The following is a 57,671-nucleotide window of genomic DNA, read 5'->3' on the forward strand; positions in this document are numbered from 1 at the left end:
GCTAAAGGGGAAAGTTTGCAGGTTAACGTGCAGCGTTTACAAAGTATGTCGCTCAATGAGCAGCCTTCTAAGCTACGCAGATTAAAAGTAGAAGTAAGCGATGCTGATAAATGGTTGGCGATAGCGCAAGACGAAACACGGCTTCATAATATTGCTCGTTATGTTGAATTAAAGCAGCAGCTAAAGAAAATTAAAGGTATCAATATGCCGGTTATGTATGAGCAAGACTCTTGGGATAAACGTGGCTCCTCGCTATTTTCTCGTGGAAATTTTTTAGCCAAAGAAGACCAATTGTTAGCCCCGGATGTACCGAGCATTTTACCGGATTTACCGGCAGACAAGCCTCGTAATAGATTAACAATGGCCCAGTGGTTTTTTGATCCAGCGCAACCGTTAACCGCATGGGGTCGCAGTGAATCGCTTTTGGCACGCTTTGTTTGGTCGCGGCATAGTCGAAACCTTAGAAGATTTTGGCAGTATTGGTGCTAAACCGACTCACCCTGAGCTACTTGATTGGTTGGCGTTAACTTTTCAAAACGATTTGCAATGGGATATGAAAGCACTAATTCGCTTAATGGTGACAAGTGCGACCTATCAACAACAAGCGGTTATTACACAACAGTTAGCAGAAAAAGACCCCGATAACATATGGTTATCTAGAGGACCTAAGCAGCGTCTAACTGCAGAAATGATCCGCGACCAAGCGCTATTAGCGAGCGGATTGCTTAGTCGAAAAATGGGGGGATGGGAGTCATGCCACCACAGCCAGAAAAAATTTGGGGACGATTAGGGACCACTATTAAAGACTGGAAAAACGCTGAAGGGGAAGACAGGTACCGAAGGGCTGTTTACACCTTCATTAAACGGCAATATACCTATCCAAGCTTTGTTACCTTTGATATGGAATCCCGTGAAATCAGCCATGCTAGGCGTATTCCTACCAACACGCCATTGCAAGCCTTGGTGACATTGAATGATCCAGTGTTCTATGAAGCCGCTCAAGCTCTGGCTAAGCTGATGTTAGATGAAAAATCTAAGATAGCTGAAGCCTACTCTGACCAAAGGCTAGACAATGCCATTCATCTAGGTTTTCAACGAGTGATGAGTCGACACGCTAAGCCAATTGAACTAAAAACGGTGAAAGATACTTTAACACTGGCCCTTGAAGAGGTCGGCACAGACAACGAATTGGCTGCATGGACAGCGGTTGCGTCGATTATATTCAATCTTGATAGTGCGTTGACGAGGTAGTTATGAAACGTTTTTTTAATATCAACACTAATATAAGTTCAAATCAATACGCCAGCGATGCCGAATTACAAGCCTTAGAATTCGCTAAAATAAAAGCGCAGACTCGTCGTGAATTTATCAAAAACAGCGGCGCAGTGTTAGGCGGGGCATTTATTGCGTCTATGGCTGCGCCGGCTCATGCTAGTGGTGGCAATCAGTTTGATTATTCGCGCCCTCTAAGCACTCCCTTAGCGCCGTTACCACCGCAGTATCCGGCTAAAGCTAAACGAGTTATCTACATGCATATGGCTGGTGCGCCTAGTCAGCTGGAATTGTTTGACTACAAGCCAGAACTGGAAAAATACGACGGTAAATTGTCTCCAGAATCATTCTTGAAAGGTAAACGGTTTGCATTTATTTCTGGGGTGCCTAAGTTGCTTGGGCCACAATTTCCTTTTCATCAAGCAGGTGAAAGCGGAACTTGGATTTCGGATCGCTTGCCTCACCTTGAAAAACATGTGGATGACATGTGTTTCATCAAGTCTATGCATACCGACCAGTTCAATCACGCCCCAGCTCAGTTGCTATCCCTGACCGGTAATGCTCGTTCAGGCGCCCCATCATTAGGGTCTTGGGCGACTTATGGTTTAGGGAGTGTGAATCAAAATTTACTCAGGCTTTTATATCGCTGATTTCTGGGGGCGCGCACCAGACGGTGGTAAACAGCTTTGGGGGGCTGGTTACTTGCCTAGTGCTTATCAAGGCGTGCAATGTCGTTCACAAGGAGACCCTGTTTTATATTTGAGTAATCCCAAAGGGGTGAGTCGTCCCTTACGTCGACATGTGCTTGATGCAATCTCTAAACTTAATCAACAACATTTTGATGAAATGGGCGACCCCGAAACCTTAACGCGTATTGCTCAGTATGAAATGGCGTACCGCATGCAAGCCGAAGCGTCGGATGCATTTGATATCAAATTAGAAGATCCAAACACCTTGGCTAAATACGGAGCGCAAGCGGGTGGTTCAAGTTACGCCAATAATTGCCTTGTAGCTAGAAGACTGGCAGAAAGAGGTGTGCGTTTTATTCAATTATTTGATTATGGGTGGGACAGCCACGGGAGCAACCAAGGTGAATCGCTAACTCATGGTTTTAAAAATAAGTGTAAAGATATTGACCAAGCTACCGCGGCCTTGTTGTCGGACTTAAAAGAACGAGGCATGTTAGAAGACACCTTAGTTGTGTGGGGCGGAGAATTTGGACGTACACCCATGCAAGAAAATCGTGGCGGCCAAGATAATGCCTTCGCAGGACGAGATCATCATCCAAATGCATATACTATGTGGATGGCTGGTGGCGGTGTGAAAGCGGGCTATTCACATGGGGAGACCGACGAAATGGGATACGAAGTAGTAAAAGATCCAGTGAGTATTCATGACTTTCACGCCACAATTTTATATTTGTTAGGTTTTAACCATAAGTCTTTTACCTACCGCTACCAAGGGCTTAATCAAGGTCTTACGGGTGTAAACGAAGCGCATATTATTTCGCAGATATTGGCTTAGGTGAACGAGTGAGCAATCTAATGCACCCCACTGTTAAGCAATATTTCAGCGCGGTTTTGTTATGTACTTTAACTGTCATTGTGTTTTTGGTTCAACAAAATGCAGAGCTAAAACAGCTAGTGAAAGAAACACTAGGTTTGTCAGTTAGGCTGCAAGCCGCCGATGACTCTTTTTATAATGACCGAGTGCAACTTGTGTTCGAAAAGTACTGTATTGGGTGTCATGATGACAATAAAGCAAAAGGGCATTTGCGTTTAGATAGTTTCAGGCAAACCAGTTTTGGCGGTAAAAGTGGAGACATACTAGCGGGTGGTGAAAACAGTCTTCTATTACAACGAATGTTGCTACCAGCAGAAAATCGCTTGGCTATGCCCCCTTATGGCCGAGATAGGCAAACCGCTGACGAATTAGAAGTGCTTAAGCAATGGCTAGTGCAAGGAGCGTCGGGGCAGTTAACCGCTGATAGCTTCCCACATGCACCAGCCAAAGTACGAGATATTAGATTTACCCAAATAGACTGGCATGCAATTGAGCTAGCCAGAGCGCCATTAGCGCCAGCAGTAAAAGTATTGCAACAAAAGTATCCCACCTGTCTGCATTATGCAGCGCGCACATCTGATGAGTTAATTGTGTCTGGTTTAATTTTGCGAGAAAAATTTAATGATCAAGTTATCGCTGATTTTGCAGCTGTCGCTGATGGCATTACTACCTTAGATTTGCGCCATACAGCCATCAGCGATTCAGCTATGGAGGTGATTGCGAAAATGGAAAACCTTGCCAATGTTAACTTAGTTGGGACAGCCATAACTCCGGCTAGCCTAGACAAACTAGCGAGGTTACCTTTATTGGAGAATCTAGTGATAGATAAACATTTGATCACACTTGAACAGGTAGAATTATTGACGGCTGGTGGGGTTAAAGTGGTCGTTGTGGAGAAATCATCATGAGTTCAGTTAAAGTTTGGGACAGTGCTATTCGTCTGTTTCATTGGGCGATTGTTATTTGCGTGTTTGGTGCTTGGCTGACTATGGAAAACCGCTGGATTTTAGCTCACGAAATATTTGGCTATAGCTTGTTGAGCTTAATTATATTCAGGCTGATGTGGGGGCTAGTGGGTTCAACCACGGCTAAATTTAGTCATTTTATTACCTCCCCTAATAAAGCGATTCGATATTTACAGGCCTCTTTGAAATTAAGCGCTGAACATCACAGTGGCCATAATCCGGCTGGAGCGTGGATGGTTGTGGTGTTGCTAGGATTGTTATTGCTGCAGACTCTTTCAGGTTTATACAGCAACAATGACTTGGGTTTTACCGGACCATTAGCCGACGGGATATCAAAACAGCTCTCTGATTGGTTTACGCAATTACATGCTTGGAATTTTAATCTTATTTTGGCGGCCATCTGGCTACATCTCGTTGCTGTTTTCTTTTATGTGTTAGTGAAAAAGGAAAACCTAGTTAAAGCTATGTTCACGGGAGAAAAACCTAAAGAACAAGCCGGGAAATACCAAAATCTGAAATTTGTGAGTTCGATTAAAGCACTGTTACTCTTGTTTGTTGCCGCATTAGCCGTCATGATTTTAGTGATATGAAACTGCTTGCTGGGGGCCATCATTGGGGTATAGCGTGTAAGCTATATAGTGCTATTTTTTATCTTCAAAAAAACTTGTCGTGATGAAAAAAATAATTTGTTTTTATTTTCTGTAATTTTTGTTTAAAACAAGCCTGTTTTAAACATCAACGAAACAGCAGATTTTCAGGAGCAGATTAATGAATTCTATTAATATTCGACTCGGCAGTAAAATTTACAGCGATCCTGTTAATTTTAACTACGGTTTCAAAAAATCCGGTGATTTTAGTATCACTGAATCTGACATCTTAAGTGCTTATGGTCAAAGTTTACTAGGACTTGAAATGGGTGAGTTGTCACCTGAAACTGACGAAGAAAAACGTTTTGTGCAGGTGATGATGGGTAAAGCGCAAGCTGAAACTAGAGTAGAAAAAACTTGGGTTAAGTATGTGCGTTTATCGCGTACCAAACGCAATTTCTTTACGTTATATAGCTCTGCATCAAAATCAACTTTGGATTATCCTGACAATGAAGACTACGACGAGAATGATTTAGAAGTGGAAGTGTAATACTGATCCGTGTTGATACGCTCTTACTCTGCGAAATGTGAATGAACTAAATCAAGGCGCTAGCTCTGCTTACTGGATGACTAGCAGCCGATTTTGAATTTGAACGCCACAGATTAAGCTCATTTAGTACTCATCTGACGAAAACTCTCCAGCGGCTTTTGCCTTGGGTTGTTGAAATTGACGACAACAATCATTGCTGCTTCGCCAAATATTGTACAAAAGCAGCTGGATGTATTCTGAGATTACTTATCAATATGGATTGATATCGCCGCACTTTTTAATGTCTCTATGCCAAGATTCCGCTAAAAAATCAATAAAAGCTCGCACCACAGTTTGCTGATAACTGCGAGATAAATACACAGCCCATAAATTATGCCCAGGCGAAGAGTATTCGGGCAAAACCTCAATAAGCTCACCACTTTGCAGGTGTTGATTGGCTAAGTCACAAGGTATATTTGCTATTCCCATCCCCCTAACAGCCGCTTTAACTAACACACTCATTTCGTTCGCTTGCAAATTACCTTTAGGCACAATTTGTTCATTAATGCCATTTGAGGTGATGCGCCATTTGGTGGCACTGGTGTGAACTAGACAATTGTGATTGCCTAAATCTTCAGGTTTATCCAATAATGGCGAACTGGCTAAATAGGCTTTAGAGGCGCATAACACACTATCAATATGCATTAATTTGCGAGCAATATGATGTTCGTCAGGTTGTTGCATATAGCGCAGGGCTACATCGACTCTTTCATCTACTAGTTGGGACAAATTATCAGACAAGACTAGTTGAATATTAGTCTGTGGGTGCATGCTGGTGAACTGTTCAACCATATCAAACAATAAATATTGCCCAAGACCAATAGGAGAGGCAATTCTAATGGTGCCCACTAGTTCATGATTGTGGCTATGAGCTCGACTTTGTAAATCAGATACAGTACTGAGTATTTGTTGGCAGTAACTTAATGCCTCTTCGCCTTGTAGAGTCAAGCTGACTTTACGAGTTGTGCGATGAAACAACCTAAGCGACAACCATTGTTCAATTTCTTGGACGTGACGTGTTACCTGTAATCGACTGAGAGATAAATGCTCAGCAGTTTTGGTAAAACTGCCACAACGAGCTACTTCTACAAAACTCTTTATCGCCGTAATTTTATCCATTAGTAACCTAAAGTGAATTAATTTGTATCAAACTAGTGTATTTATTAGCAAAATTGATGCAAGTAAACTGTTTCTATTCACTCAACAAATAGGAATAAAGATAATGAAAATAGCAGTTTTAGGCGCAACAGGTTGGATTGGCAGCACCATTGTAGAGCAGGCTAGCAAACGAGGCCATGACGTCATTAGTATTGTGCGTGATGCAGCAAAAGTGCCTGAGGATACTAAAAACGTGCGTGTCTTTGACTTACAAAGCCAAGAAGATATTACACCAGTACTGGAAAATATTGATCTGGTTATAGCCTCCATTGGTGGGCGAGCAGCCGGTAATCACGAATTGGTCGCAGATACAGCAGAGAGGTTGTTAACTGCACTTGACGGCAGTAAAAACCGTATACTCTGGGTTGGTGGAGCTGGCAGTTTAGAAGTTGCACCAGGTGTGCAACTAGTTACGACTCCAGATTTTCCTGCGGAATACAAAGCAGAAGCTTTAGCTCAAGGTGAAGCTCTGGATAAGTTTAAACATACCTCTAGCTCAGTGAACTGGACCTTCGTCAGTCCAGCTGCGAGCATTTACCCAGGAGAAAGTGAGGGGGCCTACCGAATCGGCGGAGATGAGTTTTTTACTAATGATGCAGGCGAAAGTAAGATTTCGGTAACGGATTACGCCTTAGCTATGCTAGACGAGGCCGAAAATGCAGCACACCTAAATCAGCGTATTAGTGTAGCTTATTAAAAGACCTGTATTAGGCGACCGAACATCCATTCTATATGGCGCCCACTCATGTGGTGCGTCATCACACGTTAAGTAAAAATCTAAACATAAATCTCTCTACCCATATGCCTAACTGCTCATCCCCCCAATCAAGACATATATGGACGCTCCGCTATGGTCAAGGCAATATTTGCCTCCATCTTCAATTTGAAGATGTTTACTTCTTTATTTTTATTAGCACATCAACTCTGACGATAAATAATTAAGGGTCGTACTGACATATATCCGGCCTATTATGAGAGTGAGGTTATTGGTGTACTCTCTGGCCCTAATGAGATCCGCACTTAACTGTCTCAAACACCCACTCGGTTTTAAAAACCTAGTCTCGTACAGACTGTTGCTAAGTGCGGGAAACCCGCTTTTACATCATTTTTCGTCGACTTTGATTGTGTATTTTATCTATATCGTTTTATCATATTAGGCTTGATATTTAGCTAGCTACCGGCTGATAGTTTTCATTTCGCTGTAATAATATCCAAGCTAATCGGGCTAGACGATTGGCCAGTGCTACCGCCGCTTTGTTCTTGCCACGTCGTTCAACTAGTTGTTTTACCCATACGGACAATTTGTCATCTCGGTTTTTTGTGCGATACATCACACTGCGCGCACCATGTATGAGTTGTTTGCGTAAATATTGATTACCGCGTTTGGTAATACCGCCATAAAAAGACTTTTCCCCACTGGCATATTGCTTAGGAGTGACACCTAACCATACCGACAATGCTCGAGGGGTTGCAAACTGACTCCCATTGCCAATTGCTGCATATAATGCGGTGGCATTAAGCACGCCTACACCTGGTAGCGTCATTAATCGTTGGCATAGGGGGTTTTGTTGAACATATTGCTTTAACTCGTTTTCAATAGACTGGCAGCGCTTGCTGAGTTGGTCGTATTCTTCCTTGGTGTCTCTTAGCTGGTGTTTCATTCGTAGGCTAATACGTTCATCTTTTGGGTCAATAAGGGCGGTAATATGCAGTGTAAAGCTTTTTAAGCCTTGAGGGATAATCACGCCATACTCGCTAAGTAGCCCTCGTGTTTGATTAATAATACTGGTTCGTCTGGCAATCAACTTATCGCGAATACGATGCAGTGCTTGAATGTCTTGTTGCTCCACAGATTTAAGCGGCACAAATTTAATGTTAGGGCGCCAAGAGGCTTCCGCAATCGCGATGCTATCATTACGGTCATTCTTATTCCCTCGCACAAAAGGTTTAACGTGTTGGGCAGGAATTAAACGCACGATATGCCCCATCCCATCAAACAGCCGCGCCCAATGGTGGCTTGAATAGCAGGCTTCCATAACCACAATGGCTTTTTCTTGCTTAGCCATAAAAGGTGCCAGTTTCTGACGAGAGAGCTGTTGATTACTTTGCATTTTATGCTGGGGTGAAAACACACCTACTTGAAAGACATTTTTTGCCAAATCGATGGAAATAGTATTAAGATTATTCACAGGACACTCCTTAGTAATTAACTGTTGTTTACACATTCAGTTTGGCGCCATTTTGACGCCGTTGCTACTTTGGAGCGTCCATCTCATCACCCATGATTAAATTCGACGAATCCGCAATTTGAACTAGACTAATGGGTAGTGATTCAACCAAGGATGGCCATGATGCCTCAGTCTCGTAAAAGCCAAATCAGTTTAGTCGACACCCCTTATTATCATTGTGTTTCGCGCTGTGTTCGCCGTTCATTTTTGTGTGGTGAAGATACGTTGACAGGCCAGAGCTATGAACATAGGCGGACTTGGGTTGAAACACGCTTGCTTCATTTAAGCCGCATCTTTGCTATTGATATTTGCGCCTATGCGGTGATGAGCAATCATACTCATGTGGTGCTGTGCGTGAACAAACCCTTGGCTGAGGGCTGGACGGTGAAACAAGTGCTCGTTCGCTGGCATCAACTGCATAAAGGCACCTTGTTGTCGCAGCGGTTTATGCGAGATGACACGTTGAGCAAGAGTGAGCGGCACACCCTTCTAGAAACCGTTGAAATTTACCGGATGCGTTTGTATGACATCAGTTGGTTGATGCGTAATCTTAATGAGTACATAGCCCGAGAAGCCAACAAAGAAGATGCCTGCACAGGCAGATTCTGGGAAGGACGGTTTAAGTCTCAAGCACTACTCGATAAATCAGCCCTACTGGCCTGCATGGCTTACGTGGACTTAAACCCCATTCGCGCCAATATGGCCAACACACCTGAGGACTCTGACCACACCAGTATTCAAACTCGGATACAAGCTTTGAGACACCACCAGCAACCCAAAGGTTTAATGCCATTTGTTGGCAACCCCAAGCAAAACATGCCGAGGGGCATCGCTTTTTCACTAAAAGATTACTGCGACCTCATCGACACCACAGGTCGTGTTATCAGAGATGATAAGTCAGGATTAATCGATACACAGCAACAGCCCATTCTACAAAGGCTAGGCCTAAACAACGAACAATGGTTGACCTTAACCACCGAATTCGAAAAACACTTTTGTTACGCTGTAGGCAGTGAACATTTAATGCGAAACTTCAGCCTACATACCCAACATCAAAAAATACGAGGCATAGGTAAAGCCAAAGCCCTACTCAAACACGCTTAGCCTTTTTTCCAAAGTAACAAACCTCATCAACATCGCTGTTGAGAATTAGCACGCCTAGCATTCACCACACCCCACAAAATCACGTCATCATACCCGTTAACATCGTCAATTGAGTTGTCTGGCGCATAATTTAAACCGAATGGACTAGAAAAGCGGGAGCTGAGATGGTTTAAGAGCCATTGCTATTTATGGGTGTCTCAATTGGGAGAGTTACTACTATGGGTGTCTCAATTGGGAGAGTTATTTTATCAACACTTGTCACTTCAATTTAGGGTAAGTTACTATCTTGAGTTAGAAAATAAAATACATAAGAACAACACGGAGAAACGGACATGAAGAATATAAATAAGTTTCTAGTTTTTATTGGCATCACCTGTTTATTGGTCGCTTGTGCTCAAAAACCGCTAGATAAAACAGCGACGACTATTAGTGTAAAAGCCACCGATATTGCCCTAGATATGCAGCGTGTAGCTGATTGGCAAATTGAACACTTTCGCGATGTATTTAACCCCAAAAGAAATAAACCTCACCACATTCTAGATTGGACCAATGGCGCTTTGTATGTAGGCATGCTGAAGTGGGCCAGTATATCCGGCGACCCTAGATACCAAGCGTGGTTAAGAAGTATTGCAGAGCAGGGCGAATGGAAATTGCACCGTAGAATGTATCATGCCGATGATCACATAGTCGGCCAACTGTATCTAGATTTATATCGCCGTTACAACGACGTGGCAATGTTAATGCCTACCCAACAAAGCCTTGACTACATTATGGCTCACCCAAGCCAGCAGCCCATCACCTTAGATAATTATAAGCACTTAGAACGTTGGACTTGGTGTGATGCTTTATTCATGTCACCCCCAGTGTGGGCAAAAATGTCAAATATTACTGGTGACCAAAAGTACTTAGACTGGATGGTTGAAGAGTTTAAAGCCACCACCGATCACCTCTACGATCCGGCTGAAGGTTTGTATTATCGAGACAACAGTTATATTGGTAAATTGGTTAATAACCAAAAAGTATTCTGGGGACGAGGGAATGGTTGGGTTTATGCAGGTTTAACATTGGTAATGGACGAACTGGAGCCCGATTCAAAACACTATGCCTATTTTAAAAATATCTATCTGCGCATGACTGCTGCCTTACGAGATATTCAAATGGAGCGGGGGCATTGGTCTATGAGTTTATTAGACGGACAAAACTACCCCACAGTAGAAACGAGTGGCACGTCGTTTTTACTTATGGCTTGGCTTGGGGCGTCAACAACGGTTTATTGCCTAAAGAACAGTATTTGCCTAGTATTTTGAAAGCGTGGAAGGCTTTAAGTAGCCATATTACCGACGAGGGCATGTTGGGGTATGTGCAGCCTATAGGTGCAGCACCCGGTCAAGCTTGGTCCGACAAAACCGAAGTTTACGGAAGCGGAGCATTCTTAGCAGCGGGTAGCGAGTTATATAAACTATTAGGTGGTATACAGCCCGTACCTATTAAACCTTCTGAAAAGCTAGCCAAAGCTATTGAGGTCAGTGCTCAAGCGTTAGAACAAGAATTGTTTAAAACGCCATTACGGCAATAGGCAGGACAAGCAAAAAGCTGAAGCAATAGGCGCAAAGTGGATGGCAGCACCGGATATTAGTAATAATTTGAGAATAGTCGGGGTGACTGCCATCGTGTTTATACTACTAAGGGCCTATTTCAGTGTATTACTGTTTTTACCTTTACAGTTCGATGACAACCCCTTTGTATGCTTTACGGCGCAATACTATTCTTAGTTTATTCCATTTTATACTGCGATAACTTTGCTTTAACTGACTATTGCTAGAAAATCCAACGCAGCTAGACGCAAAAAGATCGTTGTGAGAGGCTCGGCTTTTCTCAATATCAGGTTAAGTAGTAAGTTTCTGTGAACTTGAGGCGACTTGCTTTGAAAAGTGGCCCTATCTGCGATACGTTAGTGCATTGCCATTCTTATCCAGTGATTACCTTAGTCGTCATTGCTCTTCTACTACACATTCTTGAGGTGAACCATGTTATTTAACGGTAACTTAACTACTGATTGTCCTATTCGCCAGCAAATCAGAGACTTTTATCGAATCGAAGAAAATCTAGCGGTTGACCATATTTTACCGGATGCCGAAGTCAATATGCGTGCTCGCAGTCGTGCATGGGAACGAGCCCGTACCATGGTATTGCGGATTCGTCGGGAGCAACAAGGACACGGCGGAATCGATGCGTTATTAAATGAATATTCATTGTCGTCAGAAGAAGGTGTTGTGCTGATGTGTTTGGCCGAAGCCCTGCTGCGAGTACCCGACAAAGCGACTCAAGATGAATTGATCCGCGATAAACTGTCCAAAGGGAAATGGACTCCGCATTTAGGCAACAGCGATTCATTTTTTGTTAACGCGTCATCTTGGGGCTTGCTAATGACCGGCAGCATGGTGAATTATGCCGATAAACGCCAAAAAGAACATTTTAGTCTTCTCAAACAACTTATTGGGCGTGTTGGTGAACCCGTCATTCGCAAGGCAATGAACATTGCCATGAAGATTATGGGACGCCAGTTTGTGATGGGCGAAAACATTGACGATGCCGTTATCAGAGCGCAAGAAAAAGAGCGCAATGGTTACGTGTATTCGTACGACATGTTAGGAGAAGGAGCCCGAACTACTGAGGATGCACAAGGGTATTTTGACGCTTACGCTAACGCCATCGAAGTCATCGGCAAAGCTGCGGCTGGCAAAGGCCCTCGCAAAAGCCCTGAGTATTTCAGTTAAGTTATCGGCTATTCATCCCCGCTATGAATTTACTCATAGTGAGCGGGTATTAGCCGAAATTCCAGCCAAGTTAAAACAGTTATGTTTATTGGCCAAAAAGTACGACATTGGGTTAACGGTTGACGCTGAAGAATCTGAGCGTTTGGATATTTCCTTAGATATTATCGAATTAGTCTTCAGTGACGAAGATTTGAATGGCTGGAATGGTTTTGGTATAGCGGTACAGGCTTATCAAAAACGTGCCTTATATGTGATTGATTGGTTGCGTCAACTAACCAAAAAAGTAGGCCGCATGATGATGGTGCGCTTGGTTAAAGGGGCCTACTGGGACACAGAAATTAAAAACGCGCAAAAAGATGGCCTAGATCATTTTCCCGTCTTTACCCGCAAGTATTCTACCGACGTGTCTTACCACGCTTGCGCCAATCGCTTACTAGATTATCGCGACAGTATTTATCCACAATTTGCTACCCACAATGCTTACACCGCGTCAGTCATTTTAGAGCTAGCCGGTGATGATAAAGAAGGATTTGAATTTCAGTGCTTGCATGGCATGGGTGATACCTTGTACGACCAAATAGTGACCATAGACAATATTCAATGCCGAGTGTATGCCCCGGTAGGAGATCACGAAGACTTACTGGCTTATTTGGTGCGTCGCTTGTTAGAAAATGGCGCTAATTCGTCCTTTGTTAATGCCATTGTTGACGAAGAGCGGCCCGTAGAATCTTTACTCGAAGATCCTGTTGAAAAGACGCAACGGCTTAAACACAAATACAATGAGCAAATTCTTAAGCCAATCGATTTATACGGTAACGAACGATATAACGCTAAGGGCTTGGACGTGACAGATATCAATGCGCTAGTACCCCTAAAATATTCGTTGGACCGTTGGTTTAGTGAGAACAGAATAGCCGAAGACACTGTGCCTGATGATTGCCATGCAGTGCGTAATCCCGCCGATAATAGTGAAATCATTGGTTATCATAAATACCAAAATAGCCAACAAATGTTAGCCAAACTAGACAAAGCGCAGAATGCGTTTGCTGCTTGGTCGCAAACCCCTGTTGTTGAACGAGCCAATCTATTGCGTCGCACCAGCGACATACTTGAACGGCATATGGATGAGCTAATCGGCTTATGTATCAAAGAAGCCGGTAAAGTGACAAAAGATGGGGTGGATGAAGTACGAGAAGCGGTGGATTTTTGTCGCTATTACGCAGCGCGCGCCGAGGAACTAGCCGAAGACGATAGGCTTTCGCCTCGTGGTGTGGTGTTATGTATTAGCCCATGGAATTTCCCATTGGCTATCTTTTTAGGGCAAGTCGCCGCCGCTTTAGTCGTGGGTAACACAGTTGTTGCCAAACCTGCTGAACAAACAAGTTTGATTGCTTTACGAGCCATTGAATTAATGGAGTCTGTGGGGATGCCGGAAGATGTGGTGCAAGTCGTGATTAGTCCCGGGGCGCAAGTGGGTGAAAGCTTGATTCCAGACGAACGTATAAAAGCGGTGATGTTTACCGGTTCGACTCAAACAGGCACGTTGATTTCGCAAATTTTGGCCAGCCGAGGAGGTGAACAAGTGCCTCTTATCGCTGAAACCGGTGGGCAAAACTGCATGATAGTCGACTCTACTGCTTTGCCCGAGCAAGTCGTTGATGACGTGATTTCGTCGGGTTTTCAAAGTGCTGGGCAACGATGTTCTGCTATGCGTATTTTGTTTTTACAAGAAGAAATTGCCGACAACGTGACCGAAATGTTGATAGGTGCCTTGCAAGAGTTGCAGGTGGGAGATCCTGCTTTACTCTCAACGGATGTAGGGCCCGTTATCGATCAAAAAGCATTAACAACATTGAATAATCATGTAGCAGAAATGCAAGATAAAGCGACGTTGTTATACACCAGTGACATTTCTACAGTTGCAGACAAGGCAACATTTTTTGCGCCACGTTTGTACCAAATTGACAACATTAAGGTGTTACAAAAAGAAGTGTTTGGACCATGTGTGCATATTGTGCGCTTTAAAGCAGATGATTTAGAACAAGTAATACAAGACATTAATGCCACAGGTTATGGCTTAACTATGGGTATTCATACTCGTATTGAAGCCCGCGCATTCGAATTGGCTAAGTTATCTCGTTGCGGCAATGTATACATTAATCGCAATATGATTGGTGCCATTGTGGGCTCTCAACCATTTGGTGGACGAGGGTTGTCGGGAACGGGACCCAAAGCAGGCGGTCCAAACTACTTACCACGTTTAATGATTGAAAAAGCGACACCCAAAGATGACTCTGACGATCTGCCAGTGGAAGATAGTGCATTACAAAGTGATGTTCAAGCCATCAAACAGGCCCACGACATTATGCTCAAGTCGGCGTCTGCGGAAAGCGAATGGCGCTTGACGGTACTAAACACACGAATTTCTGCAGTGCGTCAATTACTAGCTAAAATATCCAACGTAGATATCGTTGACGAACTGGCAGAAGATTTAAATAGAACCCTATCTACCGCCCGTTCGCAACTGATTAGCATTGAAAGACACTTGAGAAAACCCAAAGTATTGCTATGGCCAACTGGTGAGTCGAACGTTTTATATTATGAACCAAGAGGTATTTTGGTTTGTTTCGCCGATAAAAACGTTACTTTCGAATATTGGGCGTTATCTATTGTCACGGCGTTAGCCACAGGTAACGTAGTCATTTCGGTAGTGTCTGATTTATTCTACGAAGAGGCCATTGCTTTTCGTAATCAATTTATTGCCACAGGCTCGCCAGAAGGTGTGTTGCAAGTAGCTAAACTTGAACACTTAGATGCCTTATTAAGTGAAGATAAACTCGCCGGGGTGGTTATCGACAGTAACAGTACTCGAAGTGCTTACATGGCACAAAAGTTATCTCAACGTGAAGGCGCTATTCTACCGGTCATCACCGCTGAGTATAACGATAACTTGATCCAACGATTGTTAACTGAAAAGACCATCAGCATTGACACCACTGCATCCGGTGGCAATACGTCCTTGATGACCCTCGTTGAGGATGATGATTAGAAGTTTAAGTTAAAATATTTTCCCCGCAAAGACTGCTGAGCACACCGAGAAAAGCAAAAACGTTCAGTTTTTACTACAGGACGCTTTGTGGGGAAATTAAATTTAAGCTGGTATTTGCCATAAGTGTATATCTATTGGTAGATTGCTTACGCTTGATTTAGCGCAAAAGCACTTTCAATTAACTGACAGGTTTGAATGGCCTGTTGTTTGTCGTTACAAATAAACTCTATCCGCGAATCTGGTGCGTCATTTAACTCGCTCATGTTTACCGATAAACTGCCATCACTTAAATTACAGGCCATGATGCCTTTGTCGGTAATTAATACCGCTTTTAGACGTTCGACTGCTAATGGGCTGAAAGTATCCATCACTGTGTTAAAGTCAAATCGCTCAGTGGGGGCACAAATCCAACCGTAGGAGTAATACCCATCACGACTGTTTTCAATTTTAATCGAGCCTGTTTTAGGTGCTGCGATGCTTTGAATTGAATCTATTTGATGCGAGTGCTCATGGCCTTGACTGTGTTCAGTGCTAAGACAGCGGTACTTAGAATGACTGCGCAACAGTTGTGGGTTGATTTGACCTTGTTTGGCGAAACTGACTGGTATACCAGTATGGCCTATCTCGGTGAGATAATCGGTGAGTACTGGCAGTAAATCCTCTTGGTATAAATCTGCCTTAGTGACAATAACATGGTCCGCTATTTGTAATTGTTCTTGGAATGGCTGGTGGGCTCGCCAGCGTTTGTCGCTAAGTTTACGAATATCTATCAGTGTAAGAGTAGAGCGAATATCTAACACATCTTGATAGTGTTCTTCGCTCAGGGTTTGTAGTACTTCTTTAGGGTGTCCAAGGCCTGTTGGTTCTATTAGCAATCTGTGAGGCATTGCTCGCGCCAGTAAAAAATTGAGGGCTATTTGCATCGGCAAACCAGAGGTGCAACACATGCAACCTCCGGGCACTTCTTTAATAAATATTTTGTCTTTATCGGGATGAGCCAATAGCGCACCATCTACACCCACTTCACCAAATTCATTGACTAATATTGCCCAGCGCTCCTCTGGTGGTTTTTGCGCCAGTAAGGATTGGATTAAAGTCGTTTTGCCGACGCCCAGCGCTCCCGTAATGATATTAGTAGGAACTTGCTCAATATTGTGCATAGAAACTATCCCATGGACCCGTAATAGCTAAAGTAGTGGTGGGGGAATATAAATTAACAAACAGTACCTTTGCATCGGGTGAAAAACACGCTCCAGCCGGTTCGGTTTGCCAGTGCACTTTTGCAAAGTCGTATATTTCTCCCTGTGGAGTGATCCCTCTAAGGTGGTTGTTTACCGTTTTGGTGTACTGGTCTTCACAAACCAATAAGTGTCCATTGGGAGTAACTACAATGTTGTCACCGTAGTTAAATGTGGCTTTATCATGGCTTTCAACAAATAAAGATAAGGTACCTGTTTGTTCGCTACGGGGTTGTCCTGTCTTCAAAGGCGTTGGAATGTATTGCATTATTTGACCGAGTTTCTTTTTACCGCCGCTGGTACAGCAAAAATACATGTCGTTAGTGCCAAAATGGATCCCTTCACCACGAGCAAATAGGGCTGCTCCTTGAGCAAAACCTCGCTGGCGTAGGTCGTCTTTTGGACTTTCTACATCCTCTAAATCTAGCCATTCACAGGCATATTGTTGCTGTTCTTGCATATAGGGAGTTTGACCATTGCGGGTATCAAATTGTGGTCTACCTGTTACCATTAAGGCTTGTAATTTACCTCCAGCATGCAGATCGCCTGGTTGGTTAGGAATAAAGCGATAAAACAAACTATCTTGTCGGTCTTCGGTCAAGTATACCGTACCCGTGGCTGGGTCAATACACGTCGCTTCATGGTTGAACCTTCCCATGGCTTTAATGGGTTTGGCGGCAACTAATTCTCGTGCTTGGGAGGGCACTTCAAAAACGTATCCATGCTCTTTACCGATAGTGTCAGACGGAGTCGCCACCGACTCTTCACAGGTTAACCAGCTCCCCCAAGGCGTAAGGCCACCAGAACAGTTTCGAATAGTGCCAAGCAATGACATAAATTGCTGTTCCACCCGATTGGTTTTTAGGTTGTAAACAATACTTGAGGTACCGCCGGCCAGTGGCTCGCCTGACGGGTAACTATCGTAAGCTTTTGTTGATAACGCTTGAGTCACTTGCTTCGTTGCTGCGACTGGATGTTTGGCTGGCGATATCTCATGGTTTCTAATCAAAACGACTCGGTCGTTATCCACGGCAAAACAGCCCATACCATCAGCACGATCAGGTACTTGTCGTCCATCATTCATGGTTTCGTCCAATTGAGAAATGACTTGGTAGCTAAATCCCGGAGGTAAGTCGAGAATGCCATTTGTATCGGGGACTAGATGGTTAGGTAATTTGTCGTTGCTTGATGGCAAACCCGCACCTGCTGAGTTGGCTGCCTTTAAGTGTGTTGCCAAGCCACTTAACGCAATCGAAATCATGCCTTGATTAAACTGTCTACGAGTTACCATATTCTTTTTCCTATCCGTTTTTACCACGATCCATACATGGGATTAGGTAATATAAATATATTCTTATTCCAGCGTTTACTGAGTTTTTCTAGGTTCTTAGTGTTAACGTCTTCGGGGCACTGTTGCAGTGCATCCCAGTAGTGTACTTAAACAAAGATAAAGTGCGATTGCTGGCACTGTGTTACTCATGATTTGTCCCTAGCATTAGCTGTGTTAGTGGTAATGTTTTTGAGACTCAAAGCGGGAGCTAAGCCTCGCGATTGAGATGACGAATTGAATCAGGTGCGGTGCCTGATCCAATTCGCCAGATCTTAGCCACTAGTTGGGAAGTGAAAACTAGTGAGCGTGGTCGTGATCGTCATGAGCTTCTTCGGCTATGCCTAACCATGTAATGCTATCAGGTGCAAAGTCTAGCTCAATGTCGCCTTCAATCTCCATGTCTTCTATGTGGATTTGCAGTACATGCTGAGCAATGGGATCAGATACATAGACATATTGACCATTTTGAGCAACTGTCATGCTAAATGACATGCCTTCTGGCATAGTGCTAACATCTTCTTCAGATATATCTATGCTTGTAGCTAGTTCCCAATGGACTTCACCATCGTGATCATGGGGCGTTAATATATTCAGAAAGCCTTTACTGTCTAATACTAGAAAGGCTTCCCCTTCATAGGCAAATGCATAAGATACTGGACTCGCATCAGCGTCAGGTTGCCATTCTAATGTTTCCATTTCAGCATTTTCTGGATCGATTTTGAGAAGAATCGCTTCACCTGCTTCATGACCAGAAGCAATACCGATAAAGGTCTCACTTTCTTCATGTCCATAAATACTGCCTATACGTAAGCCATCTAAGCTAGCGACATTAAGGATTTTTTCTGCTTCGTATTCATCATCGTGGGCATGGGCAGCTAGTATTCCGTCTGAGCAGCCAAACAACACATAGTGGCCGTTTTGGGCGGCACCGTGCAAATCAGGACATAACACATCTAACACTTGCTCTTGTTCGTATTCGTTGTCATGTAAATGATAAACCGCTACTTGGTCAGGCAATATTTTTGCTACTGAGGTACTTTCTGCATCATCTCTGCGTACGGTAGATAACAGATAATCACCTATTGGTTCGGCAACGCCGTGCATGTTCGTTGTGTAGTCTAAAGTGGCGATATCAGAAATTTCAGTGCTGATATCGGTATCTGTTAGCACTTGCACCGCGGCCGGTGTGCTTGAATTGACATCACCATCATAAAACACTGCAGTGTGGCCATCGTGCTTAACGATATGAGTTGGGCGGCTGCCGGTTAGCGTTAAGTCATTCATCTGGGGGATTGTGCGTAATCATGCAAATGTTCGACATGATCTTCGCGCCACATGCCTCCATCGATAAAGCCAACATAGTCATTGTTACGGCTAACGATAACGGCAAAACGGTAATCAGCAGAGGCTGTCAGACTGTTAGAATCATGAGTTAATGAGAAGGTATCTAGCAGTTCACTATTATCTAGATCAATGATTGCAGCTTCGTTACTGTCGCCTGACAATATGGCAAGGCGGCCCATAGATTCAATTGTGTATTCATCATCAGAGTGGTCATGATCATCATCGGTAACAATGGGATCTTTTTCGATAATAGTGGTTTCTGCATCGCCACAACCATAAAGCAGTAAGCTGGCTATAGTCGCGGTTAGTAAATTGAGCGGAAAAGATTTTTTCATTGTGTATTCCTTTATTCAGTAAATGTAATTCTGTATATACCTGTATGCCTTGAAGTGGCACGGTTGGCGGTTTGACTCACCAAGTGCGTGCCATTCAAGGGGATTGGCTTTAGGTATTTATGTTGAGTTGGTAAGGTGTGTATTAAAAGTAACCTCGAACGCCTACCGCTATGTTTCTACCCGGTCTTGGCGCGACATCTTTGATAAATGAAGTGTGCACCCGAGCTTCTGTGTCGGTTAAGTTGTTGCCTTCTAGGTATACGGCCATGTCTTGGTTGAACATAGGGATATCATAAGAAATGCTGGCATCTACCATGGTATAACCATCGGTGACTGTCTCTACTGAGGTAATACGATCTTGCTTTTGATAACGGGTGATATCTAAGTGGACACTTAGCTTTTCATTTTCGTAGCTAAACTGCCCCCCAAGTCGAAGGGGAGGGGTACGTGGTAGATCGCCACCATCTTTTAGGCGTGCCCGAACAAAGTCTGAAAATACAGTTGCCTTGAATTCACTCGTAGCCTGCCAAGCTATTTGCGCTTCAAAACCATGTAAAATCACATCATTTGACTGGAAAATGTAAACTGGCAATTCGTCACTATGTTCGTCTGCAGATTCTTCTGCACCGTGATCATGGTCGTGACCACTTTCGGCAAATAGGCCAGTATCCATTTGGTAGAAGTAATTATCTACTTGGTTATAAAAAATATTAAAGACATAAGCTAAGTCCCCTTGGCTTTTGCGTAAGGTCAAATCAATATTGTTAGCGGTTTCTAAATCAATCGTTTTTTCTGCTAATTCAATATGGGTTTCACCCTCTTCTTGATGCATCCCAAACAAAGCCCCCACTTCATAACTGCCTGTTCCAATATGTGGACCAAAGGATAGTAATTCGGCAGCTGAAGGTGCTCGCTGTGAACGAGAAAGAGAAAGTCCTAGGTTGTAGCCTTCGGTGAACTCCCAAACTAAACCGGCAGACACGCTTACTGGGGTGAACTTGTGGTCTACTGCGAATACGCGAGTAACAGTGCTTTCTTCGTCTGCATGATCGTGGTCATGCTCATCAGCTTCTTCCTCTTCATGGGCATGGGTTTCTAAAGCAGGCAATAGCACGTTGTCTGCTTCTAAAGTGACACGTTCTAGGCGTGCACCGAATTGCAGTAACACGTCGCCAATGTGTTTCTCTTCCATAAGGGCCAGCGCGATAGTTTGTGCTTTAGATGGAGGAGTAAAGGCTTCTTCTCCCTCGGCAGCTACCTTACTATTTTTGTAGTGAAAGCTAACGCCGCCGTTCCAATCAGCGATAGTATTTTGAATAATATCTAGCTTTAACTCTTGGGTTTCATTTTCAAACAAAGTGCCGGTTTCACCCGCTTCGATTTCGGCATGTTCATAATCTGTAAAACCACTGCGTAAGTTGATTTGTTTTATCCAATCATTTTTAACATTGTATTCAGCTAATAGTTGAACTTTGGTTTGCTCAAGATCTGCATATACACTTTCTTCTTCGTGCTCGTGGTCATGATCATGCTCGTGCTCGTCTTCTTCAGCGTCGCCATGGGAGTGGCCTGAACGCCGTATTCACGATTAAATTGTTCAACAGCAAGGCCAACATAACCTTGGTCAAATAAGTAACTTGCGCCAAAAGTAAAGCCGTTTGATTCTTCGGCACTGTTTTCAACTACATAGTCGTGACTTTCGTGCTCTTCATCGTGCTCTTCGTGGTCTGCATCTGCTGCAACGGGTACCTCATAGTCATTTGACTTGCGCCAATAGCCATCAGCGTATACGCCAAACGAATCCGAACCTGTCGTGAGGTTAAACGAGGCCAGTTTTTGGTCATTAACCGAACTATTCTCAAGTAACCATTCGCCCCTTGTGGTGCTATCGGTAGGTACTCTGCCATCTACCACATTCACAACACCACCGATTGCCCCGCTGCCATAAAACAAAGTAGCTGGGCCGCGTAACACTTCAATTTGCTGAGACGTAGATGACTCGGCGGCTACTGAGTGGTCGGGTCCTACTCGAGATACATCACTTACGTCTAAACCGTTTTGGGCGATCAGTACTCTAGGGCCACTTAAGCCGCGAATAATGGGGGTACTGGCTACATTGCCGTGAAAATTACTCTGTACACCAGGATCTTTTCTAAGGTGTCACCTAGGGTCGCAGCTTGTTGGCGACGTAATGTTTCACCGGCAATTACGTTAACCGGCGCGGCCGATCTCCATGACCGACATGTGAATCGGCGTAGAGACAATGTCTATTACTTCAATCGGAGAGCGAGATAAAGTTAAGTTGAGGGTTTTTACTTCATCTTTGGCTAAGTCAATATCTTGATGTAAGTGAGCATAGCCTGAGTACAGCTAAGTGAAGTTCATTTTTGCCGGCGGCTAAATCACTGATAACAAAGCGCCCAGCCTGATCCGTTGTTGCTTGCTTATTACTGCCTTCGACTCTAATCAGTGCATCTGCAATGATTTTCCCATCACTATTTTTTACTGTTCCTTCTAGGGATTGCGCTAGTGCACTGGCAGGTAAAAGCAAACTTACCAATGCTGCTATTCGGGAGATATTGTACATTTAGGCCTCGTGAGTAATGTTATATTGTAACAATTATGGGTCAATGTTATATTATAACAAAAGGCCCTTCAATCATTATTTGTTCTAAGCAAATCTACTGTTTTGATAGGTTCGAGCAAATTAACATTATTTGGAATGTGTCAGATGAGAGCGGAGAAAAAATGAAACCTATTACTAGAGTAGTCAGCCTAGTTCTTGGCTATATGGCAATGTTCACTAGCAGCGTGGAAGCACAGGAACATGTGCACGGTGTTGGCTCTGCTTTTGTCATACAGCAAGGACAGACTTGGCAACTACAATTTATATTACCGGCGTCGGATGCACTGGGATTTGAACATATTCCTGAAGATCAGCAACAGCGAGACAGGCTTGCCAAGCTTAGCCAATCATTCAAGAGAGTAGAAAATCTTATGCACTTTCATAGTAACAGCGCAAGCAAGGGGTGCGAGCAAATAGCGTACCGGCATAATTTACATCAGTTTGACAATGGCCAGTTGCAGCAACGTGAGCATCATCAACACGAACCCGAAGAACACCATGAAGCAGAACATAAAGAACCACACCAAGAACTGCACCCAAATGTAGAGCTCTCTTACACCGTTGAATGCAGCAAAGATCCGAGGCTCTTATCATTTCCAATATTTCAACAAATGCATAGCTTGCAAAAACTTGAGGTGCAGTGGAGCATCGATTCAGGTCAAGGAGCGGTAATGCTCTCGCCCAATATGACCCAATTAGAACTACAGTAATGGCTAATCTTGTAATGTATAAAAAACTACTAAACACGGCAGATCGCTCTGCCATTATTTTATCTTCACTGTGTCTTATCCACTGTTTGGTGTTGCCAGTGATTTTGGTTTTACTGCCTACCTTAACCAGTGTCGCATTTTTCAGCGATGAACGTTTTCATACGTGGTTATTGTATGGGGTGATTCCTATCAGCTTATTTGCCGTCGTGCTTGGTTATTTCCACCATCGGAATCGGTCAGTGGTGTTGGTGACGTCGATTGGGATGAGTGTTTTGATCTTGGTGGCATTGTTAGGCCACGATGTTTTTGGCGAGCAAGGCGAAATTGTGGCTTCGGTGCTGGGTTCTATTCTCGTTGCCTATGGTCATATCAGAAACTTTAAAACCCGCAAACAGTTGCGTCAATGCCATTAGGTGTAGGTAGATAGAGTAACAATACAGCGCCGCCCTCATTTATAAGTAACCTAAGCTCAGGATAAGCCGAGCCTCTGGATAACACTCGATGTAGAAGGTTGAAATTGGAGTATTTATGCAATCTCAAGCACTGATAAAAGAGCAAACAATAGCTAGCCCAGCAAGGCGTTCAGCGTGCGCACATGAGGCCAGTATTCTTACTGACATTTATGATGAGTCGGTCAACTTAGCAGTGTGGCAGAGGCACTTGTCGAGGCAAGTTACAGCCGATGTCAGTGGATTTATCAAGACTGCAAATCATCTTGATCGCTCAGCCTTTATTAGAGCGCAGCATATCGAAGATGATGTACGAGATGAACTGAAACGCACTTCTTTAGGTGATGATTTTATCAGTAATACCAGTGAATTAGTCGATATGTTTTGTACATTGTTTGACCTGGAGCAAGTGGGCTTTCGCATACGTTTACTGGATTTACCCATGTGCCCTCGGTCCCATATAGATCGTGTGCCTTGTCGATTGGTCACTACTTTTTCTGGACAAGGGACTCAGTGGTTAGAAAGTGACAGTATCGATAGAAGTAAGTTAGGTCATGGTAGTCAAGGGCTTGATGATAGTGTGTCGGGTTTATATTCTACAGAAGCCAGTATAAGAAGCATGACCACAGGTGATGTTGCATTACTCAAAGGTTCGGCGTGGATAGGTAACGAAGCGTCCGCTATTGTGCACCGCTCTCCGCCTTATATCACTGGCGAAAAACGCTTGCTGCTAACGCTTGATTTCTTGTCTTAATGCTTTGTGCACAGCATGTAACCCTAATGACTAGTGCGTTCGAAAATCGTCAGGTTGGCCATAAAACTTAGTCACCGAAATAGGTTCGAGTATGTAGGCTGATGTGCCCATGGGATCTTCAAATAACCCAGTCCTTATTGTGCCTGTGAGTGTGTATGCTTGGGCAATGTCTAACTTGCTGAACCCAGGTTCTAAGCGGACAAACAACATTTGATTAGGTGGTGGTGGCGGAAAATGTAAACAGGCACCAAAGTAAGGAACTAAAAAAGTGTTGTACGCTTTTGTCGTCATAAAAATCAATAGGCACGATAAACCCAGATATAGACACCAATAAGTTATCTAAGTGGCTAACGGTATTTGTTGAGTTTAATGCTTGTTGGTAGTTTTCATCGCTAGACGCTTTAATAGAGCGCAGTACTTGCGCGGTCATATCATTTAAATTAGTGGCAGGGGTTTGATAATCGGCAATCACCTTTTGTTCTTTTTCGGGCAATAAAGCAGTCCAACTCAAAGAGGTGATTGGTTGTGTGGTGTACGACGATTGTAGCGTTTCATTTGAGGTGAGATAAAGTGGTGGTTCAACGGTTAGGTGTTGTTTAATCACAGGCCAATAATACACCGCTAAGCATCCAGCGAATAACCCCAGCCCTGTGCAACATACAAAGCCAATAATAGTGGTAAATTTCATCAGGTTTACCGTATGTAAAACGAGGTCTTATTCATAAATTTCAATCTTGTCTATGCTCATCGCGTAAGCAGAGGTACCCGTCATGTTGTTGGTGGTTTCAATGTGTATTGTTCCTTCGAACCAGAACGCTTCTGTTAGTTCTGTTAACTTAAACCCTTTGGGTAGTTTGCCATAAATCATTTGGTTGGGTGGTGGCGGTGGCATGTGCATACACGCCCCAAAATACGGCACGATAAAAAACTCCGTAACATTTTGTTGTTCATCCGAGACTAGCGGCACCATGTAACCGGGGATCCTGACCGCTTTTTTATCAAATTCTGGTATCACCCGCTCTGAACTCAACGCTTGTTGAAATCGATCCATGCTTGGGTTTTCTGATGGTAAAGACAACGAGTCCAGTGAGTCTTGCTCGCTGCCGTCTGCTATGTCGTTCAGATACTCAGGTGGATTGAGCAAGGCGTCTAAATCGTCGCTTGGCATCAACTGGATCCAATCAATTTCTTGGTAACTTTTTGTTTCAGCTGCATTTAAATGCGAAGAAGTCAGCAGTAACATTGACATAATGGCAATGGAAAAGTGCCAACAATGAAAAATTTTGGTAGGTTGCATTATATATCTGTATGGTGAACTATTAAGGATGTTATATCATAACATTAATGTTCATTGCCAGCAGTAGCCGACATCATTAAAGGAAACATTCTCAGTTGAAAACAGTAGAAAACAATGTAGCCATAAACGTAGTCGACGTGGTGCATAAATATACCAGTAGTCAGGATCTCGATACCCAGTTAAGTTTTAAGCAATGGGTGGTAGAGCAAGGGCAACAGGTGTTTTTATTTGGTGACTCGGGGTCTGGTAAGTCGACCTTGTTAAATCTGTTGTCGGGTATTCTAGCGCCTCAACAAGGCACTATTAGATTGTTGGGAACGGATATTGGTCAATTGTCAAATAACCAGCGAGATCGATTTAGAGCTGAAAATATAGGTGTGGTATTTCAGCAGTTTAATCTTATTCCTTACTTAAGTGTGGCCAAGAATGTTGAGCTAGCAGTGTATTTAGCTAAGTCGCCCAAACCAGATCTGGATAAGACCATAAAGCAATTAATGCTGGCGTTAAAGTTGCCTAGTACACTGTTAAATATGCCGGTTGCAAACTTGAGTATTGGTCAGCAGCAAAGAGTGGCCATTATGCGAGCATTTATAAACTCACCAAAATTAATGTTAATAGACGAGCCCACGTCAGCACTCGACAATAGCGCTAAACATGCGTTTATGACGTTACTCTTAGAAATGTGTCAGCGCCATAATACAACTATGGTATTTGTTAGCCATGATCTTGAATTAAAACGTTATTTTTCATTGCATACCGACATTGCATCTTTTTGTCAGGCGCAATCAAGTCGCCAGCTGCCAAGTCAGGAGGAAAACTAATGCTTACGTCCATCGCTTGGCAAAGTTTAGTCAGTCGTCGTAAAACGGTTTTGCTTACCTTTTTGTCGTTAGTGGTGAGCATCAGTGTACTGTTAAGTGTTGAACATATTCGCCTGCAAGCTAAAGAAAGCTTTAACCGCACAATTTCGGGCGTGGATTTAATTGTGGGCGCGCCAAGTGGCGAGTTAAATCTACTCTTATACTCGGTATTCAGAATGGGAAGCCCAACGAATAATATAAAATACGATAGTTTTGCCATGCTTAAAAGTAATCAATCTGTGGTCTGGGCGGTGCCTATTTCATTAGGGGACTCTCATCATGGCTTTCGTGTAATGGGCACTAATCAGGATTATTTTAAGTATTTTAAATATGCTAATAAAAAAGCGTTGGCGCTTACTGCAGGTAAGATTTTTGACGGGCCATTTGCTGCGGTTATTGGCGCGGATGTGGCTAAATCATTGGGTTATCAAGTAGGCGATAAAATCGTGTTGTCCCATGGTATTGGTCAAACAAGCTTTGTACATCATGACCAAGCACCTTTTACAGTTTCGGGCATTATTGGTCGTACAGGTACGCCTGTTGATAAGACAGTACATGTTAGTCTAGCGGCTATCGAAGCGATTCACTTGCCAGCAACACAATTACAAAAACTGCTACAGGAAAGCACCCAAAATAACAGTCAATTAGCCGTGAATAATGAGTATATCCCTGACAGTATTACCGCGGTATTGCTAGGCTTAAATAATAAATTTGCCACTTTCACCTTGCAGCGACAAATTGGTAATTATCAGCAAGATAGGCTAATGGCGGTATTGCCCGGCGTGGCTATGGCTCAACTTTGGAGCTTGATGGGAAATGTCGAAAAGGTGCTGCAGGTAATTGGTTCTTTAGTATTGCTAGCATCATTATTTGGCTTAGCTACTATGTTATTGGCTTCTATGAACGAACGGCAAAAAGAGATAGCGGTGTTTCGAATTTTGGGCGCGTCGCCTAAATTGATTGTCTCTTTAGTTTTGCTGGAGGCGTTAATTATTAGTGTGTTCGCGATAATGCTGTCGTTTTTAGTGGTGACCTTATTATTAACCGCTCTAGACGGTTGGCTAACCGCTGAGTACGGCCTGTTTTTAAATCAGAATGTGTTGACGCAAGATTCTGCTATGTTGGCACTTATTATTCTTGGTGCTACCAGTGTCACTGCTTTGATCCCTGGAATAGAAGCATATAAAAGAGCGTTGCATGGGCAATTGTCAGCCAGATAACAGCTGATTGCTTTGATGCTAATAGCCAGAGGTTAATCATGATTCAAGATTTATCACTAAATAAAGAAAAAGCGGTCGCCTTTTATAAAACAGCCTATTTGGGTGATCCGGCTAAGGCCGTTGAATTATATGTAGGCTCGCAATATATTCAACATAACCCAGTAGTGGCCGATGGTAAGCAGGCGTTCATTGATTACTTTAATGAGATGCATCGGGATTATCCAAACAAGTCTATAGAATTTGTACGAGTCATTGCTGAAGGGGACTTAGTGGCCTTGCATACCCATCAAACATGGCCAGAAGGAGATGAATATGTGACCATGGATTTTTTCCGTTTTGATGATCAAGGCAAAATCGTTGAACATTGGGATGCAATTCAAACTATCCCAGCCGCGACCAAAAATGGTAATCCTATGTATTAATTCAACGTTGTTATTTGAAATTTAGATCGTTGTCTCTATAACAGTGATACCAATTCATATTAATAGGTTAGCTCGTTAAGTGGCGGCTTATGATTGTGGGTTGGTATGAGTTATTGGTCATCGCTAAAATTGGTTAGTCAATCATTTTGGTCGCAACGATTTATTAGCAGTGGGTTGAGCATTAGGTTGATTTATCAGTGGATTTGATCTCCAAACCTATGCACCGTACTCTTTCATCTACAGCAATCAATCCTGTGTGAATCTATTGAAATTTACTAGCATTAACAAACTCGAAAAAACTGCCTTAGGGTTTTGTATTGCTCTGTCTATTCTTGCATTTGTGTTTCCGGAGCTACTTACTCAACAGTTACAACCTGTGATTAATCATGGGCTTGGTTATTTAGGAGCCCCTTTTTTCTATTGGTTAACTTGTTATTAGTCATGGTCATCTGTTTGGCTATCAGTCCTGTAGGTCGTCGCAAAATGGGGGGCCCACAAGCTAATGTTGAATTTACCCTCTTTGGCTGGTTGTCCATGCTCTTTGCTGCTGGTATGGGATCGGGCTTGATCTTTTGGGGCGTAGCTGAGCCAGCATTGCATACTATTCAATCGCCACTAAAAGCAGAGTTGTATGAAAACCCACAAACGAGTGGATTAGCTTTAACCTTAGTGAATTGGGGGGCGCATGCTTGGGCGCTTTATGCTGTATTTGGGTTAGTGTTGGGCGGCTTATCTCGTCAAAGTGCCGAATCGGGTGATCTTAGCGGACCGGTGATAAGTGCCACTAAAGGATTAATGAACAGCAGTGGGCAAATTAAATTGGCGTTTGCTATTAAGCTGGTGGCTATTCTCGCCATATTTTTTGGTGTGGTAGGTACTATAGCCAACTCTACTTTGTTATTGCGTAAAGGCTTAGAAATAGAGTTAGAGGTAGAGTCTGCATTATTATCTGGTTTCATCATTGTCATGTTAATCATGACCTTATACACCCTGTCGGCCACATTGGGACTTAAAAGAGGCGTGCAAGCCTTGAGTAAATTCAATATGTTTTTAGCGGTTGCTTTAATTACAGGGGTATTATTTTTAGTGCCTATACAGCCCATTATCGACACTGCCATTGGTGGTACTTGGGATTATATACAATTGATTACTAATGGTACTTGGCACTTTGCTAGTCAACTTAACGATCCTGAATGGGCTAATGGCTGGACGTACAATTACTATTTTTGGTGGTTAGCTTGGGGGCCATTTGTTGGGGTATTTTTAGCAAAAATTAGTTTAGGGCGACCAGTATGGCAATATATCTTAGGGGTGGTTTTAGTGCCTACTTTGGTGACCATTGTTTGGTTCAGTGTGTTTTCTGGTTCGGCTATCGCTTGGGATATGACTCATCAAAGTGGCATTTTGGCGGCAATCAAAGCTGATTATACCCAAGGCTTATTTGTATTTTTTGCGCAACTAGGCTGGCCAGGGGCTCTGCTAGTATGGGCAAGTCTATTGCTGTTACTCATTTTTGTTGCTACTTCAGCCGATTCTGCTGTATTAGTTATACGCCAGTTAAGCAATGCTAGCGAAACAACAATATGGAGCTTATATGGCTGGTCATTTGCTCTAGGTTTGAGTGCGTATGTGTTGTTGGTTCAGAACAATGAACTGCTAAATCGCAGTATTGCCATTATTGGTGCAATGCCGTTCTTGATTATATTTTTGTTACAACTCATTGGCTTTATCAGAGAGTTGCTGAGTGATATTAAGTCGTGATGCTAGGTTGTGCGTCTTTAGTCTAATAGACGCATACTAAAATGGGTTGCTATAAGTAAGTTGATTTATGTTTTTTTTATTAAGCCATTAATGGCTCTAACTATTAACCTAGAAAAATGACATTATGTTCAAGTTAACTTAGTGTACTCGAGCAAATTCAGAGTGGAGCCTTTAGTTTCACGGCATTTAGAAGGTGAGTATGGCCGTTTCGAAAAAACAGCTTAAAACAGCAATCTATATTAGTATTTTGGTAGGAACAATATTAACCCTCATAAACCAAGGCGAGGCGTTCATAGGTGGCGCTGAAATTAATTGGCTTAAGGTGATATTGACTTATATCGTGCCTTTTTGCGTATCACTATATTCGAGTAGTGTGGCACTTAAGAGTAATAAATAATCACCTTAATTTTTGAACGGCTTCAACCGTTCAATTTTACAATGGAAAAAGTGCATATGTTAAATAACCTCAGTATTAATAAACGTTTACTTATTGGTTTTAGCCTGATTACGTTACTGATGATAGTGCTCACTTTGGTGGGGATCTATCGGGTGAACATGATTGGCGATACCTTAACCACCATGACTAACGTTACTGTTGTTAAACAACGTAATGCTATTAATTTTCGGGGGAGCGTGCACGATCGCGCCATTGCTGTTCGCGATCTAGCTACGGCTGTTCGGCCAGAAGAAATACAAGTGCATATTGAAGATATCAATCAATTAACTGATTTTTATCGCTCGTCACATAAAAAGATGCAGGCAATGATCGCTGCAGGTGTTTCTTTTAGTCGGCAAGAACTCTCGTTACTAAAACAGCTTGATACTATTCAATTAAAAACAGAAGCACTGATTGCTGAAGTCATTGATAGTAAATCGGGCAGCTCAAATGTAGCAAGTTTGTCGTTACTCAAAAACGGTGGTAGCCAACTCTTTGTAGAATGGCTTGATAATATAAATGCATTTATTGATTTACAAGAATCGAAGAATATTGCCGCTACCAACGAAATTTTAGACAACGCTGCAACCTTCAAAACCACAATGTTGGTGTTAACGCTCAGCGCTATGATACTGTCAATTTTGGTGGCTTATATCATGGCTAATAGCGTAAAAGCGTCACTAGGCGCTGAACCATCCATCGCGGCACAGTCTTTATCAAAAATCGCTGAAGGGGATTTATTAGAGAATATCAACACCCCTTACGAACACAGCATGTTAGCTTCTATGGCGAAAATGCAGCAACGATTGCGCCACACTGTGCTTGAAATAATTGCCGCTTCTAAAGAGTTAAAAGTACAATCTACAACTGTGACTAATGGGTCGAAAGATATTGTAGCATTGGCTCAAGAGCAAGATAAATTAACGGTGAGTACCCGCTCTAATTTGAATGACATTAAGATTAATATTGAAGGCGTGTCCACTACAGCAGCTAAAAATAAAGACAATGCAAAGCGTATGGTCGAAAAAGCAAATAATGGGCTAGACGCCATGTCTTTAAGTGTTGAAGCGATGCAAAATGTAGCTAACACTGTTACCCAAGCGGTAGAGCAAATTAGTAAACTTGAAGCGTTGACCAAGCAAATTGGTGGTATTACAAATGTTATCAACGGTATTTCTGATCAAACGAATCTATTAGCGTTAAATGCTGCAATAGAGGCGGCTAGAGCAGGGGAGTCTGGTCGAGGTTTTGCGGTGGTAGCAGATGAAGTTAGGCAACTAGCATTGCGCACTGGAGAAGCAACAAACGAAATTCAGTCAACCATTGAAGATGTACAAAAAGAAACATCTCAAGCTGTAAGTGTGATGCAAGATACTTTACCTAAAGTAGAAGATGGCCAAACAAAAACTGAAAACGCGATGAGTCTGTTGCAAGAAATAGAAGCTAATGCCAATAATTCATTTAAAAATGCCACAGTGGTTTCTGATACCGCTATTGATCAGGTATCTGTTATTGGCAGTATTACCGAGGTTATGGCAGATATTGATGAAATCAATAAGAAATCGGTCTATTTGTTAGAACAAAATAATGTGGCAACTATCGTCCTTGATGAGTTGGCAGAAAAGCTTAATAAAGAAGTTGGGTTCTTTAAAGCGACGTAGAGCAAGTTTACAGCAAAGCTTACATCAAGCCCCATAGATGGATACGCCTATGGGGCTTTTTACATTGGCCAACTAAAATAGCTAATACCCCTAACCTTCGCTGAGTGTACATAAACTGATTGTAGTTGGTAAAAAATCAATATTAATAAATGAAATTGATTATCAATCAGTATATAACTGATAATTATTATCAACTTTATTGGTGCTATGGAAACGATGTTGAATCTGCAACGGTTATTCTATCTTTGTGTAGTGACGTGTTTATGTTCTTCGCAGTTAAATGCTAAATCGACTGATGTGCGGGTGGTCACCCAAGCGCTAAAAAGCACAGCCTTAGTGACTGAACTTGTTTTAAGTGGCACCGTACGGCCCCTGCATAGTGCTGAACTGTCGGTAGCTACAGAGGCGCTCGTTAGTGCTTTACACGTAGAAGTAGGCAGCAAGGTTAAGCAGGGCGATTTGCTGCTTGAACTAGACGCGGAGCTAGCTAAGCAACTTCATATAGGTGCATTAGCGCAGGTGAGTGCTGCCGAAGTAACACTAAAAGAAGCGCAGCGTGTGTTGGACGAAGGGTTGCGCTTACTGCAACAAAAACATGTTACTCAAAGCGAAATTAGTTTGCGGCAGAGTAATGTCACTATTGCTAAGGCTCAACTAGAACAAACTACATCCGCTGCTCGGATAGCTAAAAAGCAATTGGATTACCATAGACTTTATGCGCCGTTCGATGGGGTGATAAGTGCGCGTTGGACAGATCTTGGTCAATGGCTGTCAGTGGGCGATCAAGCCTTTACCTTAGTGTCGTTAGATAACCTTCGACTAGATGTCCGTTTGCCTCAAGAGCAATTAGCAAATATTGATCATTTACAATCGGTGACCATTCAACCAGATAGCCATCCAAAGTTAAGCATTGCAGCTAGTATTGACACCTTAGTGCCGGTAGGTGATGCATCACGTAGTTTTTTACTGCGTTTATCTAGCAATCAAAAAACATCGGCTCTATTGCCCGGAACGTCTGCCAATGGGTTGTTCAAATTTGCGCATTCAAAGGTGGCAGTAGTGCTTCCTCGGGATGCACTGTTGCGCAATGCTGATGGCAATTACACTGTATTTATTGTTGAAGATGGGATTGCCAAAAGGCGCAAAGTCACGTTAGGACCAGCAGGCCAAGACGGATATTTAGTTGAGGAAGGTTTGCAACCCGGAGAACAAGTGGTGATCCGTGGAAATGAATTACTAAGTGAAGGTAGCCCAGTGATCATTACTAACCGTTCGGGTCTTGCACCATGATAGATAAAGCTGTCAGCCAGGGACGTTTGTTAAGTGTAGTGGTACTGATAATTTGTATTCTAGGTTTAGTTGCTGCTCAGCGAATGCCAGTACAAATGATCCCTAACCTCGAAACACGGATTATCAGTATCGAAACGGGTTGGCTAGGGGCGACACCGCAAGATATTGAAAAAGAAATCTTACTTGAGCAAGAGCGCTATTTACGTTCATTACCCAATCTGAGCCGGATGGAATCGTTTGCCAAAATGGGCGAGGCAGTAATTGAGCTAGAATTTCCTTTTGGCGTTGATGCCAATGAGGCATTGATCCGTGTGTCTAATGCCCTTAGTCAGGTCCCCAATTACCCGGAAAATGTTGACCAACCTCGTCTGTTTAGTGAGTCCTTCTCTGAAAACGCCTTTATGTATTTTGCGGTATTCCCCAAGTTGGGCAATCCCCACCAGTTAGATATGGACATGATCAGCGACTTCATTGATGACAATGTGCGACCCAGAATGGAGCGGGTTGCTGGTGTATCACAAGTCAATATGAATGGCACATTGCGACAAATACAAATTCATGTGGATCCCGCTCGGCTAGCGCAACGAAACATTAGCCTAAACGAGGTGAATTCTGCGATACGAGCACGTAATCGAGACATATCAGCCGGTGATATAAATGACGGCAAACGACGATATTTATTACGAACTAAAGGTCGCTTCGCTGAAGTTGATGATCTAAAAACCCTGATATTAGCCCACAGAGATGGCAGCAATATCCGTTTAGGCGATGTAGCTGATATTCGTCTTGATCATTACGAAAAACGTGGGGTGGCCGTAGTGAATGGCGAACCTGCTTTTACCTTATCGGTTAAACGCGAACAAGGGTCTAACGTCATTGATATTAAACGGGCCATGTTGGCAGAGATTGAAAAAATCAAAGTGGACTTGCTTGAGCCTAATGGTATGCGAATTTACATGACTGGCGACGATGTGCGCTATGTAGAGTCTTCTGTCAGCAATGTGTTTACTAATTTATGTTTAGGCGCGTTATTAGCGACTATTGTCATGTATTTGTTTTTACGTTCTGGGCGCGCCACCCTTATTTGTTTAATGGGGATACCTGTTTGTACCATTGCTTCTTTTATTGGTTTAGCGACCTTTGATCGCACCATAAACGTGATTTCATTGGCTGGTATTGCCTTTGCTATTGGTATGACAGTTGATAATAGCATAGTGGTGCTAGAGAGTATCGAGCAAGCCAAACGGCGTGGTTTAGAACGTATTCAGGCTGCGGTTGTGGGTGTGCGTGATGTGTGGACTGCGGTATTGGCTTCTAGCTCAACCACGGTATTGGTGTTTTCTCCTGTACTTTTTATTGATGAAGAAGCAGGGCAATTATACTCAGATATCGCTTTAGCTATATCAGCTTCTATCATTGCCTCTATGTTGTTTGCTTTATTTATTGTACCAGCGGCCAGTGCTGCCATAGGCGGTCGAGTGGTTGAGCGAAGCGAAGCAAATAAAAATGCGGGGATCTTGGGGCTTACTCGGTGGATTTGTTACAACGGTAAACGTCGCTACGGGACTATGCTGGTGTGCCTTTTTGCCAGTTTAGGTTTGGCCATAATACTGATGCCTGCCGCAGAGTATTTGCCTGAAGGTGAAGAACCCAAAGCATTCAGTAAAATGGTTGCTCCGCCTGGTTATAATATTGAGGAAATGCAGCGCATAGCTGATGAAGTGCAGGTAGAGCTAGACCGTGCTCAAGCCCTCAGCGATGAAGAGTATGATCCAAGTACACATTTACTGCCCCCGCTAAAATACTATTTAATGCGCGTGAGTGCCGGCCAGCTCTGGGTGATGAGTGAGCCGGTCAATGGAAAGAACATTGATGTGATGATGGGCGCGATTGTTAACTTATTTGAGAGTTACCCAGAGCATGCGCGCGTTTTCAGCACGGGGCTCAATAATATCTAGCAATCAAGGGGGAACTCGAGCGGTAGAGCTGAGTATTACTGGGCCAGATTTAGCAGAGTTGTATGACACTGCTCGCCATGTCATGACACGCGCAAAATCAGTATTTGTAGATCCCAGGATTGACTCGTCACCTGCATCGCTGTCTCTCGACCAGCCCTTAATCGAAATTCACCCCAAGTGGGAACGTTTAGCTGAGCTCGGTTTTGATCCTGCCGAGTTTGGTTTTACCGTGGCAGCCTATAGTGACGGCGCCTTTGTTGGAGAATTTATCGACGGTGACGACAAAGTTGATATGTTTTTGTTTAGTACTGCGGGCAATAATCAGCAGCTCAATAATTTAGCACAAGTGCCTATCCGCGCTCCGAATGGTCAAGTGCTGCCTTTGTCGGCTTTGGCTGAGCTTCGGGAAACCGTTGATAGCGAACAGTTACGCCGAGTAAATGGTCAGCGTACTGTGTCGGTGTATATTATTCCTGCAGATGATATAGCCCTAGAAACAGCGGTGGATAAAGTACGCACAGAGTTGATTTCTGCCCTTAAAGCAAGCGGTGAGTTACCAAACCGAGTGGCAATCAACATTACTGGAGCGGCAGATGATTTGGCTGCCACTCGCAGCGCGCTGTTGAGCAACTTCATGGTGGCTTTGATTTTGATTTATTTACTGTTAGTGATGATATTTTCTCACTGGGGTTACCCGTTACTTATTTTAACCACAGTACCACTCGGCATAGCTGGTGGCTTGGTGGGATTAGTGGCGAGTAATAATGTGGGGGCGCTATTGGCAACCATAGGTTTTGATACCGGCCATCAAGCCTTAGACATGATCACTATGTTAGGTTTTGTCATATTACTGGGCACAGTAGTCAACAATCCTATTTTGATCGTTGAACAAACTACAGGCGTAACTTGCAGGTGCAGAAACTACCCATTTTGCAAGCCGTGCAAGAAGCCGTTGCCACTCGCTTAAGACCCATTTTAATGTCCACTGCTACCACAATATTAGGCTTAGCACCCTTGGTATTTATTCCTGGGGCAGGCACAGAATTGTATCGGGGCATAGGTATAGTCGTTCTGTTCGGGTTGCTGGCGTCAATGCTATTGACCCTAAGCTTCTTACCTTGTTTGTTAATAGAAGTGCTTAACCCCAAAGCATTTTGGCGTAGAAAACCTATGGAATAAGCTGACTTATGGCTAACCCGCAGGTCAGCAAAGCTCATTACTCAACCATGGAGTCAGCAGCCATCCATTGTAAGTAATGGCCAGTACTGCACTGCAATCAAGACACCCATCATTGCGCTATCAAGACAGCCATCATTGCCCTAGAGCCTAAAGGTAAAATTACAGACTGACATCAAAGTCTGTCATCCCTGCATGTTGTTAGCAGGGATCCACATGGCCGAATAAGTGACTGTCTTTACAACTGCTAAAGCAAACCGATTCCGGCTCAAAAGACCACCGGAATGACGAAGGCTCAAAACACTATCGGAATTGTTGCAATCAAGACAGCCATCATTGCCCTAGAGCCTAAAGGTAGAATTACAACTGCTAAAGCAAACCGATCTCCGGCTCAAAAGACCACCGGAATGACGGGAGTAGAGCCAAACCGATTCCGGCTTTAAAGACTACCGGAATGACGAAGGCTTAAAAGACCACCGGAGTGACGGGAGCGGCAAACATCTCTATGACACTCCTGCAATCAATGCAATCAAGACACCCATCATTGCGCTATCAAGACACCCATCATTGCCCTAGAGCCTTAAGGCAGAATTATAACTGCTAAAGCAAACCGATTCCGGCTCAAAAGACCACCGGAATGACGGGAGTAGAGTCAAACCGATTCCGGCTTAAAAGACTAGCGGAATGACGAAGTCTTAATAGACTAGAGGAATGACGAAGGCTCAAAAGACTAGAGGAATGATGAAGGCTCAAAAGACTACCGGAATGATGAGAGCGGCAAACATCTCTATGACACTCTTACGTCATCCCTGCCCCAAACTCCGTCATCCCTGCATGTTGTTAGCAGGGATCCAGCTCTTGTTAGCTAAAAACCAAAGCAAAATATAATATTGCAATTTAGGGCTCCATAACTAGTGACATCAATTATGGGTGCCTTAATAGGGTTGGCCTTTTAAAGGTAGATTACTTGCTCTCTGTTACATGCAGCCCTACTGTGATGGTGCATGTAATTCACCTTTTCGCTCTATTAGGGCTAACTCAATTTTTTCCATGGTTTTGTCGCGCAATGGGTAGAACACCATGATGAAAATTTTAATTAAAGCTAGCAATGCTGGGATCAAACTAAAGCATAGTAGTATCCCTAATTTAGATTGTGCATCTTGCTCAATATTGCCAATAAAACCGAAAGCAGCTAATACCCAACCAGCTAAAGCACCGCCAATAGCTAACCCCAGTTTCAAGCCAAAAAGCGCAGCCGAAAAGATGACACCTGTGTTTCTATGTTGATATTTATATTCGCCATAATCTGCAGTGTCGGCATACATTGACCACTGCAATACAGGGATAAAGCCAACGGCAATACCATTGATTGCTTGTAATACAAACAATAATGGGAGGTTACTGTCTTTGATGAAATAGAAGGCGACCATAATTATGCAATTTACTAGAGCGGCTAAAATAACCAGCATACGTTTGTCTATATAAGCGCAAAAAAATTTGGTTAGACTGGCCCCAATAATGCTGAACAATAAACTGGTCGCCAAAAACAGAGTGGATAGATCAAAAGGTCCCAATATGGCTGTACTATCATCACCTATCCAGTATTTAAAAAAATGTAAAGTGACTGCTCCATGTATTGTAAAATACATGCCATGTACTATGTATGAAAGGGTTAATAATTGCCAAGGTCGATTTTTCAGTAAACTGCTAAAATCATTTCTAATAGTTGATTTTTGTTGTGGAGCTGGTTTTATACGTTCCTTACAAAAGAAGAATGTAACCCAGAACAGTAAAATCGATATGACGGCAAAAAGCGCCATGGTTAACCTAAACCCCTCAGCTTCATCTTCGACGCCGAGTACTTTTACTAACGGCCTAATCAGCAATGTGAGTAATAAGCCTCCAGAAAATGCTCCCACAAAGCGATATCCAGATAAAGCGGTTCGTTCGCTAGAAAATGGCGTCATAACCCCAGAAAGTGAAGCATAAGGAATGTTAATGGCGGTAAATGCTAGCATCATTAGTGAATAAGTAATGAAGGCGTAAATCAACTTTCCTTCCATTGATAGCTGCGGATTTAAAAACATTAAATAACCACAAATACCATATGGTATAGCGATAAATAGTAAATATGGGCGATAACTACCCCATCGGCTTCTGGTTCTATCGGCTATCGCCCCCATTGCAGGATCTGTCACCATGTCTAGTAGTCGAGAGACGAGAAATATACTACCAACCACACCTGCAGATAGCCCTACTGAATCGGTGTAGTAATAAAACAGAAAGAATTGGAAAAACTTAAAAAAGAAATTTACTGCAACATCCCCTGCTGCGTAAGCCACTTTTTCTCCAAAGGAAAGATAAGTGTTTTGTTTATTTACCATTATATTAATTGAACCTCTGATGCCTTTGTTTTAATAACACTGCTTAAAGTTGTATCGAATATTGAAAGTGATAGGTGCTAGGATAGATTCGATACTTCTCAAGGGTATCTGGACCACATGCTGCATTGCCTAGCCCCCGTTGTTGATAATCAATATTGACGACTGTTTCTTTACGAGGGCTAAGATCACTTGTATGCCGAGCGCTTTCTAGATCGTGGTCGGTAAAGTGGCTAACAGAGATATTCAGCGGCTCAGGAAATGTTAAGCGTATTTGTGCTCCATTTTTATGAGTGAGCTCAAGCCAACGCACATCGGTGTGATTACCATGAGATTGAGGTAGTATGTATGGTACATATTGATCCATTACCGAGCTTTCAAATCGGCTAATCCAGGTTCCAGCTTTACGATCTGAGTAGGATTCATGTGGTCCCATACCAAACCATTCACATTTTTCTATGCCTTCAGTAAGCATTAATTGCATGCCTAAACGAGGTAAATCAGGTATTTCAGCATCAATTTCTATGACTGAATCAACAGTGATTAAACCGTCATTTAATAACTGCCAAGTGGTTTCTTGCTGTATTTTATTACCGCTATTTAAGGTGACTTCATGTTTTACAACAATTTGGGGAATACCGTTAATCGTTGATTGTTGCCTTGAGGCTAACTGTAAATCGATTTTGTCTAAACCTTCTTTGCGCCATTTGGCTAAAGGTTTGGGACGAGTTTCATTTTTTAATCGTAAACCGTCATTATCAACTGGACAGCGCCATAAATTTAATTTTGGAGCAAGTGCTAAAAGTTCGATGCCCCCTTTTTTCCATGATTGCCATAAACCTGTAGTGACATCCATTTGTAATTGAATGTCTTGCCAATGTAAAACTCCTTCTTTTTCTACAGTTATATTTGAAAAATTGTTAGGCTCAATATCTAGTGATTTTGCATTGCATAGTTTATGTTGTTCCCATGCAATTTCATCACCGGCTTGGCACCATGATTGATCTTGTTTAGCGGTAATACTAAAGCGAATATAAGATTCTTTGCCAGCTGTATTGGCTTTTATTAAGGCATCAGCGGGTAATGTTAATTCAACTGTTTTCCTAGGCTGAATGTCTAATAAAATGTCGTGTTGTTTAACAATTTCATTTCCCTCGGATTCAATTACCCAATTAAATGTTAACCACCTGATGGTGGCGAAGTATTGTTTGTTTTTAATACTAAACACTAAGGGATTTTCTGATGATTGTTCAATAGCAATGGGTTGTGCTAGCTTTTTAAATTCTAATAAAGCGGGATGTGGTGTTCTGTCTGGCCAAACAAGGCCATCAATTACAAAGTTTATGTCGTTGGGACTATCGCCAAAGTCGCCACCATAAGCCCAATACTTTTGTCCTTGTTCGGTGTATTTGGCAATACCATGGTCAATCCACTCCCAGATAAAACCACCTTGTAGGCTAGGTAAGCTTTCAAATAGCTCAAAATATTCTTTTAAATTGCCATTGGCGTTACCCATAGCATGACAATACTCACAAGGTATACAGGGCCTAGGATCGTTATCCTCATTAGAAAATTTAATTAACTTTTCTAATGAGGGGTACATGGGGCAAATGATGTCTGTTGCTAAAAAATGATCGGGTCGATGTGAACGAATTTCATCATATTGGATATCAAAGTTATCATCCCAATGCATATCCCTAGTGGCACCTTCATAATGAATAATGCGGGAGTCATCATATTTGCGGATCCAAGCAGCAAGGGCATCATGGTTGCATCCGTAGCCAGCTTCATTACCTAAAGACCAAGAGATAATGCTTGGATGGTTTTTGTCTCTTTGCACCATTCTCATGCCGCGATCAAGCCAAGCGGTTGCATATCGTGGTTCATCACATAGATTCAGACGAAAAGCGTGGCTCTCTATGTCAGTCTCATCGATAACATATAACCCATGTTTATCGCATAATTCATAAAAATAGCTGTCGTTTGGATAGTGGGCACAACGGACAGAATTCACATTAAAACGCTTCATGGTCAGTACATCTAATTCCATGGTTTCCCGGGATAATGCTTTACCATCAGTATCATGATGGTCGTGTCGATTGACTCCGTTTATAATGACGCGTTGTCCATTAATTAATAGTGATCTGTCTTTAATTTCTACTCTGCGAAAACCGATTGATTGTCCTAACGTTTCAACAATATTTTCATTTTCATCAATTAATTCAACTACTAACTTATATAAAGTGGGGGTTTCATGACTCCAGAGTTTTGGGTTTTTGATGGTTTTTTCTGAACGTATTTGCCACCAATATTCCCGCTCAATATAGCTTTGTGCTTGAAAAGAAGTTATCCATTCTTCGTTAAATACTTTTTGATTATGCTCATCAAAAAGTGTGGCTCTGAGTTGCCAATTTCCAAAGGGAATTTGTGGGAAACTAAGGCGGGCCTTGAGGTCTATGACAGCTGTTTGTAAATCACCACTTACTATTGGTTTGATGAATAGGTCTTCTATATTTACTTTTGGTGTTGAGCGCAAGAATGTTTCTCGGAAAATGCCAGCCATCCACCAATGATCTTGATCTTCAATAAATGATGCGTCAGACCATTGCACTACCATAGCAGCTAGTGTGTTTGTACCTTTTTGTAATCCTCTTTGTAAATCAAATTCAGCCGGTAAACGTGAACATTTACTTAAGCCTATAAATGTACCATTTAGCCACAGTGCTAATACACTTTCGCTACCGCCAATATGCAATATAGTCTTACGTTGGTACCAATTTTCATCAATTTCAAATGTGGTGTAATAAAGGCCTGTTGGGTTCTCTGCCGGAACACATGGAGGAAAATTAGAGAAAGGCATTTGTACATTGGTATAGTGAGGTTTGCCATAACCTTTCATTGTCCAATTAGAGGGCACTTGGATTTTATCCCAAGTTGAAAAATCAAATCCTTCACTAGCAAAATCTTCAGGGGCCTGATTAGGATGTTCAATATATTTGAAATACCATTCACCACTTAAAGATAGATGAAAAGGAGAGGCTTCTGGCGATCCAGATAAAGCAGCCGCTATGCTTTGACTGGAAATAAGGCGTGGACGTGATGCTATTCTATGAATATTAATCAGTTCTGGGGCTTCCCAAAAATTCGAGGGTAAATAGCTAGGTAATGGCATAAAATTTCTTAATTTATTTTTAATAACGTAAGGGGATACACTAATAATTAAAAGCTAACTTACAAAAGTAAGCTAGCTTTCAAAGTAAAAGCTATATTAGAAGTTAGCTCTTATACCAGCGGTATAACGTGCGCCGGAGTCTACGATTGATACAACGTGATTTGAGAACCTACCATGCGATCGAATAGTTTCATTAGTAAGGTTAATACCTTCAACAAAAACCGTGACCGAATCATTGATGTCGTAACTAGCACTCATATCAACTTGACTATAATCCTCAACATAGATCGGATCTCCACCAGTGCCATTTCTAAGGGTTTGTAAAAATTGGTCACGTTGATTTAGTGCAAGACGGAATTGTACTGGCCCTTTCTCATAAAATAAGACGAGGTTCATTGAGTCGCCTAGACCTGTTAACGCAAATGATTCATCCAAATTATCAACATCAATTTCCTTATTACTATCAACAAGAGTCATATTGACCATCAAACCCAGACCACTAAATAGCCCTAGTAACATGTCAAACGTTTGCTGGTAAGCGAGTTCAATACCATCCGCTGTAAGTTTTTCAGGAGAATTAATTACAGATGAGATATCCCACGTTGGATCAGACCCATCTTCTGGTAGAACATCCGCTCCAGTTGTTGGGTTTTGGAACACTTCTCTCCTAATACCACTCACGATAAAGTTATCGACTGATTTTGAAAAGTAAGTTGCTGACAAATAACTTGCATCGCCAAAATACCATTCCAAACCAAGATCGATATTAGTGGACTCATATGGATCGAGCATTGGGTTTCCGCTGCTGGCTCTTAACGCACCAGGACTAACCACATCATAAGAAATACGCGGTGCCAAGTTACCAAAAGTAGGCCGGGTTACGGTTTGTGAATACGCCGCACGTGCCTGTAAGTCATCCGTAAGTTCTAAACGAAAGTTAAATGTAGGTAATACATTTGAATAGTCATTTTTTTCGTTTACTGGGAATAATTCGTCAGTTAACACTCGGGTAAGCAATGTTGGGTCATTAGGAATTTCTTCCAATCCGATAATATATGCTTGCTGTCCCATCGCCGTCGTTTCTGTCTTTGAGTAACGTAAACCCACTTCCGCCGTCCAAAGTAGACTGCCGAGATCTCCCTCAAAATCAAGCTCAATGTAAGCTGAGGATATTTTGTCTTCAATCGCGAAAGAATCTGGGCGTGTTAAGGCCTGGAAACCGCCAAACTCATCCAATACAGCCTGAGTCGTGCCTACCGGGTTTCCTCTTGCGGTATCGTTATTAGTTGCTGCTTGAGAACTTTCCAAAAAGTCGATATATGCCTCTGCATCAATTTCTAACCAACTTGTGGGTATGTTTGAGGCATTCTCACCGGACATAAATCCAGAAACACTAAAGTCAGATAGCAAACTCGAAGGAACATCAATGGGATAACCGCAATACAGACATGAAACATTACCATCAGTACGTACATCATTTCGTGTTTTTGTCCTTTCATGATTTGAAAAGCCAAATTTCAGATCTTTCAGAGGGCCAGCGTCCACATACCATGTAGCATCAAGTTTTATTTCTGATACTTCGTCCTTAATTCCCAACCCCTGTCTATTTACTATATGTGCCCGCCCCATACTTGGGTCTAACTCCGGTACACCTTGTAACTCAACATATGTACCATTGTTCACCTGTGTTACACCGCCATTACTGAAGCCAATAACAGCAAATATATCGTTACCGCCGTTTTTAGATTCTGCTTCAGACTGAGATACATCGAGGCTCAAATTAAGTGAGTCACTCACATCCCAATCTATATTAAGACCTGACGCAAATGTTTCTGTGGGTCGATTAAAGCTTCGTGCAACCAAATCTGTAGAAGCTCGTGCGCTTTGTGCAAAAGATATAACCGTATTGTTCGCATCGGTTTCCAGAACACGGGAAGGCTCATCAATATTAGGATCTGTATCCCAAACCCAGTGACCAATTGAGGTCGCATTCGATTCGACGTTAAAATCAGAATAGATAACATCTGCTGTTAATGTGACGTCATCAGAAGGAGCAAACTGCAACACTGCAGTACCGCCGGTTCGCGTGCGATCTTGAAAATCGACTATTTGATCATTCGTTTGCTGGATAAATGAATTTTCTTCACCACCAATATCAGATAAATCGACACTGGGTAAAAATCCACGATTGTTTATCTGATCAATTCTTGCATTTCGCTCTTGGTGCGATAACGAAATTAATAAACCAGCCTTATCATCTGCGAAGCGAGTGCTCATTAAAGCTGAAACTTGAGGTGTCGTTTCTCCTGATTTATCTTCATATAAAGCTTTAGCATTCACGACCGCTTCAAACCCGTCAAAATCAAATGGTCTCGCTGTTTTAATATTGATCGTAGCCCCGATGCCACCATCCGTCATTCTAGCGGAATACGTTTTATTTACGTCCGTTCCACTAATTAACTCAGAAGCTAAAGTATCAAAACTAAAATCACGTTCTTGGTTCTCAGTGGCCATTGTTCGACCGTTAACTAGCACGGTATTAAATTCTGGGCCAAAACCACGAACCGTTACACGCTGACCTTCACCTCCACTACGATCAATTGAAATACCAGGAATTCTCTGTAGTGACTCGGCAACATTTTGATCGGGAAACTTACCTATATCTTCGGCAGAAATGGAATCAACAAATCCACTTGCTTCACGTTTTGTATCAATCGCTCTTATTAAACTGCCCTTAATACCTGTGACTGAAATAATTTCGGTTTCATTAGTTTCTTGAGCATGTGCCTGAATACTTATTATTGAACTGCCAACAGCGCAAGCTACAGACAAAGCTAAAAATTTCTTGTTATACATTTCTTATCCTTTTAAAGGTAAATATTTATTTAGCAGTACTGAAGAGCCCTATTGGTTAAAAAATATTGTTTGGTGCTTCAAACAATAACCCGCGAGCACATCAGTATGTGAACATAATATGTGCAATGTTAAAATCTTGCAAGCGCTTGCAGTGTTAAATGTGATAATAATGTTAATTGTCATTTGATATCAATGATTTAAAGGTGGTTGCGTTTGCATGTTTAGGTTGTTTTAGTGGGTTTTCATATAGGGTAAGTGGTAATTAACTGAAAATTAATGGATACTCATTTCTCTATTTTTAGTTTGGTGCAGTGACAACAATAATGGTAACGCTGAAAGACGTCGCAGATTTAGCTGGAGTATCAACTTCCACTGTATCTAGAGTGGTGAGTGGGAAAAATGTTGTTGCTCAATCAGTCAAAGATAAAGTCGAAAAAGCGATAAAAAAAACGGGTTATATACCTAATATTAACGCTCGCGCTTTGGCTAATAAAAATTCAAGTAATATTGGTTTAGTGACACCTGATTTGTCACTCGCATTTTTTGGTACTTTGGCCGCAGGTGTCATAGAAGCTGCTGATGACTTAGGTGTGATAGTTGATATTTGTAACTCTAAAGGCACCACGAGCAATCATTTAAAGGCTGTAGATACTTTAAGAAAACGTGGTTTCAAAAATATCATTTTAGATGAACTACATTGTGAAGAAAGTGAAATCATTGCCTTATGCAAACAGATCCCTGGATTGGTATTGATTAATCGCTTTATCCCTCAAATTGCTAATCGTTGTGTCTGTATCGACAATGTGACCGGCGGCTATATTGCGGCAACTGAATTACTAAACTACGGACATAGAAAAATAGCCTTTGTTACAAGTAATTCCTCTATTTCAGACCCTTTGGACCGAATTCATGGGGCTAAACAAGCTATTGGACAAGAAGGAATTAATATTGATGGATGCCCTATTGTCGCTGCCCCGCCTACTATAGATGGCGGGAGACAAGCCGTTTCGGAGTTATTGGCTCAAGCACCTGAATTTACTGGTATTTTAGCTTATAACGATAATATGGCGACAGGCGCAATGAACGAATTACAAGATAGGGGAGTGAAAGTACCTGAAGATGTTTCAGTCGTAGGTTTTGATGATCTCGCCATATCTACTATTTGCAGACCTGCCTTAACTACCATGCATTATCCGATACGAGAAATGGCTGCTTATGCAGTTAAATTATCGTTAGAACTAACAGCCAAAGATGCTAAACAGATCAACAAAACACACCGCTTTGTTCCAGAAATAGTGACAAGAAAGTCAGTGAGTAAAGTTTAGCTGCTGTACTTAACTGACTTGCTACTGCTAGCAGTTAGTCATATTGATGTAATAGCTTGCATTAAGAGTTAACATCGTGAACCGAAGCAGGCTGGCCAATTAACCTTTCTCAAAAACGTTTATAATCTAAAAGCGAAAGCAAGAAAATTGGGTATAGAAGTGCCTAGCCCATAACTGCAATCAACAATGCAATCAAGACACCCATCACTGCCCTAGAGCCAACAATGCAATCAAGACACCCATCATTGCCCTAAAGCCTAAAGGTAAAATTACAGACTGACATCAAAGTCTGTCATCCCTGCATGTTGTTAGCAGGGATCCACATGGCCGAATAAGTGATTGTCTTTACAACTGCTAAAGCAAACCGATCTCCGGCTCAAAAGACTACCGGAATGACGGAAGTAGAGTCAAACCGATTCCGGCTTAAAAGACTACCGGAATGACGAAGTCTTAATAGACTAGAGGAATGACGAAGGCTCAAAAGACTAGAGGAATGATGAAGGCTCAAAAGACTACCGGAATGATGAGAGCGGCAAACATCTCTATGACACTCTTACGTCATCCCTGCCCCAAACTCCGTCATCCCTGCACGTTGTTAGCAGGGATCCAGCTCTTGTTAGCTAAAAACCAAAGCAAAATATAATATTGCAATTTAGGGCTCCATAACTAGTGACATCAATTGGTGCAATCAAGACACCCATCATTGCCCTAGAGCCTTAAGGCAGAATTACAGGCCGACCTCAAAGCCTGTCATTCCTATATGTTGTTAGCAGGGATCCACAAGGTCGAATAAGTGATTGTCATTACAACTGCTAAAGCAAACCGATCTCCGGCTTAAAAACCACCGGAATGACGAGATTAGAGTCAAACCGATTCCGGCTTTAAAGACTACCGGAATGATGAGAGCGGCAAACATCTCTATGACACTCTTACGTCATCCCTGCCCCAAACTCCGTCATCCCTGCATGTTGTTAGCAGGGATCCTGCTTTTATTAGCTTAAAGCAAAAAGCTTGTCACAGAGGTACACAGAGAAACTATGTATGATTGACCTACATAGAGAAAAAGTTAGAATGTTTCTGACTGGAATCAACCATTCTGATCCTGTTGATTGCAGATTACTGCAGTAAGACCTGCGCTTTAGAGTGTTCTAATATGAGTTGTTGGGGGTTCAAGTTGTAACTTTGTCTGGCAGGGTTAAGTTGTTTACTATATTTTTTGATCATTGTTGTAGACCATGACGGAGACTGTAAGAATGGACCTAACAACTCTATATTATCTTTGTTTAATACACTCATTTGGGTTTTGATTATGGTGCCTAGTTCGTCAGCAAAGTCTGCGCCATTTATGTAATCGTAATACAAAATTAGACTCCAACCGGCTTCTAAAAAATGCCCCCCAACACTGACTTGCATTTCTCCTGATCTAATTTTATCGATAGTGGGAGCCGACCAATCAATCCCCCCAATGATAGTGTTGCTAGGTAAATTAAGTTGTTGTTGATTTAGCCCATCTTCAATACCGTACGCCATCACGTCGCTTGCTACCCAATATGCATGAATATCTTGGTGTCGAGATAGTATTTTGGGGACCATACTAGCTACTAGTTGACGATCCCAGTTACCAAACACTATATTCAATAAACGACTTTGTCTGTCTTGATATACCATGCGCTCTAATCCAACAATTCTTTGTTTACTGACAGCTGAATAACTGAGGCCAGAGATAGCAAAAATGTTGACACGGCAATCTTCCAAAGGGCAACGTATTTTTCTTGACGATTGAATAATGCTCTTTGCTAACAATTTTCCAGCAAGTGTATCGTTTGGAGAAAGAGTGGCTAACCAACGAGAAAAGCGCTCTCTAGGTTTCCCTAATTGTAAGTATTGACTAGGTGATATGTCGGAGTTGATACTTATTAAGTCAATATTCTTTTCTTGCAATAAACTCATAATTTTTTCTTCTGAGCCTAACCAAAAAGACGTAATAAGCATATCAGGTAACTGCTCTTTTTTATCTAGTTGTTCTGATATATAGGCTGCAGCGTTAAATCGATTTCTGAATTCGACAGGCGGGTAGGCAATATCTAGTTGTATGTCTAGTGCCTTAGCGACAGCCTGGGCAAAATCTACTTGTGAATCCCAAAAGGGAAAGCCCTTACCTACAGGATAAATAAATAGCACATTAGGTTTAATGGCTGACTTTGTCGCATGAGAATTTAGGCTGACAATGCAAATGAAACACCCGAGAAGCATGATAGGCAAGGCTTTCGATAGTCTAGAGATTATGAGCTTCATATTAGTCCTGTGTTGTGACAAGTTATAAAATTCCCTTGGCACCTAGTAGAATAGTCTTTTAGCTTTGGCAGTACAAATTACAGACCAACAATAAAGCCCGTCATCTCTGCATGTTGTTAGCAGGGGATCACATGGCAGAATAAGTGATTGTCTTTACAACTGCTAAAGCAAACCGATTCCGGCTTAAAAGACTACCGGAATGACGAAGGCTCAAAAGACTACCGGAATGACGAGATCGGCAAACATCCCCATGACACTCCTACGCCATCCCTGCCCCTAACTCCGTCATCCCTGCATGTTGTTAGCAGGGATCCACAAGGCCGAATAAGTGACTGTCTTTACAACAGCTAAAGCAAACCGATTCCGGCTCAAAACACTACCGGAATGACGAGAGTGGCGAGAAAAAGATAACAGCAAAAGCCTTGAGCCACAGAGCGCTGCGCTACACAGAGAAAAACAAAAAGCAGGATGTCGCAAATTCGAGATGATGATTTTTTAAGGTTCGTGTCGATAAAATATAGTTATATCGACACGTTTTGACATCACGGTGATGCCATCAACATGAACCCATCTTGTGTTCTTAAATACGATTTTATAAACATCAGTAAATCAACATGCATACAATTCAAAAATGGGTAACTGTCAGCTCAAGCCTGGGCTAGCACAAGTTAATTGTTATGATGCCTGTCCTTGTAAGGGGGATAAGGCTTGCAACTGCGGGTGACTACAGTCATTTGTTAAATGGCATTTCGCATAATGCTGAAATTTCTTGCCTATAACCTTGGTTATTGTAATTTGCTGAATGAATATTCATGAACCCGTGTAAATAGGATACCCGCCTGATTGTTACGTTGTTCTTGTGAATCAAATTATCTATGAGTTCGTTTACAGAAAAGTGTGATTCTGACGCTGGGAATGTAAGGCTAATAGGAAATGATGGTTCAATATTTACACTATTTCTTATTTGAGAGCCATAGTAGCAATAAGCACTTGTTACATTAATACAATCAGGATTGTCAGATATTTTCCAAATCGCAGATGCGCCAACACTGAAACCAATTAGGTTTATTGCCGACTTTGTGGATTGAATGCGATTAAGCAAGTAGTTTGAATAGTGTTCTAAAGTTATGTGTTCTGAGAAATAGGCGTACGCTTCTTGTTCGTTTGGAAACGTCATAAATTTAGCTGAATATGGATCTAAGATTTCAGTAGGAGCAGAAAATTTAGAAGCTAATTCTTCTAAAGCTTCTGTTCTTCCAAAAATGTCGGAAACGATAATGTTCTGCATAGGTTTACTACCATTTAACGCCGGTCTCAACTACTGGAGTTCGATAAGGCTGCTTTAATCCCTTTACGAATGAGCTTACTTTGAAAATATCTATTCAGTAAAAATTGAGAGAGCAACGATGCACTAAATACTATTAATGTTGACAGTGAAAAATGCCCGAAATAGTTTATAGATGTGGCTGTTGGGATAAAAAACAACATCAAGCTCCCGAAGAAATACCAAGCACTCTTACCAGAAAGTTTCATATTTACGAAGGCTTCATGACGCGCTTTTTCCAAAATTTCTTCTCGGTCACCAACGGGAAAACAGCTTGTCTCAGGATAATAATTCAAATAACCTTTACTCATGAGTCCCCTAGATAAATAACGCTTAAGCTAAGCAGAAAACACGATGCGTTCTGACCGAAGATCAGCAAGTGGTTTTCTGCTTGAACTTTTTGTATACGCCCAGTATGAGCGTGAATTAATGAGGTAAATGCACACTGTTCGAAGAATGCTGTTTAATTTTCTTACCGTCATTAAACGTTAACTACTAGCGAATGGCAAGGGCTAAACTGCAATTAAGACACCCATGCAAGTAATGCAATTAAGACATCCATAATCAATAACACTCATCATGGGTGTCTCAATAAGAGTTCATAAGCATTTTCGCTCCGCTTCTTCGAACTCAATCTTATATTCAGTTCTAGATATACTAGCTTGATAAACAGTAACCTGAATCCGATTTAGCCTTAATGCTTCCCAAACCCGACTTTGAGTTTCACTGGATGAATTACATCCCAAGTAAACACTTGAGATAGCTTCTTTAGGGATATCAGTCAGGATGATATCCATCCCGTATTTATCTTTAGATGTAGCAGATCTGCTATCCAAGTTATTCAGAAATAGTCGTTCTTCTTCTTCATATGACCACTCAACTGGTTTTTCCCCAAATAATTTCTGGCGGTAGGCATAGTGATTCTCATTAACACATGAGCGCTTAGTTGTATAAATCACAGGTAACGGTCTAACAACCTCCCCCTCTAGGTTCCGTCTATGGAAAAACTCATGATGCTCGTCAAATCCAATAATATATCCTTCACTGCATGAAGCATAATGTGACCACATTAATAAGCTCGAATTGGTTCTAGACAATGATAGTATCCCCAAATGCTTCAAAAAGTCAGTCAGGGTAGAGCCAATGTTATACGGATTTGAGATATTTAGAGCAGTCTTGCGGAAATCTGCTTTTGTTTTCTCGTAAAGATTGCTGTTTGTCCTAGTTTTTTCACTTTCCTGCGCATTTGCCCAACATTCATCAAGCTCCCTAATCGCCTGACTAATTACAGGGTTAATATCTTCACTTATATCAACTAGAGGGAAGGCTTCAAATGGATCATTTAACGATCTAAAAGGTGAAAACCTTATCTTAAGATTTTCAATAACATCTAGTCGTTCGACTGGCAGGTATTTGAAAAGCACGATCCCTCCTTAATGCTTATAACGAGGCTGTAGGAAAAGTCCCAGCCTTAAATTTATTATCAAAATCACTACAAAACCCACACTAAATAGCACTGCTAAGTGAAATCTGGATAGGTTTTACCATTGCACTTCAAAAAGAATCAACCTAAAACACGTTATATTTTTTGACTTGAACTTTTTTACAGCCTTAACGCTCTAATAGTTGACTAAAATGTTGAGGAACGAAAAAAGCTAACTGTTTTTTTGTCCTTATTAATTAGCTTTTTCTAAAATGCAAAGACTGAGATTCTTCTGACATTCTTTCACTAAGCTCCATCATTATAGGATGCGATGAACATAGTTTTTCTCTGCCTCCAGATTCTTCACAGCCTTTTAAGTATGCTATAGACATTGAAGCTTGTTTATATACCTCAAAAAGCTTAAATATGATGGCATTTGTAGTTCTCTTTTCGTAATCTGTTTTTTGAAGCCAATCTATTGCATTATTGTACTGAGTTAGATGACTATGGAACGTCCTTATATTAAATCTCTGCCAGCCTGAAAAGCTAACTGCAACCTCATGGTAATATGCATCAAATACAGGTGAAGTTAATTTCGAAGGTAATATAAACGCATGATGTCCATCATGTCCGTATTTCATAGCTGAAGTCCTAGCAATTTCAGATGATTCATCTAAAATTATTTTTAATTCGTACATCTCTTCAACTACTGAATTTTTTTTAGACTTATTAGTAAAAACTGAACGAATAAATTCAGTTCCTTGTGCTAATAACCAGCCAAACCCGACCGCATATAAAGCAATTTCAAACTTTGACATAATATTCCATTGAAACATAACAATTTAGTTAACGACAACTTGGGGGCCTCAAACACGACAAATTGTCTAATTTTATTCGGGCTGTTTTTTACACGACCCATAAGGTATTAATTTATAACGAATAACTACTCTATGTGCAAAATATACTTTCGTAATACAACATTTGTAGTTGATCTGCTGTTATTGGACAAAACAGCCAAACTTAATAGGTAAGATGAACTTATTTGATGATTAGAAAGAATGGATTCCTGCTAACGACATGCAGGAATGACGTTAGGGAAATATTTTAAATGGTGGGGATTTTCTACCGTACCGACAAACGTAAGGATATATTTTGCTTTTACTTCAATCTATTCTTATCAACTGCTTTTTATCGGCGAAGCCGATGCTTTTGATTTTTTCGCGACTCCAAGCTCGTCGAGCAACGCAGGCTAATAGAGGGTAAATGACAAGGATGTCATTTTAGCAAAGTTTGTCGGGAACACTTCTTTGCGACCTCTATTAGGCAAGTCGCGCAGGCAATAGAACTTGGCTGGAGACCGGCATTTTACAAAGTACGTCCTGTATGTTGCCCTACGGGCCATCTTGCAGATGTTCAAAATGGTTCCCAACCAATTTTGTCTGGTTACTCTTTTTTGCTGTTGACCATATTTACGGGATAAATATGGAACGCACTTTAGTGCGGCCCGCAGGGTGAAATAGAGGGATGTATTTCATAAAAAAGTCAGTCGCCCAGCAAGGACGCCGTATCAAATCCGCAATGGATTGCGGTGAACGTAGTGAATAATCTTAGTGTGCGCAGCACATAAATAAGCAAAGCGCATAAGTGGCGAAGCCATGCCTTACGGCGCTGCCATGCTACGAGTGCGAAGCGCATGCTTGGTGTGCGCAGCACATGCCCTGTCGCGTAGCGATGACCTTACGGCGTAGCCATAAAAAAAGACGCTTTCGCGTCTTTTTATATAACTGTGCGAGCGAATTAAAGTTTGAAACTAAATATGCCTGTATCACGCAGTTTTGTTTTCGCAGTTTTTCCCAAGAATATGTAAAGTTTGAAACTGATGGTGTCTAAACTTAAAATACCACTACAATACGCTGCATTAAAGTTTGGAACTCACACATTCCTAAAAACTGTTAGGTTGGTTTGAGCGAGTAGCGGTAATTGGCTTCGTTGCCTTTGAACGACGGCTTGAGACAAGGAGTTGACGTTCATTGATATGAGCTTCTATTTCAGTTTTGTGCCAATAACGGTCACACAATAGCATCACCGTACTAAGCAATCGAAGTTTATACATTCTATACTGGCTAGCGTTAGCTTTGATGTAAGTTAGTTCAGCTGAAAGCGGAGCATCACAAGCAAAGTAGTCCTTAATTCAGATTTTTACAGCTTAATGCAAGCGAGTAATTGGATGTAGGGGCTGTCTGTGTCATTTGTACCCACCTGACTTGTTGCTTTCTTCATAGACCCTCTTCTAGCAGGTCCGTCTCCCCTCCAACTGGCATTCAATCCTTCGCCGTCGTGCGATCCGTTCGGTGAGCCATTCCATCCATTTTGATGTGCAAACATATTGTCATGAAACTCATGATTATGAGTTCCTGGATTGTTTCTAGATTCTCCATTACCAAGTGGTGTTCCGACCGTCTTTTTAAGTGTTCCATTCTGTAATAACCCAACCACGTATCTTCCACGCATTTCCGTGAACTCAGTCCACCCTGTTGGACATGAGTTTGCAGCCAAGAAAGCAACCGTATCCCTTGCAATTAAACCGCCACTTGCAACTAGACTGTTTACCTGCATTCGCAACTCATGCAGCGCATCATTATTACCAATTACATCAATACCACTTAAGTTTCCTTTATCAGTCCGCATGGAAACCATAACAGTGGACTCTGCTGGTTTGCTGCACGCAATAGTCACTGAATTAGAGTTGCTATTATAAGGTGTAGTAATATCACATTCAGTGTTCACGTCAGGTAATATGGAAATGCTCTCTACTGTGATGGGCGCACCATCAGCGTTGTTTTTAGCGTTGATAACGAAAGTCGATAGGTTTCTGCTAAGGCTCTACCCATGTGTGGAAGCCCCTGGTGGTTTCAATGCAGCGAGTAAATGCATTAACAAGTGATGCGCTCACTTGTTCTATCTTATTGATATAGTTATATCGGCTGCTTGCTGTGGAATGAGTGATATTTAAAAATTCTCGTCTGCGTTGCATATAGTTATTTTCAGTCGTTGTGCCCCCTAGGGAAGCATCAATCATGTCAATAATATTTATGCCCAAGTCAGCGCTGCCACTTTTAGCGTTGTTATACTGTTCAAATGTACTGCTGGATAAGAGTTGGTACATTTGTTGGAAGCGTTGGTCAGTAGTAAAAGTGCTGTTCCTGTCATGTATCCCTTGGGATAACAATACTGAGCATATTTCTTCAGACGCATATGAGTTAGACATTACAAAGAGGTTGAGTAGAAATATAATCCGTAAGGTAGAGCTGATTTTTATATTAGGTGACATAAACCGGTCCTTATTAATCAAAGAGTTTATGCACGACTGAAAAATTCCATGCAATATAAAACATAGTACAGTAAATGAAAGTTGCCACTTTTTTTAAGCATGCGAGTTAATTAAGGTTGAAAGACTATAAATCGCTCAAAACAGTCTTACAGATTGCAAGAATAAATACTGGCAGATATCTTCGTTTCTACAAAAGCGCTCAGTAATTAAACCTTGATTACGATCTTATAGCTGATTTAAACCTTGATTCTGATCTCCAATACTGTTGCTAATTAACCGTTGTTGCCAATTGACGATACTGCGCTATACACCGCTTTTAAGCTTTCTAACTCTTGAGACGCCAGTTCAATAAGTCTCTTCCCCAGAAATGGTGAATTGTTATTCACCATTGTCATGAACCCGTAGATGTTTACCGGGTTAGAGAAAGAGTTCTTAGTTCTGCATGAATATTGAGAACGAGCGAGAGGTGTTCCTCAAGAGACTGAGACCAGTTCAGTGTAACAGGTGAGTCAACAAACTTGTCATAGTCAGCTTTTGATTCAAAGCCAAGAACTGCAACCTTTTGTGATTCAGATAACCGCCAGCGTTCAAGCAGTCTAACGACTGCTGATACGACAATTGCTTTACTCTTGTCATCCATTAGTGTCCTCTCTTTCGTTTCACTTTCGAGGCCATTGGGCGCGAAATAATTTAAGCGCTAATTTGGGAGGCGTCCCGATTCTTATGATATCAATCTCGTCCCAAGTGACCGATACGCTTTCATAGCTTTTCAAAAAGTAAACGGAGTTTTGCGTCATCGCTGCGAATCCTCCATCGATCTTTTGAAGTTTTATAATAGGGCTAGTGGAAATCCAAGGAACTATAGCAAGCCTTTCGGTTCCGTCAGAAACAATCGTGCCATACACGAAATTTACTTTTGGCTCATTTTCTACACTTATATAAATCGCGTCTGTGATTTCACCGGTAAAAATCATGTTCCACGATCCATTTTAATCTAGTCATTTGTTTACCTTAATCAGCTGTTGATAAAGCAGGAAACATGAAATCAAAGGTCGGCAACATTTCATTCAGATCTTCCAAGAATTGCCTTGTGATACTTGTCATCCGCTCTTCACTCAACCCTGAAGCGCGAAGCAGAAACCAACGTCGCGTAATATGTGGATGTCGATTATTAAGTAGTTGATATGTAATTCTGCGTACCTGATATTCACTAACTGATTCAGCGTAGCGCGAGAGAAACATTGAAGCTAAGGGGAGTTTATGTGAATACTTTTCAATGGTTGAAGTGTTGCTGAGTTGAAACATGAGCCAGCGTTTTGTTGCCCGTGGCAATGATAAATCTGCATCAATCCGAGTAATTACATTAAACAAAGATTTAACGATAGCGAGGTCGCGTTTGCACCAATCGACTCTATTGTTTATGGTTATTCGCGTTTCTTTGTGCTCTTCATTTATTCGTAACAACCAATCCCTATCAGCTCGATAAAGTCTGGCGTACATAGCTGCTGAGTGTCTACGCGCAACTTTCGGTGTATATACTTTCAATAGCGCTTTCCATACTGACTTATCTTCTTTTACTTCATTTGACGACGAAGTTGTCGAGAAAGTAGAGACAGAATCATATGTGCGTAAATACTTTGATTTAGCGCCTGCCATTTTAATGCATTCAAGAATATTGAACTTGTCCTGTGATAGCGCAGCATTAACCACAATATGTTCAAGATACGAAAAGCTCTTTCTATGTTTCCTAAAAATTGAATGCAACCAAGATGTCTGTTTGTTGTTAATACTCAGGCGGCAACGAACGAGAATGGCTTTTGGCCAATAGGCATTAATCTTTTCTTTAATAGGCTCAAAATCAACGTACGCTCCTTTCAGAAATCCATGACTCCGAGCTAATTGCTTATAATAGTTGGTCCACTGTGCAAAAGACGGTGAAATTAAAACCTCGGTATTATTTAAAAGTTTTTCGCAAGCAATACTTATTACTTTGTCGAATTCGCAATAACTGGTTTCCTCTCTAGTATCCAAATTACATGTTGAAGCAGGGATAAATTCATGCCTGTGCAAGCCCTTTTTTATGCTAGTGCAAGAGACAAGCTTAACATTGTGCTTATAACAAAACTGGATCGCTGGGACTTGGTGACTCCTTAACCAGAATACTTCACCATAGCGCTGTCGTTGCTCTTCTGCACAAACGGGGCAATATCTTAAATATTGTAATTTTGGAAGCTTATTTGCTGCATAGCCTGACAAAACGTGGCTTCCAGTATCTTTCTCCGACAGCATCAAAGCTTCAACTTGACGTCGTCGTACTGGCGGCATAAAAAAAGCAGCTAAAGGGAAGAGTGTATGTTGATAAATAAGCTTAGTAGCAGAAAGCTTGGTTGACGTAGGAATGACGTCAACCAACTTTTGTAAGTGTGAAGGATATACCCATGATGCTGCAACGCTCCGATTTTCGTATAAGCTCTCAATAAGAGATTTGGGACTTCTAACTGCGAAGTACAGTCGAATACGAGCTTGATAACTATATAATAGTTCGTCGGCATGAGGCAGAGCATCGCAGTGAACTAGATCCATGAAACACCTTCAAATTTAAATGAGATCATCAAATAGACCTCCCTGCGAGTTGTTTTTAAAATCTGGTGGCAGAGGTTTATTCTTTTTTGTTGTCTTCTTGCACTTAGACACTAGGGTAGGTTTGATTTCAGCATTATTGTTTAGCAAATCAATTGCCAACGGTAACAACGACTTTTTATCCAACTCTACGTTTTCAGATATAACAGCGTCAACCGCAGCTTTTGCAGTGTCTTTTTCATACCCAATCTGAATAAGTAAATCTAATAATTCATGACCTAAAGGATTGAGTGGGAGCTGTGTTGATTCTTGAGTTGATTTCGCTATAGATTTAGACAAAGTTGCGATTTTTACTGCTATCTTCGACTGAGGTAAATCAGAGTAATGACTAATAAGATCTGGGTTGTTTGAGCGCAATGCATGAATAATTGAATGCATAGATTTAAAGTCATCATCGTATACTCGACGAATTAACTCTACCGTTATCTCTTCTTTTTTACTGTGTATAGCTCTGAGCTGCACTTGAATAAAAAGCTTAATCGCAATATCGAGTATGCCTTGGCAGCAATCAAACCATGCTTCATTAATTTCTGCTGTAAAGGCAGCCGCAGGTTTTGACAAATACTGATAAGACCAAAGCTTCCTAGCAAAATAGTCCCATAAAGGTTTGTCTTCTTTATTTTGGTTAGAGCCAAATTTAATTTTTAGCGGATCCCAATCGTTAAACCCTGCGATTCGTCTGGCACCCGTAACCTCTGATTCAAGTTTCCCTATCGCGGCAGGTGTTCCGGTAAAAATAATTGGTAATTTTATTGTGTTGATAAG

The 57,671-nt window shown here is 41.9% G+C and carries 38 protein-coding genes and 7 pseudogenes (2 of these 45 running past the window's edge); 23 read left to right on the top strand and 22 right to left on the bottom strand.

The genetic code is table 11. The annotated features are described in order from the left end of the window. From RS130_RS07110 to RS130_RS07140, 7 genes and pseudogenes are all read left to right on the top strand, one after another. Positions 1 to 489, top strand: partial view of a DUF1549 domain-containing protein gene (locus tag RS130_RS07110; RefSeq protein WP_316025372.1) — the 3' end only. The gene continues 1,848 nt to the left of window position 1, outside the view; only the last 489 of its 2,337 coding nucleotides appear in the window; its start codon lies beyond the left edge, outside the window; it ends in the stop codon at positions 487 to 489. After that, a pseudogene (locus tag RS130_RS07115) lies at positions 413 to 1,251 on the top strand (DUF1553 domain-containing protein). Before RS130_RS07110 ends, RS130_RS07115 begins: the two are co-directional and overlap by 77 nt. 2 nt (positions 1,252 to 1,253) lie before the next feature. Further along, positions 1,254 to 1,922 (top strand): DUF1501 domain-containing protein, encoded by a 669-nt coding sequence (locus RS130_RS07120; RefSeq protein WP_316025373.1) that lies wholly within the window; start codon positions 1,254 to 1,256, stop codon positions 1,920 to 1,922. A gap of 52 nt (positions 1,923 to 1,974) precedes the next feature. Beyond that, positions 1,975 to 2,796: a DUF1501 domain-containing protein gene (locus RS130_RS07125; RefSeq protein WP_316025374.1), complete on the top strand. Its 822-nt coding sequence runs from the start codon at positions 1,975 to 1,977 to the stop codon at positions 2,794 to 2,796. An 8-nt stretch (positions 2,797 to 2,804) separates the two neighbouring features. Further along, on the top strand, positions 2,805 to 3,743 hold the full coding sequence (locus tag RS130_RS07130) for a c-type cytochrome domain-containing protein (RefSeq protein WP_316025375.1): 939 nt from the start codon (positions 2,805 to 2,807) through the stop codon (positions 3,741 to 3,743). Further along, on the top strand, positions 3,740 to 4,390 hold the full coding sequence (locus tag RS130_RS07135; protein ID WP_316025376.1) for a cytochrome b/b6 domain-containing protein: 651 nt from the start codon (positions 3,740 to 3,742) through the stop codon (positions 4,388 to 4,390). Before RS130_RS07130 ends, RS130_RS07135 begins: the two co-directional genes overlap by 4 nt. Positions 4,391 to 4,568: 178 nt before the next feature. Then, on the top strand, positions 4,569 to 4,937 hold the full coding sequence (locus RS130_RS07140; RefSeq protein WP_316025377.1) for a MaoP family protein: 369 nt from the start codon (positions 4,569 to 4,571) through the stop codon (positions 4,935 to 4,937). Between the two features lie 249 nt (positions 4,938 to 5,186). Here RS130_RS07140 and RS130_RS07145 read toward each other — a convergent pair whose 3' ends face one another. Next, positions 5,187 to 6,095 carry a LysR family transcriptional regulator gene (locus tag RS130_RS07145; protein ID WP_316025378.1) on the bottom strand — a complete coding sequence of 303 codons (909 nt, stop codon included), beginning with the start codon at positions 6,093 to 6,095 and terminating at the stop codon, positions 5,187 to 5,189. Positions 6,096 to 6,198: 103 nt separating this feature from the next. Between RS130_RS07145 and RS130_RS07150 the strand changes: the two genes are divergently transcribed. Beyond that, on the top strand, positions 6,199 to 6,831 hold the full coding sequence (locus RS130_RS07150; RefSeq protein WP_316025379.1) for an NAD(P)-dependent oxidoreductase: 633 nt from the start codon (positions 6,199 to 6,201) through the stop codon (positions 6,829 to 6,831). A 469-nt stretch (positions 6,832 to 7,300) separates the two neighbouring features. On the opposite strand, the gene RS130_RS07155 is transcribed toward RS130_RS07150, so the two are convergent. Then, positions 7,301 to 8,323: an IS110 family RNA-guided transposase gene (locus RS130_RS07155; protein WP_316025380.1), complete on the bottom strand. Its 1,023-nt coding sequence runs from the start codon at positions 8,321 to 8,323 to the stop codon at positions 7,301 to 7,303. Positions 8,324 to 8,485: 162 nt separating this feature from the next. Here RS130_RS07155 and RS130_RS07160 point away from each other — a divergent pair, with 162 nt between their 5' ends. The 3 genes and pseudogenes from RS130_RS07160 to RS130_RS07170 all read left to right on the top strand — a co-directional run. Then, positions 8,486 to 9,466: a transposase gene (locus tag RS130_RS07160; RefSeq protein ID WP_316027994.1), complete on the top strand. Its 981-nt coding sequence runs from the start codon at positions 8,486 to 8,488 to the stop codon at positions 9,464 to 9,466. Between the two features lie 458 nt (positions 9,467 to 9,924). Next, positions 9,925 to 11,042: pseudogene (locus RS130_RS07165) on the top strand (glycoside hydrolase family 88/105 protein). Positions 11,043 to 11,578: 536 nt separating this feature from the next. Beyond that, positions 11,579 to 15,289 (top strand): annotated as a pseudogene (locus tag RS130_RS07170) (proline dehydrogenase family protein); the annotation flags it as partial. Between the two features lie 149 nt (positions 15,290 to 15,438). Here RS130_RS07170 and RS130_RS07175 read toward each other — a convergent pair. The 4 genes and pseudogenes from RS130_RS07175 to RS130_RS07190 all read right to left on the bottom strand — a co-directional run bounded on the left by RS130_RS07175 (position 15,439) and on the right by RS130_RS07190 (position 22,126). Beyond that, entirely contained in the window at positions 15,439 to 16,452 is a 1,014-nt protein-coding gene (locus RS130_RS07175) for a CobW family GTP-binding protein (RefSeq protein WP_316025381.1), read from the bottom strand. Continuing rightward, complete coding sequence (locus RS130_RS07180; protein ID WP_316025382.1) at positions 16,439 to 17,821, bottom strand: alkaline phosphatase PhoX; 1,383 nt, start codon at positions 17,819 to 17,821, stop codon at positions 16,439 to 16,441. Before RS130_RS07180 ends, RS130_RS07175 begins: the two co-directional genes overlap by 14 nt. A gap of 336 nt (positions 17,822 to 18,157) precedes the next feature. Beyond that, positions 18,158 to 19,539, bottom strand: a pseudogene (locus RS130_RS07185) (5-methyltetrahydrofolate--homocysteine methyltransferase). 142 nt (positions 19,540 to 19,681) lie between these two features. Continuing rightward, positions 19,682 to 22,126: pseudogene (locus tag RS130_RS07190) on the bottom strand (TonB-dependent receptor). Between the two features lie 161 nt (positions 22,127 to 22,287). Between RS130_RS07190 and RS130_RS07195 the strand changes: the two are divergent. The 3 genes from RS130_RS07195 to RS130_RS07205 all read left to right on the top strand — a co-directional run bounded on the left by RS130_RS07195 (position 22,288) and on the right by RS130_RS07205 (position 24,078). Beyond that, on the top strand, positions 22,288 to 22,875 hold the full coding sequence (locus RS130_RS07195) for a ZrgA family zinc uptake protein (protein ID WP_316025383.1): 588 nt from the start codon (positions 22,288 to 22,290) through the stop codon (positions 22,873 to 22,875). After that, a complete protein-coding gene (locus RS130_RS07200) occupies positions 22,875 to 23,288 on the top strand; it encodes a MerC domain-containing protein (protein ID WP_316025384.1) in 414 nt (137 codons plus the stop codon). Before RS130_RS07195 ends, RS130_RS07200 begins: the two co-directional genes overlap by 1 nt. Positions 23,289 to 23,403: 115 nt before the next feature. Continuing rightward, complete coding sequence (locus RS130_RS07205) at positions 23,404 to 24,078, top strand: DUF1826 domain-containing protein (RefSeq protein ID WP_316025385.1); 675 nt, start codon at positions 23,404 to 23,406, stop codon at positions 24,076 to 24,078. A 30-nt stretch (positions 24,079 to 24,108) separates the two neighbouring features. Here the strand turns inward: RS130_RS07205 and RS130_RS07210 are convergent. Together RS130_RS07210 and RS130_RS07215 are read right to left on the bottom strand one after the other, a co-directional pair. Then, positions 24,109 to 24,766: pseudogene (locus RS130_RS07210) on the bottom strand (DUF3299 domain-containing protein). A gap of 27 nt (positions 24,767 to 24,793) precedes the next feature. Beyond that, a complete protein-coding gene (locus RS130_RS07215; RefSeq protein WP_316025387.1) occupies positions 24,794 to 25,375 on the bottom strand; it encodes a DUF3299 domain-containing protein in 582 nt (193 codons plus the stop codon). A 95-nt stretch (positions 25,376 to 25,470) separates the two neighbouring features. On the opposite strand from RS130_RS07215, the gene RS130_RS07220 reads away from it, so the two are divergent. From RS130_RS07220 to RS130_RS07250, 8 genes and pseudogenes are all read left to right on the top strand, one after another. Beyond that, on the top strand, positions 25,471 to 26,196 hold the full coding sequence (locus RS130_RS07220) for an ABC transporter ATP-binding protein (protein ID WP_316025388.1): 726 nt from the start codon (positions 25,471 to 25,473) through the stop codon (positions 26,194 to 26,196). Further along, positions 26,196 to 27,455 (top strand): ABC transporter permease, encoded by a 1,260-nt coding sequence (locus RS130_RS07225; protein ID WP_316025389.1) that lies wholly within the window; start codon positions 26,196 to 26,198, stop codon positions 27,453 to 27,455. Before RS130_RS07220 ends, RS130_RS07225 begins: the two co-directional genes overlap by 1 nt. Positions 27,456 to 27,493: 38 nt before the next feature. Further along, the gene (locus tag RS130_RS07230) at positions 27,494 to 27,877 is read left to right on the top strand and encodes a nuclear transport factor 2 family protein (RefSeq protein ID WP_316025390.1); all 384 of its coding nucleotides are present in this window, start codon (positions 27,494 to 27,496) and stop codon (positions 27,875 to 27,877) included. A 420-nt stretch (positions 27,878 to 28,297) separates the two neighbouring features. After that, positions 28,298 to 29,638, top strand: coding sequence for a BCCT family transporter (locus RS130_RS07235; RefSeq protein WP_316025391.1), 1,341 nt, complete (start codon positions 28,298 to 28,300; stop codon positions 29,636 to 29,638). 199 nt (positions 29,639 to 29,837) lie between these two features. Continuing rightward, positions 29,838 to 30,035, top strand: coding sequence for a nitrate/nitrite transporter NrtS (gene nrtS / locus RS130_RS23700; RefSeq protein ID WP_428982740.1), 198 nt, complete (start codon positions 29,838 to 29,840; stop codon positions 30,033 to 30,035). Positions 30,036 to 30,091: 56 nt separating this feature from the next. After that, positions 30,092 to 31,735: a methyl-accepting chemotaxis protein gene (locus tag RS130_RS07240; protein ID WP_316025392.1), complete on the top strand. Its 1,644-nt coding sequence runs from the start codon at positions 30,092 to 30,094 to the stop codon at positions 31,733 to 31,735. Positions 31,736 to 31,951: 216 nt separating this feature from the next. Further along, on the top strand, positions 31,952 to 33,025 hold the full coding sequence (locus tag RS130_RS07245) for an efflux RND transporter periplasmic adaptor subunit (protein WP_316025393.1): 1,074 nt from the start codon (positions 31,952 to 31,954) through the stop codon (positions 33,023 to 33,025). Further along, a pseudogene (locus RS130_RS07250) lies at positions 33,022 to 36,162 on the top strand (efflux RND transporter permease subunit). Before RS130_RS07245 ends, RS130_RS07250 begins: the two are co-directional and overlap by 4 nt. Before the next feature lie 986 nt (positions 36,163 to 37,148). Here the strand turns inward: RS130_RS07250 and RS130_RS07255 are convergent. The 3 genes from RS130_RS07255 to RS130_RS07265 form a co-directional block, all read right to left on the bottom strand. Continuing rightward, on the bottom strand, positions 37,149 to 38,543 hold the full coding sequence (locus tag RS130_RS07255; RefSeq protein ID WP_316025394.1) for an MFS transporter: 1,395 nt from the start codon (positions 38,541 to 38,543) through the stop codon (positions 37,149 to 37,151). A gap of 43 nt (positions 38,544 to 38,586) precedes the next feature. Next, positions 38,587 to 41,712 carry a glycoside hydrolase family 2 TIM barrel-domain containing protein gene (locus tag RS130_RS07260; RefSeq protein ID WP_316025395.1) on the bottom strand — a complete coding sequence of 1,042 codons (3,126 nt, stop codon included), beginning with the start codon at positions 41,710 to 41,712 and terminating at the stop codon, positions 38,587 to 38,589. A gap of 96 nt (positions 41,713 to 41,808) precedes the next feature. Then, entirely contained in the window at positions 41,809 to 44,568 is a 2,760-nt protein-coding gene (locus RS130_RS07265) for a TonB-dependent receptor (RefSeq protein ID WP_316025396.1), read from the bottom strand. A 323-nt stretch (positions 44,569 to 44,891) separates the two neighbouring features. Here RS130_RS07265 and RS130_RS07270 point away from each other — a divergent pair, with 323 nt between their 5' ends. Then, positions 44,892 to 45,893 (top strand): LacI family DNA-binding transcriptional regulator, encoded by a 1,002-nt coding sequence (locus tag RS130_RS07270; RefSeq protein WP_316025397.1) that lies wholly within the window; start codon positions 44,892 to 44,894, stop codon positions 45,891 to 45,893. Between the two features lie 1,116 nt (positions 45,894 to 47,009). Here the strand turns inward: RS130_RS07270 and RS130_RS07275 are convergent. From RS130_RS07275 to RS130_RS07325, 11 genes are all read right to left on the bottom strand, one after another. After that, positions 47,010 to 48,188 (bottom strand): ABC transporter substrate-binding protein, encoded by a 1,179-nt coding sequence (locus RS130_RS07275; RefSeq protein WP_316025398.1) that lies wholly within the window; start codon positions 48,186 to 48,188, stop codon positions 47,010 to 47,012. A gap of 730 nt (positions 48,189 to 48,918) precedes the next feature. Further along, positions 48,919 to 49,476, bottom strand: coding sequence for a dienelactone hydrolase family protein (locus RS130_RS07280; RefSeq protein WP_316025399.1), 558 nt, complete (start codon positions 49,474 to 49,476; stop codon positions 48,919 to 48,921). A gap of 26 nt (positions 49,477 to 49,502) precedes the next feature. Next, a complete protein-coding gene (locus tag RS130_RS07285; protein ID WP_316025400.1) occupies positions 49,503 to 49,823 on the bottom strand; it encodes a hypothetical protein in 321 nt (106 codons plus the stop codon). Positions 49,824 to 50,111: 288 nt separating this feature from the next. Next, positions 50,112 to 50,936 (bottom strand): DUF2971 domain-containing protein, encoded by an 825-nt coding sequence (locus RS130_RS07290; protein WP_316025401.1) that lies wholly within the window; start codon positions 50,934 to 50,936, stop codon positions 50,112 to 50,114. A 256-nt stretch (positions 50,937 to 51,192) separates the two neighbouring features. Continuing rightward, positions 51,193 to 51,753 carry a hypothetical protein gene (locus RS130_RS07295; protein WP_316025402.1) on the bottom strand — a complete coding sequence of 187 codons (561 nt, stop codon included), beginning with the start codon at positions 51,751 to 51,753 and terminating at the stop codon, positions 51,193 to 51,195. Between the two features lie 1,381 nt (positions 51,754 to 53,134). Further along, complete coding sequence (locus RS130_RS07300) at positions 53,135 to 53,623, bottom strand: hypothetical protein (RefSeq protein WP_316025403.1); 489 nt, start codon at positions 53,621 to 53,623, stop codon at positions 53,135 to 53,137. 187 nt (positions 53,624 to 53,810) lie between these two features. Next, on the bottom strand, positions 53,811 to 54,266 hold the full coding sequence (locus tag RS130_RS07305; protein WP_316025404.1) for a hypothetical protein: 456 nt from the start codon (positions 54,264 to 54,266) through the stop codon (positions 53,811 to 53,813). A 409-nt stretch (positions 54,267 to 54,675) separates the two neighbouring features. Next, positions 54,676 to 54,906 carry a hypothetical protein gene (locus RS130_RS07310; protein WP_316025405.1) on the bottom strand — a complete coding sequence of 77 codons (231 nt, stop codon included), beginning with the start codon at positions 54,904 to 54,906 and terminating at the stop codon, positions 54,676 to 54,678. 19 nt (positions 54,907 to 54,925) lie between these two features. Then, positions 54,926 to 55,240, bottom strand: coding sequence for a hypothetical protein (locus tag RS130_RS07315; protein ID WP_316025406.1), 315 nt, complete (start codon positions 55,238 to 55,240; stop codon positions 54,926 to 54,928). Between the two features lie 37 nt (positions 55,241 to 55,277). Then, positions 55,278 to 56,849 carry a TnsD family Tn7-like transposition protein gene (locus RS130_RS07320; protein WP_316025407.1) on the bottom strand — a complete coding sequence of 524 codons (1,572 nt, stop codon included), beginning with the start codon at positions 56,847 to 56,849 and terminating at the stop codon, positions 55,278 to 55,280. A 15-nt stretch (positions 56,850 to 56,864) separates the two neighbouring features. Continuing rightward, a protein-coding gene (locus RS130_RS07325; protein ID WP_316025408.1) for an ATP-binding protein crosses the window boundary here: on the bottom strand, positions 56,865 to 57,671 show its 3' portion. The gene runs 783 nt beyond the window's last position; 807 of the gene's 1,590 nt are visible here — the last part of the coding sequence; the start codon falls outside the window, past its right edge — the gene reads right to left on this strand; the stop codon is at positions 56,865 to 56,867.

Origin of the sequence: Paraglaciecola aquimarina (genome assembly GCF_032464635.1) — a bacterium.
Taxonomy (GTDB): Bacteria; Pseudomonadota; Gammaproteobacteria; order Enterobacterales; family Alteromonadaceae; genus Paraglaciecola; species Paraglaciecola aquimarina.

Coding starts and splice junctions, on each gene's coding strand:
- RS130_RS07120 (WP_316025373.1), top strand. CDS start 1,254: ATGAAACGTTTTTTTAATATCAACACTAATATAAGTTCAAATCAATAC.
- RS130_RS07135 (WP_316025376.1), top strand. CDS start 3,740: ATGAGTTCAGTTAAAGTTTGGGACAGTGCTATTCGTCTGTTTCATTGG.
- RS130_RS07140 (WP_316025377.1), top strand. CDS start 4,569: ATGAATTCTATTAATATTCGACTCGGCAGTAAAATTTACAGCGATCCT.
- RS130_RS07145 (WP_316025378.1), bottom strand. CDS start 6,095: ATGGATAAAATTACGGCGATAAAGAGTTTTGTAGAAGTAGCTCGTTGT.
- RS130_RS07150 (WP_316025379.1), top strand. CDS start 6,199: ATGAAAATAGCAGTTTTAGGCGCAACAGGTTGGATTGGCAGCACCATT.
- RS130_RS07160 (WP_316027994.1), top strand. CDS start 8,486: ATGCCTCAGTCTCGTAAAAGCCAAATCAGTTTAGTCGACACCCCTTAT.
- RS130_RS07175 (WP_316025381.1), bottom strand. CDS start 16,452: ATGCACAATATTGAGCAAGTTCCTACTAATATCATTACGGGAGCGCTG.
- RS130_RS07180 (WP_316025382.1), bottom strand. CDS start 17,821: ATGGTAACTCGTAGACAGTTTAATCAAGGCATGATTTCGATTGCGTTA.
- RS130_RS07195 (WP_316025383.1), top strand. CDS start 22,288: ATGAAACCTATTACTAGAGTAGTCAGCCTAGTTCTTGGCTATATGGCA.
- RS130_RS07200 (WP_316025384.1), top strand. CDS start 22,875: ATGGCTAATCTTGTAATGTATAAAAAACTACTAAACACGGCAGATCGC.
- RS130_RS07205 (WP_316025385.1), top strand. CDS start 23,404: ATGCAATCTCAAGCACTGATAAAAGAGCAAACAATAGCTAGCCCAGCA.
- RS130_RS07215 (WP_316025387.1), bottom strand. CDS start 25,375: ATGCAACCTACCAAAATTTTTCATTGTTGGCACTTTTCCATTGCCATT.
- RS130_RS07225 (WP_316025389.1), top strand. CDS start 26,196: ATGCTTACGTCCATCGCTTGGCAAAGTTTAGTCAGTCGTCGTAAAACG.
- RS130_RS07230 (WP_316025390.1), top strand. CDS start 27,494: ATGATTCAAGATTTATCACTAAATAAAGAAAAAGCGGTCGCCTTTTAT.
- nrtS (WP_428982740.1), top strand. CDS start 29,838: ATGGCCGTTTCGAAAAAACAGCTTAAAACAGCAATCTATATTAGTATT.
- RS130_RS07240 (WP_316025392.1), top strand. CDS start 30,092: ATGTTAAATAACCTCAGTATTAATAAACGTTTACTTATTGGTTTTAGC.
- RS130_RS07245 (WP_316025393.1), top strand. CDS start 31,952: ATGTTGAATCTGCAACGGTTATTCTATCTTTGTGTAGTGACGTGTTTA.
- RS130_RS07255 (WP_316025394.1), bottom strand. CDS start 38,543: ATGGTAAATAAACAAAACACTTATCTTTCCTTTGGAGAAAAAGTGGCT.
- RS130_RS07260 (WP_316025395.1), bottom strand. CDS start 41,712: ATGCCATTACCTAGCTATTTACCCTCGAATTTTTGGGAAGCCCCAGAA.
- RS130_RS07265 (WP_316025396.1), bottom strand. CDS start 44,568: ATGTATAACAAGAAATTTTTAGCTTTGTCTGTAGCTTGCGCTGTTGGC.
- RS130_RS07270 (WP_316025397.1), top strand. CDS start 44,892: ATGGTAACGCTGAAAGACGTCGCAGATTTAGCTGGAGTATCAACTTCC.
- RS130_RS07275 (WP_316025398.1), bottom strand. CDS start 48,188: ATGAAGCTCATAATCTCTAGACTATCGAAAGCCTTGCCTATCATGCTT.
- RS130_RS07280 (WP_316025399.1), bottom strand. CDS start 49,476: ATGCAGAACATTATCGTTTCCGACATTTTTGGAAGAACAGAAGCTTTA.
- RS130_RS07285 (WP_316025400.1), bottom strand. CDS start 49,823: ATGAGTAAAGGTTATTTGAATTATTATCCTGAGACAAGCTGTTTTCCC.
- RS130_RS07295 (WP_316025402.1), bottom strand. CDS start 51,753: ATGTCAAAGTTTGAAATTGCTTTATATGCGGTCGGGTTTGGCTGGTTA.
- RS130_RS07300 (WP_316025403.1), bottom strand. CDS start 53,623: ATGCGGACTGATAAAGGAAACTTAAGTGGTATTGATGTAATTGGTAAT.
- RS130_RS07305 (WP_316025404.1), bottom strand. CDS start 54,266: ATGTCACCTAATATAAAAATCAGCTCTACCTTACGGATTATATTTCTA.
- RS130_RS07310 (WP_316025405.1), bottom strand. CDS start 54,906: ATGGATGACAAGAGTAAAGCAATTGTCGTATCAGCAGTCGTTAGACTG.
- RS130_RS07315 (WP_316025406.1), bottom strand. CDS start 55,240: ATGATTTTTACCGGTGAAATCACAGACGCGATTTATATAAGTGTAGAA.
- RS130_RS07320 (WP_316025407.1), bottom strand. CDS start 56,849: ATGGATCTAGTTCACTGCGATGCTCTGCCTCATGCCGACGAACTATTA.